This is a genomic window from Maribacter algicola, from assembly GCF_003933245.1.
Classification (GTDB): Bacteria; Bacteroidota; Bacteroidia; order Flavobacteriales; family Flavobacteriaceae; genus Maribacter; species Maribacter algicola.
Genome location: NZ_QUSX01000003.1, coordinates 173,015 through 230,685, shown reverse-complemented (window position 1 = coordinate 230,685; position 57,671 = coordinate 173,015). Strand labels below are relative to the sequence as shown.

54 protein-coding genes and 1 tRNA gene (2 of these 55 running past the window's edge) are annotated in these 57,671 nt (G+C 41.4%); 44 read left to right on the top strand and 11 right to left on the bottom strand.

What is annotated here, in order from left to right; all coding sequences use genetic code 11:
• The 11 genes from DZC72_RS15960 to DZC72_RS15910 all read left to right on the top strand — a co-directional run.
• Window positions 1-115 carry the 3' portion of a homocysteine S-methyltransferase family protein gene (locus tag DZC72_RS15960; RefSeq protein WP_125223919.1) on the top strand. 890 nt of this gene lie to the left of the window's left edge, so only the last 115 of its 1,005 coding nucleotides appear in the window; its start codon lies beyond the left edge, outside the window; it ends in the stop codon at window positions 113-115.
• 2 nt (window positions 116-117) lie between these two features.
• Entirely contained in the window at window positions 118-2,814 is a 2,697-nt protein-coding gene (metH, locus tag DZC72_RS15955; protein ID WP_125223918.1) for a methionine synthase, read from the top strand.
• A gap of 114 nt (window positions 2,815-2,928) precedes the next feature.
• On the top strand, window positions 2,929-3,882 hold the full coding sequence (gene metF, locus DZC72_RS15950; protein ID WP_125223917.1) for a methylenetetrahydrofolate reductase [NAD(P)H]: 954 nt from the start codon (window positions 2,929-2,931) through the stop codon (window positions 3,880-3,882).
• Window positions 3,883-4,002: 120 nt separating this feature from the next.
• Window positions 4,003-5,100: an acyloxyacyl hydrolase gene (locus tag DZC72_RS15945; RefSeq protein WP_125223916.1), complete on the top strand. Its 1,098-nt coding sequence runs from the start codon at window positions 4,003-4,005 to the stop codon at window positions 5,098-5,100.
• Between the two features lie 39 nt (window positions 5,101-5,139).
• Complete coding sequence (locus DZC72_RS15940; RefSeq protein WP_125223915.1) at window positions 5,140-5,904, top strand: head GIN domain-containing protein; 765 nt, start codon at window positions 5,140-5,142, stop codon at window positions 5,902-5,904.
• 110 nt (window positions 5,905-6,014) lie between these two features.
• Entirely contained in the window at window positions 6,015-6,473 is a 459-nt protein-coding gene (locus DZC72_RS15935; protein ID WP_125223914.1) for a hypothetical protein, read from the top strand.
• A 228-nt stretch (window positions 6,474-6,701) separates the two neighbouring features.
• Window positions 6,702-7,025: a hypothetical protein gene (locus DZC72_RS15930; RefSeq protein ID WP_125223913.1), complete on the top strand. Its 324-nt coding sequence runs from the start codon at window positions 6,702-6,704 to the stop codon at window positions 7,023-7,025.
• A 246-nt stretch (window positions 7,026-7,271) separates the two neighbouring features.
• Window positions 7,272-8,099, top strand: a complete 828-nt coding sequence (locus DZC72_RS15925; protein ID WP_125223912.1) for a prephenate dehydratase — start codon at window positions 7,272-7,274, stop codon at window positions 8,097-8,099.
• Complete coding sequence (locus DZC72_RS15920) at window positions 8,096-9,244, top strand: pyridoxal phosphate-dependent aminotransferase (RefSeq protein WP_125223911.1); 1,149 nt, start codon at window positions 8,096-8,098, stop codon at window positions 9,242-9,244. The genes DZC72_RS15925 and DZC72_RS15920 overlap by 4 nt, the downstream gene beginning before the upstream one ends.
• Before the next feature lie 75 nt (window positions 9,245-9,319).
• Window positions 9,320-10,180, top strand: a complete 861-nt coding sequence (locus tag DZC72_RS15915; RefSeq protein WP_125223910.1) for a prephenate dehydrogenase — start codon at window positions 9,320-9,322, stop codon at window positions 10,178-10,180.
• Window positions 10,180-11,262 carry a bifunctional 3-deoxy-7-phosphoheptulonate synthase/chorismate mutase type II gene (locus tag DZC72_RS15910; RefSeq protein WP_125223909.1) on the top strand — a complete coding sequence of 361 codons (1,083 nt, stop codon included), beginning with the start codon at window positions 10,180-10,182 and terminating at the stop codon, window positions 11,260-11,262. Before DZC72_RS15915 ends, DZC72_RS15910 begins: the two co-directional genes overlap by 1 nt.
• Window positions 11,263-11,361: 99 nt before the next feature.
• Here the strand turns inward: DZC72_RS15910 and DZC72_RS15905 are convergent, their stop codons facing one another.
• Window positions 11,362-11,802 (bottom strand): hypothetical protein, encoded by a 441-nt coding sequence (locus DZC72_RS15905; RefSeq protein WP_125223908.1) that lies wholly within the window; start codon window positions 11,800-11,802, stop codon window positions 11,362-11,364.
• Window positions 11,803-11,965: 163 nt separating this feature from the next.
• Here DZC72_RS15905 and rsgA point away from each other — a divergent pair, with 163 nt between their 5' ends.
• From rsgA to DZC72_RS15855, 10 genes are all read left to right on the top strand, one after another.
• Window positions 11,966-12,919: a ribosome small subunit-dependent GTPase A gene (gene rsgA, locus DZC72_RS15900; protein WP_125223907.1), complete on the top strand. Its 954-nt coding sequence runs from the start codon at window positions 11,966-11,968 to the stop codon at window positions 12,917-12,919.
• Window positions 12,916-13,368 carry a D-aminoacyl-tRNA deacylase gene (gene dtd, locus DZC72_RS15895; protein WP_125223906.1) on the top strand — a complete coding sequence of 151 codons (453 nt, stop codon included), beginning with the start codon at window positions 12,916-12,918 and terminating at the stop codon, window positions 13,366-13,368. Before rsgA ends, dtd begins: the two co-directional genes overlap by 4 nt.
• Window positions 13,368-13,694 carry a nucleotide pyrophosphohydrolase gene (locus DZC72_RS15890; protein WP_125223905.1) on the top strand — a complete coding sequence of 109 codons (327 nt, stop codon included), beginning with the start codon at window positions 13,368-13,370 and terminating at the stop codon, window positions 13,692-13,694. The genes dtd and DZC72_RS15890 overlap by 1 nt, the downstream gene beginning before the upstream one ends.
• Window positions 13,695-13,730: 36 nt before the next feature.
• A complete protein-coding gene (locus DZC72_RS15885; RefSeq protein ID WP_125223904.1) occupies window positions 13,731-14,960 on the top strand; it encodes a 3-phosphoshikimate 1-carboxyvinyltransferase in 1,230 nt (409 codons plus the stop codon).
• A gap of 156 nt (window positions 14,961-15,116) precedes the next feature.
• A complete protein-coding gene (gene queA / locus DZC72_RS15880; protein WP_125223903.1) occupies window positions 15,117-16,169 on the top strand; it encodes a tRNA preQ1(34) S-adenosylmethionine ribosyltransferase-isomerase QueA in 1,053 nt (350 codons plus the stop codon).
• 121 nt (window positions 16,170-16,290) lie between these two features.
• Window positions 16,291-17,331, top strand: coding sequence for a 23S rRNA (adenine(2503)-C(2))-methyltransferase RlmN (gene rlmN / locus DZC72_RS15875; RefSeq protein WP_125223902.1), 1,041 nt, complete (start codon window positions 16,291-16,293; stop codon window positions 17,329-17,331).
• A 152-nt stretch (window positions 17,332-17,483) separates the two neighbouring features.
• On the top strand, window positions 17,484-18,461 hold the full coding sequence (locus DZC72_RS15870) for a polyprenyl synthetase family protein (protein ID WP_125223901.1): 978 nt from the start codon (window positions 17,484-17,486) through the stop codon (window positions 18,459-18,461).
• 118 nt (window positions 18,462-18,579) lie between these two features.
• On the top strand, window positions 18,580-19,143 hold the full coding sequence (locus DZC72_RS15865) for an RNA polymerase sigma factor (protein WP_125223900.1): 564 nt from the start codon (window positions 18,580-18,582) through the stop codon (window positions 19,141-19,143).
• Window positions 19,130-19,885 (top strand): hypothetical protein, encoded by a 756-nt coding sequence (locus DZC72_RS15860; protein ID WP_125223899.1) that lies wholly within the window; start codon window positions 19,130-19,132, stop codon window positions 19,883-19,885. The genes DZC72_RS15865 and DZC72_RS15860 overlap by 14 nt, the downstream gene beginning before the upstream one ends.
• A gap of 92 nt (window positions 19,886-19,977) precedes the next feature.
• Entirely contained in the window at window positions 19,978-21,057 is a 1,080-nt protein-coding gene (locus tag DZC72_RS15855) for a hypothetical protein (protein ID WP_125223898.1), read from the top strand.
• Between the two features lie 60 nt (window positions 21,058-21,117).
• Here DZC72_RS15855 and DZC72_RS15850 read toward each other — a convergent pair whose 3' ends face one another.
• A complete protein-coding gene (locus tag DZC72_RS15850; protein WP_243641763.1) occupies window positions 21,118-21,360 on the bottom strand; it encodes a zinc-ribbon domain-containing protein in 243 nt (80 codons plus the stop codon).
• Window positions 21,361-21,372: 12 nt separating this feature from the next.
• Window positions 21,373-21,978: an SIMPL domain-containing protein gene (locus DZC72_RS15845; protein ID WP_125223897.1), complete on the bottom strand. Its 606-nt coding sequence runs from the start codon at window positions 21,976-21,978 to the stop codon at window positions 21,373-21,375.
• Window positions 21,979-22,152: 174 nt separating this feature from the next.
• Between DZC72_RS15845 and dnaG the strand changes: the two genes are divergently transcribed.
• Window positions 22,153-24,138: a DNA primase gene (dnaG, locus tag DZC72_RS15840; protein WP_125223896.1), complete on the top strand. Its 1,986-nt coding sequence runs from the start codon at window positions 22,153-22,155 to the stop codon at window positions 24,136-24,138.
• A gap of 58 nt (window positions 24,139-24,196) precedes the next feature.
• Here dnaG and DZC72_RS15835 read toward each other — a convergent pair whose 3' ends face one another.
• Complete coding sequence (locus tag DZC72_RS15835) at window positions 24,197-24,826, bottom strand: response regulator (protein ID WP_125223895.1); 630 nt, start codon at window positions 24,824-24,826, stop codon at window positions 24,197-24,199.
• Window positions 24,827-24,996: 170 nt separating this feature from the next.
• Window positions 24,997-25,785 carry an NAD(+) synthase gene (gene nadE, locus DZC72_RS15830; RefSeq protein ID WP_125223894.1) on the bottom strand — a complete coding sequence of 263 codons (789 nt, stop codon included), beginning with the start codon at window positions 25,783-25,785 and terminating at the stop codon, window positions 24,997-24,999.
• An 89-nt stretch (window positions 25,786-25,874) separates the two neighbouring features.
• On the opposite strand from nadE, the gene gldB reads away from it, so the two are divergent.
• Window positions 25,875-26,831, top strand: coding sequence for a gliding motility lipoprotein GldB (gene gldB / locus DZC72_RS15825; protein ID WP_125223893.1), 957 nt, complete (start codon window positions 25,875-25,877; stop codon window positions 26,829-26,831).
• The gene (gldC, locus tag DZC72_RS15820; RefSeq protein ID WP_125223892.1) at window positions 26,832-27,167 is read left to right on the top strand and encodes a gliding motility protein GldC; all 336 of its coding nucleotides are present in this window, start codon (window positions 26,832-26,834) and stop codon (window positions 27,165-27,167) included.
• A gap of 17 nt (window positions 27,168-27,184) precedes the next feature.
• On the opposite strand, the gene yihA is transcribed toward gldC, so the two are convergent.
• Complete coding sequence (yihA, locus tag DZC72_RS15815) at window positions 27,185-27,811, bottom strand: ribosome biogenesis GTP-binding protein YihA/YsxC (RefSeq protein ID WP_125223891.1); 627 nt, start codon at window positions 27,809-27,811, stop codon at window positions 27,185-27,187.
• Window positions 27,812-27,821: 10 nt separating this feature from the next.
• Window positions 27,822-28,586, bottom strand: coding sequence for an alpha/beta fold hydrolase (locus DZC72_RS15810; protein WP_125223890.1), 765 nt, complete (start codon window positions 28,584-28,586; stop codon window positions 27,822-27,824).
• A 259-nt stretch (window positions 28,587-28,845) separates the two neighbouring features.
• On the opposite strand from DZC72_RS15810, the gene DZC72_RS15805 reads away from it, so the two are divergent.
• The 19 genes from DZC72_RS15805 (at window position 28,846) to DZC72_RS15715 (ending at window position 51,566) form a co-directional block, all read left to right on the top strand.
• Window positions 28,846-29,319 carry a division/cell wall cluster transcriptional repressor MraZ gene (locus DZC72_RS15805; RefSeq protein WP_125223889.1) on the top strand — a complete coding sequence of 158 codons (474 nt, stop codon included), beginning with the start codon at window positions 28,846-28,848 and terminating at the stop codon, window positions 29,317-29,319.
• Window positions 29,288-30,202 carry a 16S rRNA (cytosine(1402)-N(4))-methyltransferase RsmH gene (gene rsmH / locus DZC72_RS15800; protein WP_207891764.1) on the top strand — a complete coding sequence of 305 codons (915 nt, stop codon included), beginning with the start codon at window positions 29,288-29,290 and terminating at the stop codon, window positions 30,200-30,202. The genes DZC72_RS15805 and rsmH overlap by 32 nt, the downstream gene beginning before the upstream one ends.
• 5 nt (window positions 30,203-30,207) lie before the next feature.
• Window positions 30,208-30,543 carry an FtsL-like putative cell division protein gene (locus DZC72_RS15795; protein ID WP_243641762.1) on the top strand — a complete coding sequence of 112 codons (336 nt, stop codon included), beginning with the start codon at window positions 30,208-30,210 and terminating at the stop codon, window positions 30,541-30,543.
• A gap of 3 nt (window positions 30,544-30,546) precedes the next feature.
• Complete coding sequence (locus DZC72_RS15790; protein WP_125223888.1) at window positions 30,547-32,553, top strand: penicillin-binding protein; 2,007 nt, start codon at window positions 30,547-30,549, stop codon at window positions 32,551-32,553.
• Window positions 32,550-34,013 carry a UDP-N-acetylmuramoyl-L-alanyl-D-glutamate--2,6-diaminopimelate ligase gene (locus tag DZC72_RS15785; protein WP_125223887.1) on the top strand — a complete coding sequence of 488 codons (1,464 nt, stop codon included), beginning with the start codon at window positions 32,550-32,552 and terminating at the stop codon, window positions 34,011-34,013. Before DZC72_RS15790 ends, DZC72_RS15785 begins: the two co-directional genes overlap by 4 nt.
• A gap of 17 nt (window positions 34,014-34,030) precedes the next feature.
• Window positions 34,031-35,251, top strand: a complete 1,221-nt coding sequence (gene mraY / locus DZC72_RS15780; RefSeq protein ID WP_099544142.1) for a phospho-N-acetylmuramoyl-pentapeptide-transferase — start codon at window positions 34,031-34,033, stop codon at window positions 35,249-35,251.
• Entirely contained in the window at window positions 35,252-36,586 is a 1,335-nt protein-coding gene (gene murD / locus DZC72_RS15775; RefSeq protein ID WP_125223886.1) for a UDP-N-acetylmuramoyl-L-alanine--D-glutamate ligase, read from the top strand.
• A gap of 3 nt (window positions 36,587-36,589) precedes the next feature.
• Entirely contained in the window at window positions 36,590-37,792 is a 1,203-nt protein-coding gene (locus DZC72_RS15770; protein ID WP_125223885.1) for an FtsW/RodA/SpoVE family cell cycle protein, read from the top strand.
• Window positions 37,779-38,867 (top strand): undecaprenyldiphospho-muramoylpentapeptide beta-N-acetylglucosaminyltransferase, encoded by a 1,089-nt coding sequence (gene murG, locus DZC72_RS15765; RefSeq protein ID WP_125223884.1) that lies wholly within the window; start codon window positions 37,779-37,781, stop codon window positions 38,865-38,867. Before DZC72_RS15770 ends, murG begins: the two co-directional genes overlap by 14 nt.
• Window positions 38,868-38,872: 5 nt before the next feature.
• Window positions 38,873-40,225 (top strand): UDP-N-acetylmuramate--L-alanine ligase, encoded by a 1,353-nt coding sequence (gene murC, locus DZC72_RS15760; protein WP_125223883.1) that lies wholly within the window; start codon window positions 38,873-38,875, stop codon window positions 40,223-40,225.
• A gap of 208 nt (window positions 40,226-40,433) precedes the next feature.
• On the top strand, window positions 40,434-40,934 hold the full coding sequence (locus tag DZC72_RS15755; protein ID WP_317127166.1) for a cell division protein FtsQ/DivIB: 501 nt from the start codon (window positions 40,434-40,436) through the stop codon (window positions 40,932-40,934).
• A gap of 4 nt (window positions 40,935-40,938) precedes the next feature.
• The gene (gene ftsA / locus DZC72_RS15750) at window positions 40,939-42,264 is read left to right on the top strand and encodes a cell division protein FtsA (protein ID WP_125223881.1); all 1,326 of its coding nucleotides are present in this window, start codon (window positions 40,939-40,941) and stop codon (window positions 42,262-42,264) included.
• A gap of 35 nt (window positions 42,265-42,299) precedes the next feature.
• A complete protein-coding gene (ftsZ, locus tag DZC72_RS15745; protein WP_125223880.1) occupies window positions 42,300-44,210 on the top strand; it encodes a cell division protein FtsZ in 1,911 nt (636 codons plus the stop codon).
• A gap of 86 nt (window positions 44,211-44,296) precedes the next feature.
• On the top strand, window positions 44,297-44,746 hold the full coding sequence (locus DZC72_RS15740; RefSeq protein WP_125223879.1) for a GatB/YqeY domain-containing protein: 450 nt from the start codon (window positions 44,297-44,299) through the stop codon (window positions 44,744-44,746).
• Window positions 44,747-44,757: 11 nt separating this feature from the next.
• Window positions 44,758-44,831: transfer RNA gene (locus DZC72_RS15735), tRNA-Arg, on the top strand.
• A gap of 521 nt (window positions 44,832-45,352) precedes the next feature.
• Complete coding sequence (locus tag DZC72_RS15730) at window positions 45,353-45,838, top strand: GbsR/MarR family transcriptional regulator (protein ID WP_125223878.1); 486 nt, start codon at window positions 45,353-45,355, stop codon at window positions 45,836-45,838.
• A gap of 20 nt (window positions 45,839-45,858) precedes the next feature.
• Entirely contained in the window at window positions 45,859-46,980 is a 1,122-nt protein-coding gene (locus DZC72_RS15725; RefSeq protein WP_125223877.1) for an efflux RND transporter periplasmic adaptor subunit, read from the top strand.
• A gap of 31 nt (window positions 46,981-47,011) precedes the next feature.
• Entirely contained in the window at window positions 47,012-50,152 is a 3,141-nt protein-coding gene (locus DZC72_RS15720; RefSeq protein ID WP_125223876.1) for an efflux RND transporter permease subunit, read from the top strand.
• 10 nt (window positions 50,153-50,162) lie between these two features.
• Complete coding sequence (locus DZC72_RS15715; protein ID WP_125223875.1) at window positions 50,163-51,566, top strand: TolC family protein; 1,404 nt, start codon at window positions 50,163-50,165, stop codon at window positions 51,564-51,566.
• Between the two features lie 5 nt (window positions 51,567-51,571).
• Here DZC72_RS15715 and DZC72_RS15710 read toward each other — a convergent pair whose 3' ends face one another.
• Entirely contained in the window at window positions 51,572-52,546 is a 975-nt protein-coding gene (locus tag DZC72_RS15710; RefSeq protein WP_125223968.1) for a YpdA family putative bacillithiol disulfide reductase, read from the bottom strand.
• Between the two features lie 180 nt (window positions 52,547-52,726).
• Here DZC72_RS15710 and DZC72_RS15705 point away from each other — a divergent pair, with 180 nt between their 5' ends.
• Entirely contained in the window at window positions 52,727-53,152 is a 426-nt protein-coding gene (locus DZC72_RS15705) for a CBS domain-containing protein (RefSeq protein WP_243641761.1), read from the top strand.
• 59 nt (window positions 53,153-53,211) lie between these two features.
• Here the strand turns inward: DZC72_RS15705 and rpe are convergent, their stop codons facing one another.
• From rpe to DZC72_RS15690, 3 genes are all read right to left on the bottom strand, one after another.
• Window positions 53,212-53,877 carry a ribulose-phosphate 3-epimerase gene (gene rpe, locus DZC72_RS15700; RefSeq protein ID WP_125223874.1) on the bottom strand — a complete coding sequence of 222 codons (666 nt, stop codon included), beginning with the start codon at window positions 53,875-53,877 and terminating at the stop codon, window positions 53,212-53,214.
• A 67-nt stretch (window positions 53,878-53,944) separates the two neighbouring features.
• The gene (locus tag DZC72_RS15695) at window positions 53,945-54,928 is read right to left on the bottom strand and encodes a tetratricopeptide repeat protein (RefSeq protein WP_125223873.1); all 984 of its coding nucleotides are present in this window, start codon (window positions 54,926-54,928) and stop codon (window positions 53,945-53,947) included.
• Window positions 54,929-54,930: 2 nt separating this feature from the next.
• Window positions 54,931-57,671, bottom strand: partial view of a VPS10 domain-containing protein gene (locus DZC72_RS15690; RefSeq protein ID WP_125223872.1) — the 3' portion only. 364 nt of this gene lie beyond the right edge of the window; only the last 2,741 of its 3,105 coding nucleotides appear in the window; its start codon lies beyond the right edge, outside the window; it ends in the stop codon at window positions 54,931-54,933.

The following is a 57,671-nucleotide window of genomic DNA, read 5'->3' as shown; positions in this document are numbered from 1 at the left end:
AGGGTTGATTAATATTATTGGGGGTTGTTGTGGAACTACGCCCGCCCATATTAAAGCAATTGCTGATTTGGTTAAGGATTACAAGCCAAGGCCATTAATGGTAGAGCAGGTGTAGATATGGAAAGTAAACAAAAAAAATACCTTAAACTAAGCGGTCTAGAACCTTTGGTGGTGACACCAGAAAGTAATTTTATTAATGTAGGGGAAAGGACCAATGTGGCAGGTTCCAAGAAATTTCTACGGCTGATAAAAGAGGAAAAATTTGAGGAAGCTTTGGATGTTGCCAGGGAACAGGTGGAAGGAGGAGCCCAAATTATCGATATCAACATGGACGATGGTCTGATTGATGGGAAAGCAGCCATGGTCAAGTTTTTGAACTTGGTCATTGCCGAACCTGATATTGCGCGCGTCCCCATCATGATCGATAGTTCCAAATGGGAAATTATAGAGGCAGGTCTTCAGGTTGTACAAGGTAAATGTGTGGTAAATTCCATAAGCTTGAAAGAGGGCGAAGCGGAATTCATACATCACGCCAAATTGATCAAGCGATATGGGGCTGCGGTCATCGTTATGGCTTTTGATGAGGTTGGCCAGGCAGACAATTACGAAAGACGTATTGAAATCGCCAAACGTTCCTATTATATTTTGGTGGACCAGGTTGGTTTTCCGCCAGAGGACATCATTTTCGACCTCAATATCTTCCCGGTTGCCACAGGTATGGATGAGCATAAACTCAATGCGCTAGACTTTATAAGAGCTACCAAGTGGGTACGAGAAAATTTACCGTATTGCAGTGTCAGTGGTGGTGTAAGTAATGTTTCTTTTTCATTTCGTGGTAATAATCCAGTTCGGGAGGCCATGCATTCGGTGTTTCTGTATCATGCGATAAAGGCTGGAATGAACATGGGTATCGTAAACCCTACGATGTTGGAGGTTTATGACGATATTCCCAAGGACCTTTTGGAGCACGTTGAGGATGTAATGTTGAATCGTAGAGAGGATGCAACCGAAAGATTGTTGGAATTTGCGGAATCCGTTGTAGGTAAGGCCAAGGAAAGCAAAGTGGATAATTCCTGGAGAGAGGAACCCTTACAGGAACGTATAACCAGGGCTTTGGTCAAAGGGATCGACCAGTATATTGAAGTGGATGTAGAGGAAGCCAGACAGGCATCGGACAAACCTATCGAAGTCATTGAAGGCCATTTGATGACCGGGATGAATGTCGTTGGAGATTTGTTCGGGAGCGGTAAAATGTTTTTGCCTCAAGTGGTGAAATCGGCGAGGGTCATGAAAAAAGCGGTTGCCTATTTGTTACCCTATATTGAAGAGGAGAAATTGGCCAATCCACAGGAAGGGGACTCAGAAGGCAATGGTAAAATACTGATGGCGACCGTAAAGGGGGATGTTCATGATATTGGAAAGAACATTGTCAGCGTTGTTTTGGCATGTAATAATTATGAGATTATCGATTTGGGGGTGATGGTACCACCGGAGAGAATCATTGCAGAGGCCATAGCACAAAAGGTGGATATTATTGGTCTTAGCGGATTGATTACACCTTCCTTGGATGAAATGGTACATTTGGCCAAGGAAATGCAGCGGAATAACTTAAGTATTCCCTTATTGATTGGTGGGGCAACCACCAGTAAAGCACATACGGCGGTAAAAATAGACCCACAATATAAGGAGGCCGTGGTCCATGTAAACGATGCCTCTAGGGCCGTAACGGTTGTTGGCGATCTTTTACAGAAAGAGACTTCGGCAGCCTATAAAATGAGAATTAAGGAAGACTATGATGACTTTAGGGATAAGTTTTTAAAGCGTTCCGTAAAGAAGGAATATAAAACGCTAGCGCAAGCCCGTGAGAATAGGTTTAAAATAGATTGGGGCAACGCTAAAATAAAAGAGCCTCAAATGCTGGGGACAAAGGTGATAGAAGATCAGGAACTGGATAAATTGGTTCCCTTTATTGATTGGACCCCGTTCTTTAGAAGCTGGGAATTGCATGGGAAATATCCTGATATTTTAACCGACAATATAGTAGGAAAAGAGGCGACCAATCTTTTTGCCGATGCCCAGGAAATGTTGCAGGAGATTTTGGACAAGAAACTATTGAAGGCAAAGGCCGTTTTTGGACTGTTTCCGGCAAATACTGTAAATGCTGATGATATCGAGGTCAAGAATCCAGATGACGGTACTACATACGTCTTTAGAACCCTAAGACAACAGTTACGGCGCCGTGAAGGCGTTGCAGATTATGCCTTGGCTGATTTTGTTGCACCAAAGGAAAGTGGAATCCAGGATTATGTAGGGACTTTCTGTGTTTCAACAGGTTTTGGTACCGCTGAGCTTGCAGCCGAATTTGAAAAGAATCTGGATGACTATAATTCCATTATGGTGAAGGCTCTTGCAGACCGTTTGGCCGAGGCCTTTGCGGAGTATTTGCATATGGAAGTGAGAACCAACTATTGGGGCTATGCCAAGGATGAGAATTTAAGCAATGAGGAATTGATCAAGGAATCGTATAAAGGAATTCGCCCGGCACCGGGATACCCGGCGTGTCCGGATCATTTGGAAAAACTGACCATTTGGGAATTACTTCAAGTAGAGGAAAGAATAGGGGTAAAGCTAACGGACAGTCTGGCCATGTGGCCGACAGCATCTGTGTCGGGATACTATTTTGCAAATCCGGAAGCAAAATATTTTGGTCTTGGAAAAATTAAGGAGGACCAAGTTGTCGATTTTGCCCAGAGAAAGGGAATCAGTTTGGAAAAGGCCAAAAAATGGCTTGCACCAAATATTGCGGATGATTGATTTGCTTTAGGGATTGAAGCGGCATCTTTTATAAATGGCAGATTTATAAAAATATAGTGTAAAGCCCGACCTTTAGGGAACGATAAAAAATAAAAGTGATAAGTTATCTAATAAATGAAAGTAACGGAACATATAGAACAGGCCAAGGGAAAGACCTTGTTTTCCTTTGAGTTGATACCGCCCGTCAAAGGAAGGAGCATACAGGAACTGTATGACAATATAGATCCCTTGATGGAATTTAAACCGCCCTTTATCGATGTGACTACATCCAGGGAAGAGTATGTGTATATTGACAAAGGTGGACTTTTGGAAAAGAAGGTGACCCGTATGAGACCAGGTACTGTGGGTATCTGTTCCTCCATTCAGCACAAATATCATGTGGATACGGTTCCCCATTTATTATGTGGTGGTTTTACCAAGGAAGAAACCGAGTATGTTTTGGTGGATTGTCATTATTTGGGCATAGATAACGTTATGGCCCTTCGGGGTGATTCTATGAAAGAGGAGAAATACTTTACCCCAACCGAAGGTGGGCATTGTTATGCCAAGGAGCTGGTTACCCAAATTCGGAATTTAAGCCACGGTGAATATTTGCATGAAACAATTACTTCTGATGACTATCCAGATTTCTGCATAGGTGTGGCAGGTTATCCAGAAAAGCATTTGGAGGCACCTTCATTGCAAACCGATTTAAAACGTCTGAAAGAAAAAGTGGATGCGGGGGCGGACTATGTGGTAACACAAATGTTTTTTGATAATCAGAAGTATTTTGAATTTGTGGAAGCTGCCAAAAATTTAGGTATTGATGTGCCCATAATACCTGGAATAAAACCTGTTGCGGTCAAAAGGCATTTGCAATTGTTACCTCAAGTATTTCGGATTGATATTCCGCAGGATTTAATCGAAGCCATCGAAAATTGTAAAAATAATAGAGAAGTACGGGAAGTTGGTATTGAGTGGGCCATTGAGCAGTCTAAAGAACTTAAGGCGGCCGGCGTGCCGGTATTACATTATTATTCCATGGGAAAATCGGACAATATCAAAGCGATTGCTAAAGAGGTTTTTTAGTTTAAGCGCTTAGCTATAGGACTATTTAGAGGGGTACAAGTATTATTTTCAGTTTGAATTGAGAAATACAATCAACCAATAACAAAAAACTAACAACCAACTTTACTACCTTTGACCCCCATGAAACAGCAATGTTTTTTGTTATTGTCCCTATTGGGAACGATAGGTTTTTCTCAAGATGCGGAGGTCAAAAAACATACCTTGGACCTAAGTCAGTTCTATGGCTCGGTCCTACTTCATAATACGGATATTTCGCATCTGATCACCAATCATCCAGGAGGATTCATTTTGGGTTACAATAGAAAAACATATGGATCCCAAGAATGGGAGGAACTCTATAATTATCCGGATTACGGGGCCTCGTTCATTTATCAGGATATGAACAATGCTACATTGGGCAGGAATTTTGGGCTATATGCACATTACAATTTTTACTTTTTAAAAAGGAACGTCCAGTTTAGGATAGGGCAGGGGATTGCCTATACCACAAATCCCTATGACAGGGAGGAAAATTTTAGGAACAACGCCTATGGGTCGGATTTTTTAAGTTCCACCTATCTAATGCTGAACTATCACAAGGAAAATGTTATTTCGGGATTGGGTTTAAAGGCCGGGGTTTCTGTCATCCATTATTCCAACGGTAATTTTAGGTCTCCCAACACTTCCACGAATACGTTTGCATTAAACCTGGGCCTGACCTATGATTTGGACGGTGGCGAGGAATTTGAATATATACAAACTTCGGATAGGGAAAAAGTAAGCGAGCCTATACGCTACAACTTAATTTTGAGGGGCGGGCTCAATGAAAGCGACGTTATTGGTTCCGGGCAATATGGATTTTTTATTTTTTCGGCCTATGCAGATAAACGATTGGGAAGAAAAAGTGCAATTCAACTGGGAGGGGATGTGTTCTTTTCTAATTTTTTGAAGGAGTTGATTCGGTTTCAGGGCACATCATTTCCCGAGATGTACGTACGGACAGATGATGATTATAAAAGAGTAGGGGTCTTTTTGGGACATGAACTTTTTATCAATAGCATGTCCGTCATCACCCAGTTGGGCTACTACGTATATTATCCGTTCGATTTTGAAGGGCGTATGTATAATAGGATAGGTTTAAAACGGTATTTTGGAGACAAAATGTTCGGTGCCATTACCCTAAAATCACATGGTGCTGCCGCGGAAGCTGTGGAATTTGGGATTGGAATACGGTTATAAGGAATGGATGGAAAAAGGGAACATACTAGAAATGGTTTGATGGGTGTAATTCTTCAAAGGGTCGTATTATGTCTCATGGGTATTGCCGTTATTTCCTGTAATTCAGATAATGTTTCGGATTGCCTGCAGACGGCTGGGGAAATAGTAAGGGAAGAGGTTGCAGTCCCTGAATTCACCAAGATAACCGTATTCGAAAAAGTCGCACTTATACTCAAGGAAGGGGACACCCAAAAAGTGGAACTGGAAACCGGCAAAAATCTAAAGGAAGAAGTTTCTGTGACCGTGGAAGGAGAACGACTCATTATACGAAATGAAAATGGATGTAATCTTTTTAGGGAGTACGGATTGACAACGGTTTATGTCACCTCCCCAAATATTACAGAAATTAGAAGTAGTACGGGTCTTTCAATAAAGAGTGATGGTATTTTATCCTTCCCAAGTTTGTCCTTACTCTCAGAAAGTTTTGTTGTTCCCGAAGCAGAAACTACGGATGGGGAATTTGATTTACATCTTAATACGGGAAACTTAATTGTAGTCGTCAACGGAATAGCCTATTTTAAGCTACGGGGTAACACACAAAATCTCAATGTGACCATTGCTGCAGGAGATTCCAGGATTGAGGCCCAGGAATTGACAGCGCAATCTATTTCCCTAAATCACAGGGGCAGCAATGATATATTGGTAAATCCGCAAGAATCCATTTCTGGGGTATTACGAGGTTATGGGGATGTTATTTCCTTTAATCGGCCAGAGATTGTGGAGGTTGAGGAACTATTTAATGGACGGTTGATTTTTAGAGACTAATCCTGTTTTTGAGTATATCGATTTTCTGGAAGCATATTAAAAACATGTTAAAGCCCACCAAACATCATTTTGTTTAATTAATGTTATTTAATTTTAAACAAAAAAAGAGCATGAAAAAAGTAATATACATTGCGTCATTAGTATCAATACTATTTTTTACAAACCAATCCAATGCCCAAGAGATTACCGTTTTTCAAGGTATGTGGGGTGATGAGTTTTATCAGGATAAGGATAAAATGACTTGGAAGGAATTTGGGATGGCCATGGACTCCAATCCAGCTTCGGAAGTGTATTGGTCAAAATCCAAAAAACAGTTTGGGGTAACCTTCGCGGCCGCAACTGCCAATTTGGGTTTTGGTATTTGGTACTTGGTCAATGAGAACAATGATAAGGAAACGACGGCCCCAATCATTGGTTTTGCAAGTACAGCAGTGGTAGGTTCCATTTTTTACTGTTTGGCCAATAAGAATAAGAAAAATGCTATTTTGGAATTCAACGATAGTTTGGGAAAGACCACCTATAGGTTAGTCCCTTCCGATTCGGGAGTTGGCTTGGCCTTAAAATTCTAGGTAACCGTTTATCGAAATATTTAGTTAGAGTCGGCCTTAGTTAATTGGTTTTTCAGATATTGGATTTCTAAATCCAAAAAAAATTTTATGAAAACATTTTTCTTTTTTGCCCTTTCAGCCTTTCTCTTCATTGAAGTGCAGGCCCAGGAAATAACTTCTTTTTCCGGTTTATAGAGTGTTGAATATTATCAAGATGACAATAGAATAACCAAGCAGGAACTAAGGGAAATGTTTAATAAAAACGAGGAGGTTAAGAAGTATTGGAAAAAGTCAAATACCTATTCTACGTTGGGTTATATATCCCTACTAGGCGAAGGTGTTGGTGCTTTTTGGTTGGCATCCAAATTAAATACAGATAATCTTAATGAGACTATAGCTCCACTATATGTCACTCTTGGTTTTGCTACGATAGCACTAATATTTATGCATTCGGCAAACAAAAACGCCAAGAAGGCAATCCTTAACTATAACAAACAGTTTGATAATCGTACTTCCTTTAAATTGGTACCAACGAGCAATCATAACGGGGTGGGATTGGCCTTAAAGTTTTGATTCTAGCTAAAATCAAATTTTCACTACTTTTTCTAATTTTTTAAAAAAGTCTAAGGACTTTTCTTGGCTATTTAAATATAATTACTACATTAGCCGCGGTTTTAAAGATTATGACAAAGCAATATTTCTGGAACGGTTTTTATTTTTACTTCTTTTTTAAGAGAGGTACGGGACTGTTGTAGTGTATTGAAAAAAATATAATATAAAAGTCCCGTGAAAAACGGGACTTTTTTTTTAGGAAAAGTTGTGGCATTACGAATAGCTATACAGGGAATAAAAGGGTCCAATCATCATCAGGTAGCGAAGAACTATTTTGATGGGGAGTTGGAATTGGTAGAATGTCTATCGTTCGATGCGGTAGTAGACCAATTACTACAAAAGAAGGCCGATAAGGGTGTTATGGCCATTGAGAACTCCATTGCTGGCTCAATCATTCCCAATTATGCATTGGTACACCGGAATAACCTCCATATAATCGGGGAATATTACTTGAACATCCATCATAATTTAATGGTGTTGAAGGGGCAAAGATTTGAGGATATAAAAGAGGTCAGCTCACACCCTATGGCCCTACTTCAATGTAAGGAATTCTTTAAGGATTATCCCAATATAAGGTTGATAGAGGATGTGGATACGGCCGCAACGGCCAAGCGAATTCAAGAGCAAAGATTGGAACATGTAGCGGCCATAGCGCCCAAGGTTGCGGCCGAATTATATAATTTGGACATCGTAGCGGATGACATACAGACCATCAAAAATAATTCCACTCGTTTTATTATTGTAAAGACAAAAAACAAAGAGCTTCCTAAGGAAGAAATAAACAAAGCGTCCCTACGGTTTCTTACGGACCATAAGCGTGGTAGTTTGGCCACGGTGCTGAATGTAATGAGCGATTGTAATTTAAACCTTACCAAAATTCAGTCCCTCCCGGTAATCGAGACTCCTTGGAAATATTCGTTTTTTGTGGATGTCACATTTACTAATTACGATGATTTTGAAAAGGCAAAATCGCTTTTGAATATCATGTTGGAAGAGATAAAGGTATTAGGGGAATATAAAAACGCCATGTTATGATACGAACTGCCAAAAGACTGGAATCGGTTCAGGAATACTATTTCTCCAAAAAATTGAGGGAGGTAAGGGGGCTTATGGCCAAGGGCCGGCCCATTATTAACATGGGTATAGGAAGTCCGGATTTGGCTCCGTCCGCAGCAGTTATCAAAACGGTCCAGAATGCCATTTTGGAGGAAGGTGCACATCAATACCAAAGCTATCAAGGATTACCAGAATTGCGCAATGCCATTGCCTCGTTTTATAAAAGAAAATTTGAGGTAGTGGTTGACCCGGCAAATGAGATACTGCCTTTGATGGGCTCCAAGGAAGGTATTATGCACATAAGTATGGCCTTTTTGAACAAGGGCGATGAAGTATTGGTACCAAACCCTGGGTATCCTACCTATACATCGGTTACAAAATTGGTGGAGGCGGAACCTGTTTATTATGATTTGACGGAAGCCAACGGTTGGTTCCCAGATTTGGATATTCTTGAGGCACAAGATTTGACCAAGGTAAAACTGATGTGGGTCAGTTACCCACATATGCCAACCGGGGCTACGGCTACTAGGGAACAGTTGTCAAATCTTATAGCCTTCGCCAAAAGAAACGATATTTTATTGGTCAACGACAATCCGTATAGTTTTGTATTAAACGACCATCCTAAAAGTATCCTGGCTATCGATGGGGCCAAAGAGATTTGTTTGGAGTTGAATTCGTTGAGCAAAACATTCAATATGGCCGGTTGGCGTGTAGGCTTTGTTTTGGGTAATGAACAATTCTTAGAAGCAGTGTTAAAGGTAAAGAGCAACATGGACTCCGGTATGTTTTATGGTATACAAAAGGGTGCCATAACCGCTTTGGAAAGTTCAGATGTTTGGTATAGTGAGTTGAACGAACTTTATAAGGAACGAAGGGAACTCATTTTTCAATTGGCCAAAAAATTGTGTTGTAGTTATGATGAGGATGCCGTAGGTATGTTCGTTTGGGCCAAATTACCAACGAGTATAACATCGGCAGAGGAATTTATAGACAATATTTTGTACGATAAGGATATCTTCATTACACCTGGGACTATATTTGGAAGTAATGGCGAAGGATATATCCGTTTTTCCCTATGTGTAACAAAAGAGAAGATACAGGAGGCTATTTCAAGATTTGAATAAAATGAAGTTGTACAGGTTGGAAAAAATGATAATAACATCAAAATTCCCCTCCTTGGGAGGGGCCAGGGGAGGCTTATGAACGTTTTTGTAATCGGTATAGGATTGATAGGAGGTTCCTTTGTAAAGGATATCAAGGCAAAAATGCCAGAGGCCAAGGTTTTTGGAATCGATGCCAATCCTGAACATTTGGAAGAGGCATTGGCCTTGGGCCTTATTGAATATAAGGCAACTTATGAGGATTTGGATAAGGCCGATTTTGTGTTTGTCAGTATTCCGGTCAATGCCACGGTGAAGGAATTGCCAAAAATATTGGACAGCGTACAGGATGATTGTGTGGTCTGTGACGCGGGTTCTACCAAAGAGCTTATTTGTAAGGCATTGGCGAACCACCCTAAGAGAAGAAATTTTCTGGCTTGTCACCCTATTGCGGGAACAGAGTTTTCTGGTCCTTCAGCGGCCATACACGGCCTATATGAAGGTAAGACCAATATTATTTGCGAAGTGGAAAAGACAGCTTTCAAATTACAGGAAAGGGCTTTGGAAATTTTTCAATTATTGGGTATGCGAATTCGCTATATGAATCCCAAGGCCCATGACAAGCATATAGCCTATGTCTCCCATTTGTCACACATAAGCTCATTTATGTTAGGAAAGACGGTTATTGAAAAAGAGAAAAACGAACGTGATATTTTTGACATGGCAGGCAGTGGATTTGAAAGTACGGTGCGTTTGGCAAAGAGTTCGCCGGCCATGTGGGCACCCATTTTTGAACAGAACAAGGAAAATGTCATAGAGACCTTAAATGAATACATTCAGAACCTGATGGATTTTAGGGAATTGTTGTTGGTGGATGATTTTGATGGCATTTATAACGAAATGAACAATACGAACAAGATAAAATCAATATTAAAGGGAATACCGATAAATAAGAAGTAATGGAGAACAAGAAAGAAATGAGATCTTGGTTGGATGATATGAATTTGAACCATCCACTGGTAATTGCTGGGCCTTGTAGTGCCGAGACCGAAGAACAGGTTTTAAAGATAGCACATGAGTTAAAGGATACCGATGTAAATTATTACCGTGCCGGTATCTGGAAGCCAAGAACGCGCCCCGGAAATTTTGAAGGTGTTGGTGCCTTGGGTCTAAAATGGCTTCAAAAGGTGCGTGAGGAAACAGGACTAAAAACCGCTACGGAAGTTGCCAATAGGGCTCATGTGGAATTGGCCCTGGAGTATGATGTGGATTTACTTTGGGTAGGTGCCCGATCTACCGTAAGTCCGTTCATTATGCAGGAATTGGCCGATGCCCTGGAAGGCACGGACAAGATCGTTTTGGTTAAAAATCCCGTAAATCCTGATTTGGCCCTTTGGCTGGGAGGAATAGAAAGATTGTATACCGCAGGGGTAAAAAAATTAGGAGCTATCCACCGTGGGTTTTCAACCTATGAAAAAAGCAAATACAGAAATATTCCGGAGTGGCAAATGGCCATTGAATTCCAGAACAAATTTCCTGATTTACCATTGATCAACGATCCATCACATATCACGGGAAGAAGGGATATGATCTTTGATGTTTCCCAAACCGCTCTGGATTTAAACTTCGATGGGTTGATGATCGAGACCCATTACGACCCAGATAACGCTTGGAGCGATGCTGCCCAACAGGTAACTCCAAAAAGATTGGTTCAGATCATGAAGGATTTAAAAATAAGAAAGGAGACCGATGTTGAGGCGGAATACAATTCCAAATTGAGCAATTTAAGGGCACAAATCGATGTGATCGACAACCAACTGATTGATATCCTAGGAAAACGTATGAAGGTTTCCGATAATATAGGAGCCCTTAAAAAGGAAAGAAACGTTGCCGTGCTTCAATCCAACCGATGGAACCAAATTCTAGGTGCTATGATTTTGGAAGGGGAAAGCAAGGGGCTCAGTGAAGAGTTTATATTGAAAATGTTCAAGGCAATTCACCAAGAGTCCATCAATCACCAAGAAAAAATCGTAAATGGATAACATAAAAAGCCCGGTCATTGACCGGGCTTTTTATGTTCATTTTTCGAATAGGTTCAAATTGTATTTTTTAGTGCCATTGTCCTTCAACCCCAAATGGGTTTACCTTTTAAAAACAAAACGGGTAATAAAAATTCCTTGGCCGTCCTTGTCGCCGGCATTGGCCTCAACTCCACTGGTTACAAAAACGAGTTCCCAACCCTCCGCGGCCATGGCCGTGAGTTTGGAAGAAATGAGCGCATCGTTGGCGGCAATATTTTGAAATCGGATTCCTGCTATATTATAAAAATTAAGCAGTTTGGTCTCCTCAAAATCCTTTACCCGTATATCTGATCGGTCCGCTTTGTTCCTTGTATTGTCCTCTTCCGTTTGTACGGATGCAAATTCCTTATAATCCCTATCCGCATTACCATCAATAATTCTAGATCTTCCCAAACCGCTGGGCACGATGGATTCAACGGTTGTTATAATTTTGAATTCTTGGGCTTGAGCAGCAATTACTGCCAAAAACGTAATGAAAAGGGTGTAAAGTGTTTTTTTCATGATTTTGGTTTTTAAAGGATGAATCATTCGTTTTTCGTATAAATCAAATTTACAATATACACATGGTAGGTAATACGATAAAATACCATTCTTCTTGAAAAGAATGTATACAAATGGATTCTGAAAGTAATATCGTTTCTTTGTAATTGGAGTTATTGCCAAAATGGAAGGAACAGTCTATAAATCTACAGGAAGTTGGTATACCGTCAAAGCTACGGACGGATCGTTCTATGAATGCCGAATCAAAGGTAAATTCAGGATCAAGGGGATAAAAAGCACCAATCCCATTGCCGTTGGTGACAATGTACATTTTGAACTGGACGAAAAAGGCGAGGAAAAGGTGGGGGTCATCAATAGTATAGAAGATCGAAAAAACTATATAATCCGTAAATCGGTCAATCTTTCAAAACAGACCCATATTATCGCTGCCAACCTTGATCAGGTTTTTTTGTTGATTACATTGAACAACCCAACTACCTATACCATATTCATTGACAGGTTTTTGGTAACTGCCGAGGCATATCAAGTACCCACAGTGCTGGTCTTCAATAAAATCGATACCTACTCCGACGCGGAAAAAAATGAAATAAAATTTTTGATGTCCCTCTATCGGGAAATTGGATATACCTGTATAGGAATATCGGCGAAGACCGGAAAGAACGTAGACATGATAAAAGAGATTATGATCGGAAAAACCTCTATGTTTTCAGGGCATTCCGGAGTAGGAAAATCAACCTTGATCAATGCCGTTGAGCCTGGTCTGGGCATTAAAACTGCCAAAATATCCCAACAGCATCTACAGGGACAGCATACAACCACTTTTGCCGAAATGTTCGATTTGAGTTTTGGGGCGCAGATTATCGATACGCCCGGAATAAAGGGGTTTGGGATTGTGGATATGGAAAAGGAAGAAATAGGCGACTATTTTCCTGAACTGTTTCAATTAAAACAAGACTGCAAGTTCAATAATTGTATTCATATGGACGAGCCCCAATGTGCGGTAAAAGCGGCTTTGGAAGATGGCAAGGTTTCCTGGAGCCGATATAAAAGCTATGTACAAATGATAACGGGGGAAGACGAGAATTATAGAATAGACATTCACGGGGAAAGAAAATGAGAACGGTCATTCAGCGCGTATCCAGGGCAAGTGTAACCGTAGAGGGAAAAGTTGTTTCCTCTATTGGGAACGGTCTTCTTATATTGCTAGGTATAGTTGTAGAGGATACTGAAGAGGATATTGATTGGCTGGTCCGTAAAGTAATCAACTTGCGAATATTCAACGATGCATCGGGTGTTATGAATACATCCGTAATGGAAAGTGATGGTGACATTATCGTGGTAAGTCAGTTTACCTTGCACGCATCCACCAAAAAGGGAAACAGACCTTCCTATTTAAGGGCTGCCAAACCGGAAATTGCAGTTCCCCTTTATGAAAAATTTATTTCCAGACTGGAGCAGGAATTGGGTAAAAAAGTAGGCACAGGAATTTTTGGGGCGGATATGAAGGTTGATCTGCTCAACGATGGTCCGGTGACAATTATAATGGATACAAAAGATAAGGAATAATGAATATAGACAACGCACAAAAAGCAGTAGACGATTGGATAAAGCAACATGGCGTACGTTACTTTAATGAGCTTACAAATATGGCACAGTTGACCGAAGAGGTTGGGGAAGTCGCACGGATAATCGCACGAAGATATGGGGAACAAAGCGAAAAGGAATCCGATAAATCCAAAGACCTGGGCGAAGAACTTGCAGATGTCCTCTTTGTGGTGCTTTGTTTGGCGAACCAGACCGGTGTAGATTTACAACAGGCATTTGATAAAAAGTTAGATTTAAAAACAAAGCGCGATCATGATCGCCATCACAACAACAAAAAGTTGAAATAATACTATCTTTGGCGTTCGTTTTTAATACCATTTATCTTGAAAATCCACCTCGCCGGCCCTAACAATACAGTACTTAAAGATACGATCAAAATAACGGGTTCAAAGAGTGAATCCAACCGCTCACTTCTTTTATCCGCTTTATATCCCGGTATTGAAATACAGAACCTTTCAAATTCTGACGATGCCCAGGTCATGGAAAGCGGGCTAATGCAAAAAAAGGGAACGGTGAACATTCACCATGCGGGTACCGCAATGCGTTTCCTTACCGGCTACTTTGCGGCCTTGGAGGGAAGCGACGTAATCCTGACCGGATCTAAAAGAATGACGGAGCGGCCCATAAAAATACTGGTGGATGCCTTGAACGAATTGGGTGCAGATATTTCCTATGTAAATGAAGAAGGATACCCGCCCCTACGCATCAAAGGAAAAAAGCTTGCCAAAAATCAAGTAAGCCTACCGGCCAATATTAGCAGCCAATATATTTCTTCACTCTTGCTTATCGCGCCCAGTTTGGAAAATGGTCTCGAGTTGGAACTTGTTGGTAAAATTACCTCGGTTCCCTATATAAATATGACCTTGGGATTATTGAACGAAATTGGAATAGAAACTAGTTTTCAAGGGAATACGATTTTGGTAAAACCAAAAGCATCGGTCAACCCTACTGCCTTGGTTGTTGAGTCGGATTGGAGTTCCGCATCTTATTTCTACAGTATTGTCGCATTATCGGACGTGGGTTCGGCAATAACCCTATCGGCCTATAAAAAGAGCAGTCTACAAGGAGATAGTGTTCTTCAGGAAATATATACCGATTTTGGGGTGGAGACCTCCTTTGGTAAAAATGAGATCACCTTGATAAAAGCATCGGATACTCCTAAATCCTTTATTGATTGTGATTTGGTAAATGCCCCGGATATAGCCCAGACCATTGCGGTCACGTGTTTTGGATTGGGGATCGGTTGCCACCTGACCGGACTTCATACCCTCAAAATCAAGGAGACCGATAGATTGGAAGCCTTGAACACCGAGTTGACCAAACTGGGAGCGGATATTTCCGTAACGGACAAAACGCTTACGTTAGGGACTTCAAGTATAATGAACAAGGACATTGCCATAGACACATATAACGACCACAGAATGGCCATGGCCTTTGCCCCCTTGGCCTTAAGGACTTCTCTGGTAATCAACGATGCCATGGTGGTTACAAAGTCCTATCCAGATTTTTGGAAGGACCTTGAAAAACTACATTTTAAGGTGCGGGAATTATAATTGATGTTTTACTTGACAACCCCCTATTGTGGTTCGTATATTTGCAGCCGCAAAAAGCGGTGCAAAAATTATGCTAAGTAGTGGACCTAAAAATTCTTTTGAAATAGTTTTTTGGGGATAAACATCTAGTGTTGGCGGTCAATAAAAAAGAAATACATGAAATTATCCAATTTTAATTTTGAGCTTCCAAAGGAGTTATTGGCGGAACATCCGTCAGAGAATAGGGATGAGTCCAAATTAATGGTCATAGATACCAAAACAGGTAAAATTGAACATAAAATGTTCAAGGATATGATCGATTATTTTGATGAAGGGGATATAATGGTCCTTAACAACACCAAAGTATTTCCGGCACGTTTATATGGCAACAAGGAAAAAACGGGGGCCCGTATCGAAGTATTTCTTTTACGTGAGCTTAATGAGGAGCAGCGTCTATGGGACGTTTTGGTGGATCCTGCCCGAAAAATCCGTATAGGGAACAAACTTTATTTTGGCGATGATGAAACCTTGGTTGCAGAGGTCATTGACAATACCACTTCCCGTGGTAGAACATTAAGGTTTCTATATGACGGGGCATATTTGGATTTTAGAAGAAAATTAAGGGAACTGGGCGAAACCCCGCTTCCCAAATATATCAAGAGGAAAGTGGAACCAGAAGATGAAGAAAGATACCAGACCATCTATGCCAAACATGAAGGTGCCGTAGCCGCTCCAACGGCAGGTCTGCATTTTTCAAAACATCTGTTGAAAAGGTTGGAAATAAAGGGCGTTAATTTTGCCGAACTTACCTTGCACGTGGGATTGGGTACATTTAATCCTGTTGAAGTGGAAGATCTTTCCAAGCATAAAATGGATAGTGAGGAATTGATCATTGATGAAAAGGCCACGGAAATTGTCAACAATGCCATTGCCAAGAAAAGACGAATATGTGCCGTGGGGACCACCGCTATGAGGGGATTGGAAAGCGCGGTCTCTTCCAATCGAACTTTGAATACGTTTGAAGGTTGGACGAATAAATTCATTTTCCCTCCGTACGAATTCAGTATCGCAAATTCGATGATTACTAATTTCCATTTGCCAAAATCGACCTTATTGATGATGATTTCAGCTTTTATGGGCCATGATTTAATGAAAAAGGCATATAAGGAAGCCATTATGGAAGGTTATAGGTTTTACTCCTATGGCGATGCCATGCTCATTTTAAGATAACTTTCCCCAACTTTTGAGGAGATAAATAAGAAGGGTCCCGCTTTATCATTACTTTGAAAAGCGGGATTTTTGTCGATAGCGATTAAACCATTCCAAAAATGAGAATGGTATTACACCTTTTATGGAAACAAGGAAGAAGGACATAAGGGCATTGACCAGAGACCAACTAAGGGATTTTTTTGTATCCCAAGGGGATAAGGCCTTTAGGGGCAACCAGGTCTATGAATGGCTTTGGCAAAAATCCGCCCATTCCTTTGATGTTATGACCAACTTGTCAAAGACGACCCGCGATATGTTGGAAAGTAACTTCGTGATTAACCATATCCAAGTGGACCAAATGCAACGAAGTTCAGATGGTACCATTAAGAATGCCGTACGTTTGCATGATGATTTGGTGGTGGAGTCCGTACTTATTCCTACCAAAACGAGGACCACGGCCTGCGTGTCCAGTCAGGTGGGGTGCAGCTTGGATTGTAAATTCTGTGCCACGGCCCGCTTGAAACGTATGCGTAATTTGAATCCAGATGAAATCTATGATCAAGTAGTGGCCATTGATAACGAAAGCCGATTGTATTTTGACAGGCCCTTGAGCAATATTGTTTTTATGGGTATGGGCGAACCCCTCATGAATTATAACAATGTATTGAAGGCCATTGACAAAATCACCTCCCCAGAAGGTTTGGGCATGTCTCCAAAACGAATTACCGTTTCCACTTCCGGTGTGCCCAAGCTGATCAAGAAAATGGCGGACGATGCCGTAAAATTCAAATTGGCCGTATCCCTTCATTCTGCCATAGACGAAACCAGAACCGCGATAATGCCCTTTAATGCCACATTTACCTTGGCCGACCTTCGAGAGGCACTGGTGTATTGGTATCAAAAGACCAAAAGTCGCATCACCTATGAATATGTGGTCTGGGAAGGTATCAATGACCAACGAAAGGATGTGGACGCCTTGGTGGAATTTTGCAGGTTTGCACCATCCAAGGTAAACCTTATCGAGTATAATCCCATTGATGACGGGGATTTTCAACAAGCTTCCAATACGGCCATTGAGATGTATGTGGAAACCTTGGAAAGGAACGGCATTACGGTTACCGTTAGAAGATCAAGGGGAAAGGATATTGACGCTGCCTGTGGTCAATTGGCAAATAAATCGTAAGGTTTATAGTTAAAAGTTAAAAGCGAAAGTTGTTTTTTTGTTAATTACCAACAACCAACAACCAACAACCAACAACCAACAACTAATTCCCACACCCTAATTACCGCTCACTGAACTCTTTTCCCTAATTTTGAAATTCTAAGCCAAACTGCTTGAAAATAGTATCACAAATAAAGGAACCGATCAACCGGGAAATGGATCTTTTTGAAACCAAATTTCGGGATTCAATGGTTTCCAAGGTGGCTCTTCTCAATAGGATTACCTATTATATAGTTAACAGAAAGGGCAAACAAATGCGACCTATGTTCGTATTTCTTACTGCCAAATTATTGAACGATGGGGAGGTCAACGAACGTACCTATAGGGGTGCATCCGTGATCGAATTGATACATACGGCTACTTTGGTGCATGATGACGTGGTGGACGAAAGTGATAAGCGCAGGGGCTTTTTCTCCATCAATGCACTTTGGAAAAACAAGATTGCCGTTCTCGTTGGGGATTACCTATTGTCCAAAGGACTCTTGCTTTCCATTGATAACGGGGATTTTGATTTACTCCGAATTATTTCTGTTGCGGTAAGGGAAATGAGCGAAGGGGAACTGCTTCAAATTGAAAAGGCCCGAAGATTGGATATTACCGAGGAAGTGTATTATGATATCATTCGCCAAAAAACGGCCACCTTGATAGCTGCCTGTTGTAGTTTGGGTGCCTGTTCCGTAATGCCCAATAGTGAGGATGTGGAAACTTTCCGGAAATTTGGCGAATTGTGCGGCATGGCGTTTCAGATAAAGGATGACCTTTTTGATTACGGGGAAGAGAAAATTGGCAAACCGACGGGAATCGATATCAAGGAACAAAAAATGACCCTTCCCTTAATTTATGCCTTGAACAATTGCTCCAAAAAGGAAAAAAGCTGGTTGATAAATTCGGTCAAAAACCACAATAAGAATAAAAAACGGGTAAAAGAAGTCATTGCTTTTGTCAAGGAAGTTGGGGGCTTGGATTATGCCGTTTCCAAAATGCTCCAATTTAAGGACGAAGCCCTTTCATTGCTACATCAATATCCAAAATCCGATTACAGGGATTCCTTGGAGCTTATGGTAAATTACGTCGTGGAGCGTAAAAAATAGGTTTATAATTATTTCATAACATAACTTATTGATTTTAAATAATTTAAAAATTATTTAAAGAATCAGGCAACTATATTGCATCTGAATGCGTCTATTTTAATAGAAGACCTTAAAAGATTTGAAAATTATACCCTTTTATAAAAACGAACGGCAAATTATAAAGAAAGCCATAGATGGGAATAGGGAAGCCCAAAGGGTTTTGTATGCCAAACATGCCCCTAAGATGCTCAGTGTTTGTAGGCAATATATAAAGGACACTCACTTTGCCGAGGATGTAATGATACAAGGGTTCGTAAAAATGTTCAATCATCTGGAGTCCTTTAAGTTTCAGGGCAGCTTTGAAGGATGGGTACGAAGAATTATGATTAGGGAAAGTATTTCCTTTCTTAGAAAACAGCAGTTCGTAGTGTATGACGATCACATTTTTGAGGACAATCAGCCAAATTTCTCAGAAGTAGTATCTGATTTGGATACTGAACATATTCAAAGGTTAATAGACGCCTTGCCCCAAGGATATAAAATGGTCTTTGTGCTGTATACCGTAGAGGGATACAAACATCAAGAAATTGCCGAATTGTTGGATATTACGGAAAGCACCTCCAAATCCCAACTATTTAAGGCCAGAAAAATGCTCCAAGAGCAATTACAACAACAAAATATCATTGGATATGGAACCAGATAAGTTTGAAACGCATATCAAGAATAAATTGGAAGAAAGGAGAATTACTCCTTCGGATGCTGCCTGGGAAAGAATTTCCGGTCAATTGGAAGAACCAAGGAAACAAGGGAAGAACGGCTATTTTTGGATGGCAATCGCGGCAAGTATTGTCCTCATTTTAGGAACCTCGCTTTTTTTCTTTACCAAATCCGAAGAAATTGAAGGCCCTGCAACTACAAATGTTGTTGATTCAGAGAATGTCAAAATCATCGAGCAAAATAAGGAAGCAAAGGACTCCATAGTTTTGGGAGATTTACAGCCCGAAGCACTTGTGGTAAACGATACTAAGGAATCCAAAGTAAATAGGAACGGAAATTTTCAGCCTTCATTGAACCCCCAATTGGAGTCGGTTATAGATTCAGGCACATCTTTGGCTAAGACGTCCCATCCATCCTTGGAGGATGAAATTATCCCAATGGTTCCCACGGAAATTCTGGATGCGAAAATTGCCGATGTAATCGCCCAAGTGAATGACATAGAGACATATGGAAAAATAACGGAGGCCGAAGTAGACTCCCTACTAATGAATGCCCAAAAGGAAATTCTAAGGGAAAGGCTTTTTAATCACGATAATTCGGTCAATGCCATGGCCTTGTTGACCGAGGTAGAGGAAGAACTTGATCAATCCTTCCGGGACCAAATTTTTGAAACCTTAAAGGCCGGTTTTATGAAGGTTAGGACGGCCGTGGCCGACAGGAACAACTAAATCATAAAAACAATCGAAATTTCCTTCTCTCTATACATTGCTATAGGGACAGGGACTGGAGTTTTATTCATCAACAATCAAAATCAAAAAAAATGAGAACAATTACATTATTTGTACTGGTAGTGTCCACACTATTCGTGGTGAACACAATAAGTGCCCAAGAGGAATATGCAAGGAAGGTAAAGGCCTTAAAATCACAAAAGGAGCAAGTCACGCAACAGGAGAAGGAGGCTTTGAAAGTTGAAGTATCTGAAATAAACCGGCGTTTAGCCGATGGTTCCATTTCAGAAGAAGAAGCCAAAATACTAAAGGAAGCGGCAGCTGAAAAAAGGGCCTTGAATATTGAGAATAGGCTAGTGATTATCGATAATCAAATTTCTTTGCTAGAACGTAACGATGGGATTTTGTTAAACGATATTGGAGTGGATTCAATACCTGAAGGTCAAATCCGCATAGGAATCGACATTGGAGGGAAACCTGCCGAGAGCTATATTTTCAATACGAACTCCTGGAAACGGGATTTAAAATATGATCGCCGTACGTATTCGGACTTTGTTATTGCCGTGGGATTAAACAATGCTATTATAGAGGGTCAATCCTTGAACGATTCTCCGTACCAATTGGGCGGGAGCAGGTTTTTTGAAATGGGCTGGCAATGGCGGACACGGGTTTTTCAGAATACCAATTTTCTTAGATTGAACTACGGGTTTTCATTTCAGTTCAACGGACTTGAAATGAAGGACAATCAATACCTTGTCCTGAACGACCAAGGGAATGCAGAGCTTCAAACCTTTGAATATGAGCTTGATAAATCGAAGTTTAGAATGGATAATTTGGTATTCCCCTTCCATTTGGAGTTTGGCCCCTCAAAATTCAAGGAAACGGATAAGACCATAAGATACTCCTTGCACAATCAATTTCGACTGGGAATAGGAGCTTATGGTGGCTTTAACATCGGAACGAGGCAAAAGCTTAAATACGAACAAGATGGCAGTAGTGTCAAGGATAAATTGAAACGAGACTACAATACCAACAACCTTATCTATGGTTTAAGTGCCTATGCGGGATTTGACGGCGTGCTGCTGTACCTTAAATATGACATAAACCCTATTTTTAAAGATGCGGCCATAGACCAAAGAAACGTATCGCTTGGCCTTCGATTTGATCTGTAAAGAGGCAGGTTTTAAGTTTGTTTGGGTTAGAAAGGGCATACCATATGGGTATGCCCTTTTCTAATTTGTGGCCCTTTTCATTTCTTCCGAAAACTCATCTGGATAATACACACGTTTGCAATGGCTACATTCCACTACTTTTGACGAGGAAATTTTAAAGAGTTTTATCCAGAATAGATGAAAATAATTTGAAGAAATAAAGGCACTTAGCGTATCCACTTGGTTACAGTACGGACAAGAAACACCGTGGAGAAGTCTGGTTTCTGATTTACCCGGCCGTGTTCCAAAAAAAAAAAGAATCATAAGAATTTAGGTCTACAACAATTCAAAAGAAGCGTTTAGATAATAGGTGCGTTTCTTAATGGCATTGCCATAATAAAGCGATTCGTTGATTTCTTCATTATTACCGTCGCTGATATAAATAACTTTTCCTACGGAACGTCCTATTTTTTTGGCGATGGCCTCTGCTTTTTGTTTTGCGTTTTCATAGGCTTTATGGGCATAGTCCGCCATTTGGCTATCGGTTAGTCTTGCTTTCATGGAAGTTTCGGATCGGGATACGCCCATGGACTTAACCAATAGAAAATTCTGCATCTCTTCCAAAGAATCTGTTGTATAGGTTAGGATTATGCCATCCTTTTCATATCCCATCAGAGCATAGGATAAGGGGTCTTCCTTTAGTTTTGATGTGTCCAATCCCGCCTGGCCCAATTTATCCTTATACGTTTTCTTTAGTTCCTCCAAGCTGACCGTTTGGGCGTCGTAATAGACATTGTTTAGGCTTACGATCATGCTACTGGTATACGTAGGTGCGAAATCGTATTCATAGGTACCATTTGTATTAATGGTGTTTGGGCTTTCCTGTGCGAAAAGGGTATTCAAAAAGCAAAGGAAAAATAAAAGGAGAAGTGATTTTTTCATGGTTTTTAAATTAAAGTGTTTAAGCTAAGATACCATTAGTTTCCGTTTTTTTGATGATGTGCTTTTTTCAAAATATAGGTGTGCGCATTTTCAATTGAACAGGAGAAAATTCACTTCATTTTGATACATTTGATATTCTATTCTATATTCCAAAGCCAGAAACACTAGTTGCAAATGATTTCCAAAACCACTATCGATCAAGTTTATGAAACGGCGCGTTTGGAGGAAGTGATCGGTGATTTTGTGCAATTGAAAAAATCAGGTTCCAACTTTAAGGGTTTAAGCCCATTTACAGATGAGCGTACCCCTAGTTTTATGGTATCCCCGGTAAAGCAGATATGGAAGGATTTCAGTAGCGGAAAGGGAGGTAACGTGGTCGCATTTTTAATGGAACACGAGCATTTTACCTATCCCGAAGCCATAAAGTATTTGGCCAAAAAATACAATATAGAAGTAGAGGAGACGGAACAATCCAATGAGGAAAAGGAGCAGGCCAATGAACTTGAGAGCATGTATTTGGTATCAGAATATGCCAGTTCCTATTTTCAGGACATCCTATGGAAAACTGAATTGGGCAAGGCCATAGGATTAAGTTATTTTAAGGAAAGAGGTTTTACGGAAGATATCATCCAAAAGTTTGGGTTGGGCTATTGTTTGGATCAGTGGGACGGATTTACCATGGATGCCCTAGACAAAGGGTATCAATTGGATTATCTGGAAAAAACCGGTCTCACCATAGTAAAGGAAGATTCGAACAACCCAAATAGCCCAAAAAAGTTCGATCGTTTTAAAGGCAGGGTCATGTTCCCCATACATTCCCTAAGTGGCAGGGTTTTGGGTTTTGGAGGACGTATACTTACCAATGACAAAAAGGCGGCCAAATATTTGAATTCGCCTGAAAGCGAAATATACCATAAAAGTAAGGTTTTATACGGAATTTACTATGCCAAACAGGCCATTGCCAAAGAGGATAACTGTTATTTGGTGGAGGGATATACGGATGTCATTCAATTCTATCAACGAGGAATTCATAATGTGGTGTCGTCCAGTGGCACGGCGCTGACGCCGGAACAGATCCGATTGGTCAACCGGTTGACAAAAAATATAACGGTATTATTCGATGGTGATGCTGCCGGGTTACGAGCGTCATTACGGGGGATAGACTTAATCTTGGAACAGGGCATGAATGTCCGTATCTGCACTTTTCCGGAAGGAGAAGATCCCGATAGTTTTGCCAAGAACAATGAATTGGAAGATGTAGAGCAGTACCTCAAGGATAATTCCAAGGATTTTATTAGGTTCAAAGCTTCCTTGCTTGTGAAAGAAGCATCGGACGACCCCATAAAAAGAGCGGATACGGTACGAGATATCGTGAACAGTATTTCCAAAATCCCCGATCGGATAAAAAAGGAAATCTATGTACAGGAATGTGCACAGATTATGAACATTTCAGAAGGTGTACTTTTCAGCACCTTAGCGCAAATTGGAAAAAGGGACCAGGCAGACGCTATAAAAAAGGAAAAACAAGAGCAAAAAGCTTTTGATGTAGTCCGAAGTGAACCTGTAGGCGAAAAAGTGGATGTCCAATATGAACTGGAACGCAAGATCATTGAAAGTCTTTTGTTGTATGGCAACAGGAAGGAAGAATTTGAGGACCTAGTTTTAAAGGAAAATGAGAGTGGGGACTTGGTTTTGGAACCGGAGTCTTTGGAAATAAAGGTGTACGAAAAGGTGTATTTGGATTTGCAGGAAGATGAGATAGAGTTGGCCAACCCTACTTTTAGGGATGTTTATTATAAATTGATAGCCGCCCTGAACGAAAACGAGGATTTTAAGGTCAGTGATTTTATTGCGGTATTGGAACAGGAATTGGGAAATGAGGTGTCCTCCATCCTTATGGAAGAGGAACGCTACAGCTTGCACAATTGGGAGCGTAAGGATATTTATCCCAAAGAAAAGGGAAGTGTCATTGCTCAACTGGTAAGCGAGACCATCCTAACCTTGCGTTGCTTTCTAATCAAGAAAAGAATGCAGGCCCTACAAAATGAAACAGAAGACGCAAAAGAGGATAAGGATAATAAGGAAATTTTAGAGGAAATCATGAATTACTTACAGCTCAACAAACTGTTGAATCAAAAGTTGAATAGGGTACTTTCTTAATGCCCTAAATAAAAAAGACCCGCTAACAAAACGGGTCTTTTTTATTTGATATATTGTATTAATACAGTTCCAGGGCTTTGGCCTGTTGTAGTAAATCTACCATATTGTCCACGTTCAGCTTTTTCATCAAACGGGCCTTATAGGTGCTAACCGTTTTTTCATTAAGATTCAAGCCTTGGGCAACTTCTTTGTTTCTTCTGCCACTGGCCAGAAGTTTTAACACCTCTATTTCTCTTGTGGACAGTTTACGGAAAAACCTTCTAGGTTTCTTCGTACCCTCATCAAATGCCAATCTTTGTGCCAATTCATTGGTTATGAACATGCTTCCCTCACTAACTTTAGTTACCGCCGAGAGAATATAGTCCACATCGGAAGCTTTGGATAGATATCCAAAAGCCCCGGCCCTAATGGCACTTAGCGCATAGACATCCTCGGATTGTCCGCTGTACATAAGTACCTTTACGTTGGGATATTCTTTTTTGATTTTTCTTAAAGCGGCAATTCCGTTCATCTCGGGAATGTCCATTTCAAGCATTACAACATCGGGGGTTACATTTTTTAGTTTTTCGAAAAGTTCCTCAGTAGTGGCGACATCGTCCACCATATCAAAACCATTAGCGGATTCCAAAACCGTTCTCACACCCATACGGATGATCGGATGGTTATCCGCGATTAAAACTTTTATCATTATGTTGTTTTTTCAAGATAGTTTAGTCGGTGAATCTTTTTAAGGAAAAAGAGTACATGCAATGTAGGACTAAAATATCAAATTTAGAAGACAAAGATGTACTATTTTGCTTAAACGCCATCAAAATCGAATTATTATTCGATTTATTAACTTGATTCTTAGGTGAGTGGTTATTTCAAGGTTTCTGGTATGAGACAAACGGGAATGGGATTCATTTTATGACGGTTCATGGTATTGAATCTTATGAATATGGAAAATACCTCTTTGTCCCTTCCGGTAAAATCTTCAATCGTTTTGCCCTCGTCCTTCATCCGCATGGCCCATTCCAACTCAGGATAGGAGGCCCCAATTTGGTCTTCATCCGTACGGTCGTCTCCCCATAGCCCATCTGTAGGTGGCGCCTTTATTATTTCCTCGTTAACTCCCAATTTTTTGGCTATTTCATAAACCTCTGTCTTTAAAAGGTCGGCAATGGGACTTAAATCGACCCCGCCATCGCCATATTTTGTGTAAAACCCAACACCAAAATCCTCCACCTTGTTACCTGTTCCAGCTACCAGATACCTATGTAAGGCGGCAAAGTAATAAAGGCTGGTCATTCTAAGCCTTGCCCGGGTATTTGCCAAGGACATAAATCGTTCTTCCTCGTTTTCCACTTTAGGAAAAGCGGCTACAAGACTATCAAAAACAGGGGTAAGGTTTACCGGCTGTCTGGTCACATTGGGGAAGTTCTTTTGTAGCCAATCAATATGGTTGGAGGCCCTGTCGACCTGGTTTACGGCTTGGTGTATGGGCATTTCCAAACAAAGTAGGTCCAAACCGGTTTTGGCGCATAGGGTAGAAGTCACGGCAGAATCTATACCGCCAGAGATACCAATGACAAAACCTTTTTGATTTGCATTCAATGCATAGTCCTTGAGCCAACCTACAATGTGATCGATAACTTTTTCCGTTTGCATACGCTTATAAAATATGTTTAGATCGATTAACTTTGCCTAAAAATAAGTTGTCCTTGTTTAAAAATAAAATGTATCCAGAAATACTTGGTATGAGAAAACCTATTTTTATTGTTTTATCAATTTTACTCGTTTTTATTGGATGTAATGACAGCGATAAGGTCGAAGAGGAGATTTCAAATGTTCCTATGAACCTAAAAATAGAAAGATTTGACAGGTTGTTCGCCGAATCGGGCGAGGCAGGTCTGCCCAAATTGAGAAAAATGTTTCCATACTTATTCCCTGCTCCGGATAGTGTATGGGTTGCCAAAATGAAAGATTCCCTTCAGATCGAACTGTTTCAACAAGTTGGCAACACCTTCAATAGTTTTGGGGATGAGGAAGAAGCACTAACAGATTTGTTCAGGCATATCAAATATTATTTCCCAGAGCAGAAAACCCCTAAGATCATTACGGTTACCAATGATGTTGATTATGATAACAGGATTATTTTTGCGGATACGTTATTGTTTATAGGACTAGACAATTATCTAGGTTCCCAACATAAATACTACGGTGGCTTTCAACGTTACGTAGCAAAAATTTTGGATAGAAAATTTATGGTAAGCGATGTGGCAAGTGCCTTTGCCAAAAAAGTGGTTCCAAGACCAAGGGACCGCACCTATCTTGCCCGAATGATCTATTTTGGGAAGGAACTCTATCTAAAGGATAAACTGATGCCATACACCAAGGACCAGATTAAGATTGGGTATAGTGAGGACGAAATGGATTGGGCCATGGCGAATGAAGAGCCCATTTGGAGAAACTTTGTGGAGAATGAATATCTGTACAGTACGGAAACCCGGTTGAACCAACGGTTTTTAGATCCCGCACCTTTTTCAAAATTTGGTCTAGAGCTGGACAATGAATCTCCCGGTCGACTGGGCAGATACATAGGTTGGCAGATCGTAAGATCGTTTATGGAAAACAATGAGATAAATCTAAAGCAGTTGTTGACCATGCCCGAGGAGGAAATATTCAAAAAATCCAATTATAAACCAAGAAGCTAGATGGCAGATTTACATGAATCGGAGATTACCTTGAGGGTGGGTCTAGATGAGAACCGGGTACCAGAAAAACTTTCTTGGTCCGCAGAGGACGGAGGGATAGATAATGAAGAGGCCAAAGCTATGTTGCTCTCTGTTTGGGATAGCAAAAACCAGGAATCCTTGAAAATAGATTTATGGACCAAGGACATGCCCGTTGATGAAATGAAGATTTTCTTCCACCAAACCTTGGTTTCACTATCGGATACATTTATGAGGGCCACCCAAGATGAAAAAATGACGGCCACCATGAAGGATTTCTGCGATTATTTTGCTGAAAAGTTAGAATTGAAAAAGTAGCATTCCGGAGCTGGGCGCTAAATTGGGTTATTTCTGCTTGCATCGAAATATTCGAGGTTCACGGCGTCAATATAGGCCAGCAATTCGTCCCTTCCCGTTTTTTTGCTAGAAGAAGTGATAAAGCATTGCGGTGCCTCTTCCCAGACATCATTTAATAAATGTTGAAGGTAATCGGTTACATGTCTTTGGATTGCCAAGGGCTTTAGTTTATCGGCTTTTGTAAAAACGATTGCGAAGGGAATGCCATTTTCGCCCATCCACTGCATAAATTCCAGGTCTATGGGCTGCGGTTTATGGCGAATATCAATTAATATAAAGGAACATACCAGCTGTTGGCGCTGAAGGAAATAGTTGGTAATATATTTTTGAAAGGTTTTTTTGTCCTTTTTGGAAACCCTTGCATACCCATAACCAGGGAGGTCTACTAAAAACCAATTTTCATTGATTTTAAAATGGTTGATTAATTGGGTTTTTCCAGGCCTGCCCGATGTCTTTGCCAAGTTCTTTTTGTCCGTCAACATGTTTATTAAGGAGGATTTCCCAACATTGGACCTTCCAATAAAGGCATATTCAGGCAGTGGCTCATTGGGACATTTGGCAACATCGGAATTGCTCATAACAAAGTCTGCCGACTTAATTTTCATGGAGGATGATTTAGAAGTTACGCGCTTGCAGCCACTTCTCCAAAATGGTGTTGAACTCCATTGGATGCTCCATCATGGGTGCATGGCCGCATTCCTTGATCCAAAACAAATCGGAATCCGGTAAAAGCTCATGGAAAAGCTCGGCAACATCGGGCGGGGTTACCGTGTCGTTTTCTCCCCAGATGATACAGGTGGGGGTATTCATGGTCGGTAAATCAGTACTCATATTGTGGCGTATGGCACTTTTGGCAATGGCCAAGGTCTTGACCAGTTTTATACGGTCATTTACGGTCGCATAGACCTCGTCAACGATTTCCTTGGTGGCAACCTCTGGATCGTAGAAAACGTCCTGCGCCTTCTTCTTTATAAATTCATAGTCCCCACGTTTGGGGTATCCATCGCCCATGGCACTTTCATAAAGACCGGAACTTCCGGTTATGACAAGGGCCTTTACCATTTCAGGATATAATTTGGTGTGTAGCAGTCCAATATGGCCTCCTAGGGAATTTCCCAATAGAATCACGTCTTTAAGCCCTTTGAACTCAATGAACTTTTCCAAGTATTTGGCAAAGTTCTTTACATTGGTCTTGAGCATGGGCATGCTATATATTGGAAGTTCTGGTACCAGTACCTTATAGCCCATTTTAGGGAAATGGTCCGTAACGCCATGAAAATTGCTCAGGCCGCCCATAAGACCGTGTAGGATTATGATAGGGGTTCCTTCCCCTTTTTCAATATACCTGAACTTCCCGTCTTTGATTATTTCGTCATCCATCTACTCGGGTTCTGACATTTGGGCAAATATAGGTATTTAGATAGAATAGAATAACATTAATATACCTTCCAAAATTCCTGGGAATCTTCATCTTTTGAGAACGATGTTATTGTTCGCTACGCTTATTTGTGGTGATTTGGGTTCAACTTGAATCAAAATTGATGTAAAAATTTACTATTTTATTAACAAAGTGGTTTTTTGTGGTAAAATGTGGTAATAATATTTATATATTTGAGTTGTATAAGAAAGGCCAACAATATTGGAAATCTATTTCTCAGGAGTATATAACTGTAAGGCTGATGCCAAGGGAAGGGTAATGTTGCCCGTGTCCCTTAGGAATCAAATGGCTCCAATGTTGGGTAATGGTTTTTTTATAAAAAAGTCCTACTACGATGAATGTTTGGAGTTATACCCTAAACACGAATGGGAATCCGAGGTTAAAAAACTCAATGAAAAGCTGGGGGACAGTAGAAAGGATCGTGAGTTCAAAAGAAAGTTTACCTCGGGCCTAAGGCAGGTTGAAATAGATGCGGCGGGTAGGCTGTTGATTCCCAAGGATGTAATAGGTCTTGTAGATATTAAAAAAGATGTGGTGTTGTCTCCAATGGACAGGCATTTGGAGATTTGGGACAAGGCTACGTACGATGGGGATGTAGAGTCTTCTCCCGAAGAGCGGGAGCAGTTGGCATATGAAGTGAAATATGCAGAAAAGCCTGGTGGTGATGTATCATAACCCGGTATTGCTGAAAGAGTCCGTGGATGGTCTGGCAATCAAGAAGGATGGTGTGTATGTGGATGTAACTTTTGGTGGAGGTGGCCATTCAAGTGAAATATTGAAAAGATTGGGCAGCGGAGGCAAGTTGTTCGCCTTTGATCAAGATGAAGATGCACAGAGGAATCGACTTGAGGATGAGAGATTTGTTTTGATCGGTGAAAATTTTAGGTATATCGCGCAGTTTTTAAAGTTCTATGGCATACGAAAAGTGGATGGCATCTTAGCTGATTTTGGGGTTTCCTCGCATCAGTTCGATGAAGCTGAAAGGGGTTTTTCCACACGGTTTGATGCGATGTTGGACATGAGAATGAGCAAGCGCAATGCGCTTTCCGCCAATGATGTGGTGAACAGGTATTCTTATGATGATTTAAGGCGCGTGCTCTTTGAATATGGGGACTTGCGAAATGCCAATGCCATGGCGAATACCATAATAGCGGCAAGGGAGCGGGAACCGATAGGTACCACCAAACAATTGAAAGAGGTGTTGAAAGGGTTTTTGCCGGAGCACAAAAAGCATAAGATATTGGCTCAGATCTATCAGGCTATTCGTATAGAGGTAAACCAAGAAATGACGGTTATCCGGGAGTTTTTGGAGCAAGTACCGGAATTATTGAACATAGGGGGTAGGTTGAGTGTGATAAGCTACCATTCACTGGAAGACCGTTTGGTCAAAAGATTTATTAGGTCGGGTCAATTTGAGGGCGAGCCAGAGAAGGATTTTTATGGGAACGTCGATGTTCCGTTGAAAAAAGTTGGACCGTTGATTGTGCCAAAAAAGGAAGAGATAACTAGGAATAATAGGGCAAGAAGTGCAAAGCTTAGGATTGCTGAACGCATATAATTTGAATGATGAAAGTTAAAAAAGGCATATTGGACATTTTGAAGGGAAAGTTCCTGGTGGATGGGGATTCGCTAAAAAACTGGAGGTTCATCATTTTTACCTCCTTTTTGGCGGCAATTATGATAAGTAGTTCCCATAGCGCCGATAAAAAGGTACATAAAATTGCCGCCCTGAACGAAAGTGTCAAGGAATTGAAAAACGAATTTGTGGATGCGCGTTCAGATTTGCAGAAATTGAAACTGGAGTCCACAATAACGAGTACGGTCCAAGAAAAAGGTCTGTATCCATCGGAAACCCCACCAAAGAAAATAAAGGTAAAGTCATTAAACCCCTCTAATTAGGAAATGCCGGCAACAGATAAATCCATATTGTCCAGACTCTATATCGTAGCGGCATGCCTCGTGGTTTTTGCAGGTGCGGTATTGTTCAAGCTGGTTTCCATCCAAGTGGTGGATGGTGAAAAATATATGGCGTTGGCCGAAACCAGAACCACAAAAATGTTTACTATAGCTCCCAATAGGGGGAATCTTTATTCAGATGATGGAAGCTTATTGGCCACTTCCGTTTCTAAATACAATATACATTTTGATGCAGTAACGGTAAGTGAAAAGGACTTTAAGGAGAATGTGAAATCCTTGTCAGATGCCTTGGCTAAATTATTTAACAAGGAGTCTTCGTATTACCAACAATTACTTAGAAAGGCCAGGCAAAACCAAAACAGGTATGCCCTGATTGCGAGAAACCTGGATTATTCTGAATACATGGCCGTAAAGGGCTTTCCTTTATTTAAAATGGGCCCTTTTAAAGGGGGTATTGTTATTGAGCAGAATACCAAAAGGGAGCACCCCTTGGGTAAAATTGCGGAAAGAAGTGTGGGCTACGAGCGCGTTGACGAAAATGGATACCATACCAGGGTTGGAATGGAAGGTGCGTTTAGCGAATACTTGAGCGGTATAGAAGGTAAAAGGTCCAAAGTGAAAATCGCCAAAAACCAATGGAAGCCCATTGGATATGATAACATTGTCGAACCAAAAGATGGCTATGACGTCTACTCCACAATCGATATCAATATCCAGGATATAGCGCACCATGCCCTGTTGAAGCAGCTTGAAAAGTATAAGGCAGACCATGGCAGCGTTATCGTCATGGAGACCAAAACGGGTGAGGTAAAGGCCATTTCCAATTTGGGCAGGACTACAGATGGTAAGTATTACGAACGTTTGAACTATGCCATTGGGGAATCCCACGAACCGGGTTCCACTTTTAAGCTGGTGAATTTGGTGGCTGCCTTGGAGGATAAAGTTATCGATACCAGTACCGTGGTAGATACAGAAAAAGGAAAATGGAGAATTTATAACCATTACGTAAAGGACTCCAAGAATGGGGGGTATGGTAAAATTTCTGTAGCGGAAGCGTTCGAGGTTTCTTCCAATACGGCCTTTGCCAAAATTATACATAACAATTACAAGGAAGACCCGGAGAAATATGTAAACCGACTTATGAGTATGGATGTTCACAAGCAACTGGGGCTTCCCGTAAAAGGAGAGGGTAAACCGGTACTCAGATATCCTGGGGACAAGGGATGGTCAGGACTGTCATTGGCCCAAATGGCTTATGGTTACGAGGTGGCAATGACGCCATTACAAACATTGGCCTTCTATAATGCCATAGCCAATGATGGGGAGCTAATAAAGCCTCGCTTGATCAAGGAGGTTAAGGAATGGAATAAAACGGTCAAAAAGTTTGAAAAGGAGGTTCTGAACCCTTCTATATGTTCCAAGGAAACAGCAAAAAAAGTACAACAGTTATTAAAGGATGTGGTAGAGAAAAAACATGGTACCGGTCATGGCTTGTATTCACCCAATTTCTCGATGGCGGGCAAGACCGGTACGTGCCAGAAGAACTATGTGAGCAAGGATCCGGATAAGCTTAAATACATCTCTTCATTTGCAGGATATTTTCCAGCGGACAATCCAAAGTATTCCTGTATCGTGGTAATCCACGAGCCGGATAAAAGTGTGGGCTATTATGGTGCCGATGTATCCGGTCCTGTTTTTAAGTCCATAGCACAAAAAATATATGCTACGTCCCCATTGATCGATGAGGTAGATGTTGAGCAAGTATTGGAGACAAGGTTGGAGGATGCCTACCAGGGTTATTTTGCCAATATCCAAAAGGAATATAAGGAAGTTCCCAACGTGCGGGGCATGAGTGGAATGGATGCGGTTTCCATTTTGGAAAATCTGGGATTGGAAGTAGAGGTAAAGGGAAACGGAAGGGTAAAGAATCAATCCATATCCAAGGGAACCGATTTAAAGAAGGTTAAAAAAATAGTATTGGAGCTATCGTGAATATATTGAAGGACATATTGTACGGCGTTCATATTTCTGCAGTTAGTGGCACCACAAACTGTGAAGTGGCCTCGGTATGCTTTGACTCCAGAAAAGTACAAAAGGGAGATGCCTTTGTGGCAACCAGGGGCACCGTAACAGATGGTCATAAATTCTTGGACAAGGCTGTCGAACTTGGTGCCAGGGCGATTATTTGCGAAAAACTGCCAGGAAAAATGGTGGACGGTGTTACTTATGTTGCCGTCGAAAATGGGCAACAGGCCTTGGCTATCATGGCGTCCAATTATTATAACACACCTTCCAAAAACCTAAAATTGGTGGGCGTAACCGGAACCAACGGAAAAACGACTGTTTCCAGTCTTTTGTACCAATTGTTCAAAAAGGCGGGGTATAAAGTTGGCTTGTTATCTACCATTAAAATAATGATCGATGATACCGAATATCCTACGAGCCATACAACACCAGATGCCCTAGTGATCAATCATCATTTAAGATTGATGAACGAAGCGGGGGTTGAGTTTTGTTTTATGGAGGTCAGTTCCCATGGTATTCACCAGAAAAGGACCGAAGGCCTAATATTTGAAGGGGCCATATTTACAAATCTGTCCCATGATCATTTGGACTACCACAAAACATTTGCCGAGTACCGGGATACCAAAAAGAAGTTGTTCGATAACCTTTCCAAAAAGGCTTTTGCACTTACGAATATAGACGATAAGAACGGTTTGGTAATGCTTCAGAATACCAAGGCAAAAAAGTTTACGTACGCCTTAAAAAATTATGCGGATTACAGGGCCCAAATTTTGGAAAACCAATTCGATGGTCAGTTGCTCAAAATTGACGATAACGAATTATGGATAAAACTTATAGGGCATTTCAACGCCTACAACATGCTTTGCATTTATGCGGCCGCCGACCTATTGGGACTTGAAAAATTGGAGATTTTACGATTGTTGAGCGAGTTGGAAAATGTAGATGGAAGGTTTCAGTATTATTTATCAAAAAATAAAATAACGGCAATAGTTGATTATGCCCATACGCCGGATGCTTTAAAAAATGTGCTTGAGACAATCAACACGTTGAGGACTGGAAATGAAAACGTCATCACCGTTGTGGGGTGTGGTGGCGACAGAGACAGATCTAAGCGTCCGGTAATGGGCAATATCGCTTCGGAAATGAGCAACAAGGTAATTTTTACTTCGGATAATCCAAGGACGGAATCTCCTGGTGCAATCATATCAGAAATGGAGGGCGGCGTGGAACCTCAGAACGCAAAAAAAATTTTATCCATTGAAAATAGGGAGCAGGCCATAAAGACGGCCTGCCAGTTGGCAGATACTAATGATATTATTTTAATAGCCGGAAAGGGCCATGAAACGTATCAAGAAACCAATGGCAAACGCATTGATTTTGATGATTTTAAAATTGTAAAGGAATTGTTACAGGCCTTAGAAAAATAGACACTTAAGAAAAATATATGTTAACCTACCTGTTCGAATATTTGGAGAAGCAATACCAGCTGCCTGGAGCGAGTCTGTTCCAGTTCAGCACCTTTCGTGCGGGTATGGCCATCTTGCTTTCCCTTATTATCGCCACGGCATATGGAAAAAAAATAATCCTGTTTCTTCAAAATCAGCAGGTAGGTGAGACCATTAGGGATTTAGGCCTGGAAGGACAAAAGCAAAAGGCGGGTACTCCAACCATGGGCGGTGTTATCATCATATTGGCGACGCTTATTCCGGTTCTTCTTTTTGCAAGATTGGAAAATATATACATCATTTTGTTGATTTTCACCACTTTATGGATGGGAGTCATTGGTTTTATCGATGATTATATTAAGGTTTTCAAAAAGAACAAGGAAGGACTTAAGGGAAGGTTTAAAGTGATAGGCCAGGTGGTGTTGGGTCTTTTGGTAGGTGCGGTACTTTACTTCCATCCTGAGGTAACCATGCGCGACCATAATAAGACCATAATCACGGAGCAGTTTACGGTTGAAGAAGTACGGGGTGAGGAAATAAAGTCTACCATGACCACCGTACCCTTTTTTAAAAATAATGAATTCGATTACGGAAGTTTTATTTCTTGGATGGGAGAAGGGGCCAAGGAGTATGCGTGGTTGATATTCATCCCCATTATCATTTTAATTGTTACGGCTGTTTCCAACGGGGCAAACCTAACCGATGGTATCGATGGCTTGGCAGCTGGGACTTCAGCCATAATAGTATTTACCCTAGGGGTTTTCGCTTTGGTTTCCGGTAATATTATTTTTTCAGAATACTTGGATATCATGTACATACCAAGGGTTGGTGAGCTGTTGATATTCATCACCGCATTTGTGGGCGCACTGGTAGGTTTTCTTTGGTACAATACCTATCCGGCCCAAGTTTTTATGGGGGATACGGGCAGTTTGACCATTGGCGGGGTAATCGCGGTAATTGCCATAATCGTCAGAAAGGAATTATTGATTCCCGTCCTTTGCGGCATTTTTTTCGCAGAATCCCTATCGGTCATGACACAAGTGGCGTATTTCAAGTATACCAAAAAGAAATTTGGGGAAGGTAGGCGTATTTTTTTAATGTCGCCCCTGCACCATCATTATCAAAAGAAGGGATATCACGAAAGTAAGATCGTAACCAGATTTTGGATTGTGGGTATTATGTTGGCCGTTGTGACCATTGTAACTCTTAAGGTTAGATAGATGGCTTTTTTGGTAGTGCTTGGGGGGGGTGAAAGCGGTGTGGGTACCGCCATTTTAGGACAAAAAAAGGGATTTGATGTTTTTGTTTCCGACAAGGGAAAAATAAAGGAAAAATATAAAAACGTTCTTGAACATATTGGGATTGATTGGGAAGAATCAAAACATTCTGAGGAAAAAATAATGAAGGCCGATGTGGTCATGAAAAGTCCCGGAATTCCGGATTCCGTTCCGTTGGTGAAGGAGTTGGTCAATAAAGGAATTCCTGTTATCTCTGAAATTGAATTTGCTTCAAGATATACCGATGCAAAAATCATAGGGATAACAGGAAGCAACGGAAAGACTACCACTACGATGCTTACCTACCATATTTTAAAAAGTGGCGGTTTGAACGTAGCTATGGCCGGTAATATTGGTGATAGTTTCGCGAAAATGGTGGCCGAGGAAAACTTTGATTACTATGTTTTGGAAATCAGCAGTTTTCAATTGGACGGTATCCGGGAATTTAAACCGCATATTTCCATAATTACCAACATTACACCAGACCATTTGGATCGGTATGAATATAAGTTTGAAAACTATATCGCCTCCAAATTCTTGATCACCAAAAACCAAACAATTGAGGATTGTTTTATCTATGATGCGGATGATGAAGTTATCGCCAATTGGTTAAAGGAACACCCGGTCAAATCCAAATTACTCCCTTTTTCCCTAAAGGAATCCTTGAAGGAAGGGGCCTGTATAGAGGAAAATGAAATTAAAATAACAACGCAAGTAGACACTATAAAAATGATGACAGACAGTTTAGCATTGGAAGGCCAGCATAACTTAAAGAATACCATGGCCGCCGCCATGGTGGCAAAATTGGTGGGCATCCGCAAGGAAACTATTCGGGAATGCATTTCCAATTTTCAAGGGGCTCCCCACAGGTTGGAGAAGGTATTGAAAATACACCATGTGCAGTATATAAATGATTCTAAGGCCACCAATGTAAATGCCACTTACTATGCTTTGGAGAGCGTAAAAACTCCCGTAGTCTGGATTGTTGGAGGAGTGGATAAGGGTAATGAATACAAGGAGTTGATGCCCTTGGTGCGGGAGAAGGTGAAGGCCATTGTTTGTTTGGGGATCGATAATGAAAAAATCAAGGACACCTTTGGTAATGTGGTTGATCTTTTGGTGGAGACCTATGCCATGGAGGAAGCGGTGAAAGTGGCCTATAAAATTGCAGAAAGAGGCGATACGGTGTTATTGTCCCCAGCCTGTGCCAGTTTTGACCTTTTTCAGAACTATGAGGATCGGGGTAATCAATTCAAAAACTGCGTCAAAAATTTATAAGTAGTGCGAAACCTATTGCAAAATATTAATGGGGACAAAGCCATTTGGGCCATAGCGGCACTTTTGGCATTGTTTTCATTTCTTCCTGTATACAGTGCCAGTAGTAATTTGGTTTATGTAGTAGGTAACGGTACTACAGTAGGGCATTTGGTGAAACATGCCTTGTTACTGTTCTTAGGTTTTGGGATTATATACGGGGTACATAAAATTCCGACCCATTTTTTTAAGGGACTTTCTTTAATTGCCATGCCCATTGTGATCGTACTATTGATTTTTGTATTGGCACAGGGAACAACCGCAGGTGAAACCAATGCGAGCAGGTGGATACGATTGCCGCTTGTTGGGTTTGGATTTCAACCTTCGAACTTGGCGGCCGTGGTTTTGATGATCTATGTAGCAAGATATTTGTCAAAAGTGCGTGATATAAAGGTTACTTTCAAGGAAAGTATCTTGCCTTTGTGGTTGCCTGTATTTTTAGTAGTGGTCCTAATCCTTCCGGCTAACTTTTCAACTGCGGGAATTATATTTTCCATGGTCTTGATGTTATGTTTTTTGGGGGGATACCCATTAAAGTATTTGATTGCAATCGTTGGTACGGGAATCGCTTGTTTGGTCCTTTTTATTTTGGTCGCCAAGGCCGCTCCTGATTTGTTTCCAAATAGGGTGGACACTTGGATGAGCCGTATCGATAGTTTTAGCAACCCTGAGGATACTGAAGGTACCTATCAGATAGAAAAGGCCAAAATAGCCATCGCTACTGGAGGAGTAATGGGCAAAGGTGCTGGAAAAAGCGTACAGAAGAATTTCCTTCCCCAGAGTTCGTCGGATTTTATCTATGCCATTATTGTCGAGGAATATGGGCTTTTGGGTGGATTTGCCCTCATGTTTTTTTACCTGTTTTTGTTGTTCAGAATCGTTGTGGTCGCAAATGGCTGCTCTACCATTTTTAGCAAATTGTTGGTGTTAGGTGTTGGTTTGCCCATAGTTTTTCAGGCTTTGATCAATATGGCCGTGGCCGTGGAGCTGTTTCCAGTAACGGGCCAAAATTTACCCTTGATCAGTAGTGGGGGAACTTCCAGCTGGATGACCTGTCTAGCGATAGGGATCATTTTAAGTGCCAGTAACAAAAGCATGCAGCAGACGAAAGAGAGTACCGTGGATATTGATGAAAGCAACCCTTTAGAAGTATTGAGTGGGCAGTTATAGGTTTATTATATCCGGGGGCGGAACGGGGGGACATATCTATCCGGCGATTTCAATTGCCGACGAACTGAAAAGAAGACATCCTGATGCCGAATTCCTTTTTGTGGGTGCCAAGGATAGGATGGAAATGGAGAAGGTTCCCCAAGCGGGATACAAAATTGAAGGATTGTGGATTACAGGGATACAACGGAAACTCACCCTTAAAAATGTATTGTTTCCAATAAAACTGATAAGTAGTTTGATAAAGGCGAGTAACATAGTAAGCAGGTTCAAGCCCCATGCCGTCGTAGGTACTGGCGGTTTTGCCAGTGGTCCTTTGCTAAAGGCGGCTTCCGGTAGAAATATACCTTGTGTACTACAGGAGCAGAACTCCTTTGCCGGAATCACGAACAAACTACTCAAGAACAAGGTAGCCAAGATTTGTGTGGCCTACGATGGTATGGAACGATTTTTTCCTGCCGATAAAATTGTGAAAACCGGAAACCCCGTACGGGCCGATTTAATATCCATACAGGAGAATCAGTCTGATGCGCTAGGATTTTTTGGTTTGAACACGCAAAAGAAAACCCTTTTGGTGCTTGGGGGCAGTTTGGGCTCCAAGCGAATCAATGTCTTGATTGCCGATAACCTGGAGTTTTTCAAATCCTTGAACCTTCAGTTGATTTGGCAATGCGGTAAGGGTTATATAAAGACGTACGAAGGTCAAAATTCAGATTCTGTAAAGATTCATGCTTTTTTGAACGATATGGCAAAGGCCTATGCCGCGGCGGATATGATCATTTCCAGATCTGGGGCTGGAGCGGTTTCCGAGTTATGTTTGGTAGGAAAGCCTACCATCTTTATTCCATCGCCTGTGGTGGCGGAGGACCATCAGACAAAAAATGCACAAGCTTTGGTGGCCGAAGATGCTGCTATCATGATCAAGGAAAGTGATTTGGAAGAAAAGTTTAAAGAAGAGTTTTTGACGGTATTCGAGTCGGAAGAAAAACGGGAGCGACTTTCCAAAAATATAAAGGCTTTGGCGCTGCCAAATGCCACGAAGGATATTTGCGATGAAATAGAAAAATTGTTGAATTAGCCAACATGGAAATTAAGGATATACATAGGGTTTACTTCATTGGTATCGGAGGTATAGGTATGTCCGCATTGGCCCGGTATTTCAAGTTTATCGGGAAAGAAGTGGCCGGTTACGATAAGACCGAGACCCCTTTGACACTTGAACTATCGGGCCATGCGATTTCCGTGCATTATGAGGATGATCTTGAATTGGTTCCCAAATCGTTCTTAAACCCTACCGAAACTTTAATTGTTTATACACCGGCCGTAAAAACTACACATTCAGAATATCAATACTTTCTTAGGAATGATTTTGTCATCAAAAAGCGCTCTGAAGTTTTGGGGTTGATTACCCAAGATTCCTTCTGCTTTGCCGTAGCGGGTACACACGGTAAGACGACTACATCAAGCATTCTTGCCCATTTATTGCGGGAGACAGGAACACCTCTAACAGCATTTTTGGGAGGTATATCAGAGGATTTCAATAGCAATTTTCTTTTAGAGGGAACCGAATATTCGGTCGTGGAGGCTGATGAGTTTGATCGCTCTTTTTTAAGGTTGTCACCCAATGTGGCCTGTATTACCTCTATGGACGCGGATCATTTGGATATCTATGGCGATGCAGCGGAATTACAAAAGTCATTTCACCAGTTTGTTGGCCGCATTAAGCCCGGTGGAAAACTGTTCGTACGAAACGGTCTGCCCTTGGAAGGGATTACCTATGGAATTGAGGATGATTCGGATTATTGTATCCGAAATATAAAAATAGAACATGGTGCCTACATTTTTGATTTGGGAACCCCGGACGGAACATTTACTGGGGTTAAATTCAACAAGCCGGGAAGACACAACTTATTGAACGGTTTGGTTGCTTTTGCTATGGCGATACAGGCAGGTTCCCCACCGTATCGCCTGGCCGAAGCTTTGGCTTCTTTTAAGGGTGTTCAGAGACGATTTTCCTACCGTATCAAAAACGAGGATTTCGTCCTCATAGATGATTACGCCCATCACCCAACTGAAATAGATGCCGTGTACGATGCCATAACGGAAATGCATCCCAATAAAAGGGTTTTGGCCATTTTCCAGCCGCATTTATTCAGCCGGACAAAGGATTTTGGGGATGATTTTGCAAAAAGTCTATCGAAATTCCATAGCGTACTTCTTTTGGAAATCTATCCGGCCAGGGAAGAGCCTATGGAGGGAATAGATTCCGCTTGGCTATTGAAAAAAATGACCAATCCTGTAAAGAAAATAGTTGAAAAAGGGGATTTGGTATCGGAAATAAAAGCCCAAAATCCAGAAGTGCTTGTCATGATGGGGGCAGGGGACATAGGGCTGGAAATTATGAAGGTAAAAAAGGAATTGGAGTATGCGCATTAATTGGAATTTTATAAAAATTACGGCTCTGATCTTAATGATAATGGGGCTTTACGCTTTTTCTAACAACAGAAGCCGCAATAAGAATGTAGTTCGTACCAAGGTGGAATTTTTGGGGGACCAAAATTTGTATATCACTGAGGGCGCGGTTAATAAATTGTTAATACAAAATTATGGGCGGCTCGAAAATGTCCCTAAAGAAAATATAGTTTTGAATACTATAGAAAAGGCCCTTGAGGCCAATGAAATGGTGAAAAGTGCCCAGGTCTATGTCACTATAGACGGTGAGCTAACGTCTAAAATTGTTCAACGCAAACCCATAGGACGCATTGAGGGGGATTCAAAGTTTTATCTGGATGATGAAGGAAAACGTATGCCGTTTTCATCCAATTATTCGGCTAGGGTGCCTATTATCACAGGCAATATAACAGGGAAGAGCCTGGAGGATGTGTATAAAATTTTGGAGTTTATAAACAAGGACGATTTTTTGCGTAAGAATGTAATAGGTATTCATATCAAGGCGGAGGATGATTACCAATTGAAGTTTAGGCTGAACCAGTTTGTGGTGAATTTAGGGGATATTGAAAATTTGGAAACGAAGTTCAGCAATTTTAAAGCCTTTTACGCCAAGGCGAACAAGGATAATACCTTGGAGGATTTTGCGGAAGTTAGTTTGGAATTCAATAATCAGGTAGTGTGCACTAAAATATAACAACATGGAACAAGGAAATTATTCGGTCGGTTTAGACATAGGGACCACTAAAATTGTGGCCATAATCGGAAGAAAGAACGAGTACGGGAAAATTGAGATTTTGGGTATTGGTAAATCCAAAAGTCTGGGCGTACATAGAGGCGTTGTTAACAATATCACACAAACCATAAAATCCATACAGCAGGCCGTGGAACAGGCCGAAACCAATTCCGGACTAAAAATAGGTTCCGTTGTAGTAGGGATTGCCGGTCAGCACATCAGAAGCCTGCAGCACAGTGACTACATTACCAGAAAGGATTCAGAGGAAGTTATCAATGAGGACGACTTGGATTCCTTGGTCAATCAAGTCTATAAACTGATCATGCTTCCTGGGGAGGAAATCATTCATGTATTGCCACAGGAATATAAGGTGGATGGACAGACTGAAATAAAAGAGCCTATTGGTATGTACGGTGGCAGATTGGAGGCCAATTTCCATGTGGTGGTAGGCCAGGTTTCCTCTATCAAGAATGTAGGCAGATGTATAAAAAGTGCAGGACTGGACTTGGGGAACATTACCTTGGAGCCACTGGCATCTGCTGATGCCGTGTTGAGCATGGAAGAGAAGGAGGCCGGCGTCGCTTTGATCGATATAGGGGGCGGAACTACGGATTTGGCCATTTTTAAAGATGGTATTATCCGTCATACGGCCGTAATACCTTTTGGTGGCGGCGTTATAACCGAGGATATTAAGGAAGGCTGCTCCATCATAGAAAAACAGGCCGAAAGTCTTAAGGTACGTTTTGGTTCCGCTTGGCCTGGGGAGAACAAGGACAATGAAATCGTATCCATACAAGGTTTGAGGGGCCGTGAACCTAAGGAAATTACCTTAAAGAACCTCTCCAAAATCATACATGCCAGAGTGGTCGAAATTATAGAGCAAGTGTATGTTGAAATCAAGAACTATGGTCATGACGAGCAAAAAAAGAAATTGATTGCGGGCATCGTACTTACAGGAGGTGGAAGTCAATTGAAGCACCTAAAGCAGTTGGTGGAATATATTACGGGAATGGATACCCGTATAGGCTACCCCAACGAGCATTTGGCAGGGGATTCAGACGAGGAAGTGGCCAGCCCCCTTTACGCCACGGCCGTAGGTTTGTTGATGAACGCCATTAGGAAGGAAGAAAGGAAGTCGGCCATCAATAAAAATAAGATTAAGAAGGAGGAAGAACCTGTAATGGCCGGCTTTGAAGAAGAGGTTAAGGTGAATCAACCTATGAAGGAGCGGAAATCCGTTTTTGACCGATGGTCCGAAAAGTTGAAGGATTTTTTGGATAATGCCGAGTAAAGTATAAGCACATAATAACCAGTAATAATAATAGTATGAGTAATCACAACGAATTTGATAGTATTTCTTTTGATCTTCCAAAAAATCAAAGTAACGTCATAAAAGTCATTGGAGTTGGTGGCGGCGGTAGTAATGCCATAAACCATATGTTCCAGGCCGGTATCAACGGGGTGGACTTTGTTATCTGTAATACAGATGCACAAGCCTTGGACAATAGTCCAGTACCTAACAAGATTCAACTTGGCGTGTCATTGACGGAGGGATTGGGAGCTGGTGCCAATCCTGAGATAGGTGAACAGGCCGCAATGGAGAGTATGGAGGATATCAAAGGTATGTTGGACCGTACGACAAAAATGATTTTCATTACTGCCGGTATGGGTGGGGGAACAGGGACTGGTGCTGCTCCCGTAATTGCCAAGTTCGCTAAGGAAATGGATATCCTAACAGTTGGTATTGTTACCATGCCCTTTCAATTCGAGGGTAAAATGCGTTGTGATCAAGCCCAACTGGGTATAGAAAAATTACGAAAAAATGTCGATTCCTTAATTGTAATCAACAATAATAAGTTAAGGGAAGTTTATGGAAACCTTGGGTTTAAGGCTGGTTTTTCAAAGGCTGACGAAGTTTTGGCAACTGCCGCTAGAGGTATAGCAGAGGTGATAACCCACCACTATACGCAGAACATCGACTTACGCGATGCCAAGACGGTTCTTTCCAATAGTGGAACGGCGATTATGGGATCGGCCATTGCATCTGGATCTTCAAGGGCCAATGAAGCGATAATGAAAGCACTGGATTCACCGCTTTTGAACGACAACAAAATTACGGGCGCTAAGAATGTATTGCTGTTGATTGTATCCGGAGCTCAAGAAATCACCATCGATGAAATAGGTGAAATCAATGATCATATTCAAATTGAAGCTGGATACGGGGCCAATATCATCATGGGTGTTGGAGAGGACGAATCCCTGGGCGAGTCCATCGCGGTTACCGTTATCGCCACGGGTTTTAATGTTGAACAACAGGATGACATAGTAAATACCGAAGCAAAAAAAATCATTCATACCTTAGAAGACAATCAAAAGGCGGAAGCTGAACTATTGTCAACCCAACGTACTATACACACCTTGGAAATTGAGGAGGAAGAAGAAGAAAAGGAAGAACCCAAGGAGCGTTATCAGTTTTTAGATCCAGGTGACTTTGATTTAATTCCCACTACCAATTACATTCGCAATTTTAATGTGTTTTATGATGAGGTAATCGCCGAATCCATTTCAGAGGAAGACTTTGTAATCATCGATGCAACATCCAAAATAAGGGATATCGAAGTAGTTGAACCTGAAGTTTTGAAGTATAGCAGGGAAGAAAAAGAACAATTCGCCATGAGTTTCGGTAAGCCAATGGAAGAAGAAGAAAACGAGAACGTTGTGGTTTTTAATTTTGATGACGAAATTAAGGATTTGGACGTGAACGATAGCGTGGAGATAATTCCTGTTTTGGAGTATAATAAAAAGGGAGAGACAAGATACAGTTTGGACGACTATATGGAGCTTGAGAATAGGCTGACAGGCGCAAAATCTAAAGCTGAGGAGTTCGAACCTAAAATTATAGAAGATGAATTGGTTTTTGAGAAAAGAACCGTTGTATCCAGGGAAAATAGTAACCATGATACCTCGTTAGATCCCATGGAAACCCCTATTGAGGAACTCTTGAGACAGAGAGCGGATGAACGCCGTAGAAAGTTAAAGGATTTCAATTATAAGTTCAAAAATAGCTTGAGCAATATTGATGAAATCGAAAAGGAACCGGCATACAAAAGACAGGGAGTAAATTTGAACGACAATCCACGGGAAAAAAAAATTTCCAGAACGACCCTAAGTGATGATAGTAATGACGAGATTCAATTAAGGTCCAACAATTCGTTTTTGCACGATAACGTTGATTAGTATTGGGGCTATAAAACTTTTGAACCCGAAAACAAACATTGTTTTCGGGTTTATTATTTATCTTTGCAGACCAAAAACCACAATAGATGAGTTTACAGGCAAAAGTAATGGAACAGATGAAGGTGGCTATGAAATCCAAGGATACGGTAGCCTTGGAATCCTTGAGAGCCATCAAATCCGCTCTTTTGTTGGAGAGCACTAGTGGTTCCGGTAAGGAAATTAGTGAAGAGGATGAGATCAGGTTGGTTCAGAAATTGGTAAAACAGCGAAAGGATAGTGCCGCGATTTTTATAGAACAAGGAAGAAAGGATTTAGCAGATCCAGAATTGGCACAGGTTGCAGTGATAGAACAATTTTTACCGGAACAACTTACTGAGGAAGAAGTCGAAAAAGTAGTTATACAAACTATCGATGCCACAGGTGCTTCGGGTATGAAGGATATGGGAAAGGTCATGGGTATCGTTTCCAAGGAATTGGCAGGTCAGGCGGATGGGAAGTTAATTTCCACGATTGTAAAGCAAAAATTAAGTTCCTAGATTAAGGTAATGGCCGCGTGGCGCAACTGAATAGCGCATCAGATTTCGGCTCTGAGGGTTGGGGGTTTGAATCCCTCCGCGGTCACGAATAAATCGAAAGCAAGCTAAAGCAAATAGCTTGCTTTTTTGTTTTAGTGAGGTTTTGATTTTCAAAGCGGAGCTTTGAGGGAAAAGCGCAGCCAATCCCGATATGGTTCGTCATTTTGATTTTATTCTGCTTGAGCGTTTTTTTGTTTGAACTATTTTCAAAGCGAAGCAATCCCTCCGCGGTCATTTCAATCATTAAAGCCCATCGATTTTTCGATGGATTTTTTGTTTTATCAATAACTTGAAGCGAAGCTTCAAAGTCTCGGAGTAAAAGAAAAGTGATTGCAATAGGATTTTTTATTTTCAGGAAGAGGCGAAAAGTAAGTTTTCATAACAATTAATTCCTGCGAATCCACAAATAAATCCCTATCCATTGATATGAATTAAGGCTTTTTGTGCAATTTTAGTATCGGCGAGCCTTCACATTATAAATTACAACCCTTAAAATTAACGCAACTTTAGCAAGGTTGGTTCAGAACAAAACGAACTATAGGTTAATTTTGACCTATAAATTACACTATGGCCCTTTGTTCGGAATACAAAAGAGAGTTAATAGAGGAATTGGGCCTCTATTTTGAAAAAAGGCACAGTTTGCCGCCCTTGGCTTCTCGTATTTATGCCATTATGGTATTATCCTCTTTCGAGGGCTTTACTTTTGAGGAACTTATGGACATAACCCAGGCAAGTAAAAGTTCCGTTTCCACCAATTTAAATCTCTTGTTGCAATTAAAGTTCTTGGAATACTATACGCGGCCCGGTGAGCGGAAAAGATATTTTAGGAGTTCCGGTAGTTTTTTGCAAAACATGCTAAAAGAGCGTTATGAAACAATAAATTCGGATCTGGAACTAACCCAAAAAGTCAATAAGTTTAATCAGGAGAACAATCCGGAAAATTATAGCAAAAAGGGGTACATCGGAGATATTTTTCACACCTTCCTGGTACGGGAGAAATTGAATATTGAACAAACCTTACAACGCATAAGGGACTTCAAAGAAAAAAACTAAAAACTATTAAGTTATCCAATATGAAGAAATTTTACACCTTCCTTATTGTTATTTCAGCCCTATTTTTAATTTCCTGTGGTGACGAAACCGTTGGAAATTCAGGTGGCGGAACTGCAGTGCCGTCATTTCAGGTAATAGAAATACCTACAAAGGATGTTACTTCCTTTACTACATATCCTGCAAGTATTGAGGGAATTGTTAATAGTGAGGTTATGGCCAAAATCTCAGGTTATATTACAGATGTCTTGGTAGATGAGGGGGAACAGGTAAAAAAGGGAGAGACCCTTTTTAAATTGGAAACCCAATCCCTAAGTCAGGATGCCGCTGCGGCTTCAGCAAATGTCAATGCCGCCCAGGTTGAGGTGGATAAACTAAAACCTTTGGTTGAAAAGAATATTATCAGCAGTGTGCAGCTGGAAACCGCAAAGGCAAAGTTGCAACAGGCAAAAAGTACTTATAATTCCATCAATGCCAACATCAACTATGGGAGTATTAAAAGCCCTGTTGATGGATACGTTGGTTCGATTCGCTTTAGAAGAGGAGCCTTGGTTAGCCCATCCAACACACAACCACTAACCATTGTTGCGGATATAAGCGAGGTATTTGCCTATTTTTCCATGAATGAAAAGGATTATTTGGATTTTATTCAGGATACGAAGGGCAATACTATAGACGAGAAGATACAGAACCTACCCGAAGTTGAATTAATTCTCGCCAATGGTAGGGTATACAATCAAAAGGGGAAAATCGAGACCATAAATTCTCAGGTAGATGCCGCTACGGGAGCCATTACTTTTAGGGCCAAATTTGACAATCCCTCTCGGATTTTGACTAATGGCAATAGTGCTAAGATTAGGATACCCAAAAAATACGAGGGTGTGATAGTGGTTCCCAAGGAGAGTACTTTTGAAAGGCAAGGTAATGTATATATTTATTTGGTTAACAAAGATAGTACCGCGGCTGCCAAGTCCATAAATGTCATCAATGAGGTGGATAATCTCTACCTGGTAGAAAGTGGTATCAATAAAGGGGACAGAGTTATTGGCCTTGGAGTTGACAAATTGCGTGGAGATTCCAAAATAATACCCCTCCAAGTGCCTTTTGATAGTGTGGCAAAACCCATAAAAAAACTGTTTAGATAATACATGTTGAATCACTGAAAATTTTTAGAAAATGCTACAAAAGTTTATTGAACGGCCAGTGCTTTCAACGGTAATTTCGATTATTATCGTAATTCTAGGGTTATTGGGCCTCACCTCTTTGCCCATTACCCAGTATCCGGATATTGCGCCGCCAACCATAAGTGTTAGTGCAACCTATCCAGGTGCCAATGCCGAAACTATTTTAGAAAGTGTCATTATTCCACTTGAGGAGCAGATTAACGGGGTTGAGGGAATGACCTATCTAACTTCTACAGCAACCAATAGTGGAACGGCAACCATCGATGTATTTTTTGATCAAGAGGTAGATCCGGATATAGCCGCCGTCAATGTTCAAAACCGGGTAGCCAGGGCAAACTCGCTTTTGCCACAGGCCGTAATCCAAACGGGCGTGACCACCCAAAAGCAGCAAACGAGTGCGCTTATGTTCATGTCTTTTTACAGTAGCAATCCGGATTATGATGAAACATTCGTTCAGAATTATCTCAAAATAAACGTAATTCCTGAGATACAACGTGTAAACGGTGTGGGCAATGTAAACGTTTTTGGTTCCAAGGACTATGCTATGCGAATTTGGCTTCAGCCAGAAAAACTTGCGGCATACGGACTCATTCCTTCCGATGTTGTTGGGGTACTCAGGGAGCAAAGCTTGGAAGCGGCTGCTGGAGCTTTAGGCGAGAACGACGGTGAGGCGTTTAGTTATGTGATAAAATACGGAGGTAGGTTTAAGACTGAAGATCAGTATAGCAATATTGTCGTAAAGGCTTTGGACAATGGTCGTTTCCTAAGATTGGCAGACGTTGCCGAAATTGAGTTGGGTGCCCAATCCTATGCCGCTAGTTCAATGACAGCTGGTTACCCAGCCGTAAACATGGGTATTTACCAGACAAAAGGTTCCAATGCCAGGGAAATCATACTTGAAATTGAGAACAAGTTGGAAAAGATCAAACAAGACCTGCCGGCAGGTATAAACATATTTATACCCTATAGTACCAATAACTTCCTGAACGCCTCTATAGAAAAGGTCGTGAGTACTTTGGTAGAGGCCTTTTTGCTTGTATTCTTGGTAGTATTTATTTTTTTACAGGATTTCAGGTCAACCTTGATACCTGCCATTGCGGTTCCTGTGTCCATCATTGGAACGTTTTTCTTTCTTAACCTTTTTGGATATTCGATTAATCTATTGACACTTTTTGCACTGGTTTTGGCCATAGGAATTGTAGTGGACGATGCCATTGTAGTCGTTGAGGCCGTCCATGCTAAAATGGACGAGGGTGCCCAGGATGCCAAAAAGGCCACCATAACGGCCATGAACGAAATTTCCGGGGCCATCATTTCAATTACATTGGTGATGGCCGCAGTTTTTATACCGGTAACCTTTGTGCAAGGTCCAACCGGGGTGTTTTATGAACAATTTGGTGTGACGTTGATTGTGGCCATCATGATTTCGGCACTTAATGCCTTGACATTGAGCCCCGCCCTGTGCGCACTGTTCCTGAAACCACATGAAGAGCATACCACTAAAAAGAAAAGTTTAAAGCAGCGTTTTTTCGATGCCTTTAATACCGGCTTTAAGGCAACGACCAATAAATACGGTCAATCTGTAAGTTTTTTGTATAAACATAAATGGATTACGGTTTTTATACTTGTTCTCGCCTTGGCGGGTATATGGTGGTCGTCCAGCGTTGTTAAAACTGGTTTTGTTCCCGATGAAGATCGTGGAATTGTCTTTATGAACATTGAATTGCCTCCGGGTTCCTCTATCGATAGGACACATGAAGTTAACGAGGAACTGTATTCCAAAATTAAGCAAATACCAGGAGTTTTGGATGGATCGGTAATTGAAGGAAGAAGTTTTCTGGGAGGGGCAGGAAGCAATTACGGACTTGGTTTTGTTAGATTAAAGGACTGGGACGAAAGGGATGCCGATTCCCTATCTATGGCTTCCATAACCGCCAAAATGTTCGGGGCGGCCGCGACGATTCCAGAGGCGAATATCGTATTCTTTGCCCCTCCAAGTATCCCAGGTTTTGGTCGTTCCTCCGGGGTAGAGGTGAATCTCTTAGATAGGGCAAGCGGAAGTTTTACCGATTTGGATAGGATCAACAAAAAGTTTATTGCCGATTTAACAGATAGACCAGAAATTCAATATGCACAATCCTCATTTGACACTGGCTATCCCCAATATGAACTTGAAATAAATGTGCCAAGGGCCAAGGAACTTGGGGTTTCCATAAGTAGTATTTTCGCAACACTACAAGGTTATATAGGAAGTATTTTTGCCGCCGACTTTTCACGTTTTGGCAAACAGTACCGTGTGTACGTGCAAGCACTTCCGGAGGATAGGGCAGACAAAGATAACCTGGACCAAATGTTCGTTAGGACTTCGGGGGGCGTGATGACGCCTATTACCGAGTTTATAACCTTGGAAAGGGTGTATGGACCACAATCGGTTACAAGGTTTAATTTGTTCAACTCCACTAAGATTACGGCTGCCACCAATCCAGGTTATAGTTCTGGGGATGCCATTAAAGCGGTAGAAGAAGTGGCAAAATCCCTACCCACCACATTTTCCATAGCCTACTCAGGCCTGACACGCGAAGAAGTTAACGCCGGGGATCAAACAACGACCATCTTTTTACTGTCGTTGGTTTTCGTATATTTTCTTTTGGCCGCCCAATATGAGAGTTATCTGATTCCTTTTTCCGTACTCTTTTCTTTACCCTTGGGTGTGTTCGGGGCTTATTTTTCAACCCAAATTGCTGGCCTTCAGAACAATATTTATTTTCAGATCGCTTTGATCATGTTACTAGGTCTGTTGGCAAAAAATGCCATATTGATTGTAGAATTTGCACTGCAACGAAGAAAACATGGACTGAGTATATTAAATGCGGCCATAGAGGGTGCAGAGTCCAGATTACGGCCCATATTAATGACTTCATTCGCATTTATACTTGGTTTAATGCCCTTGGCTTTGGCCAATGGTGTGGGTGCAGAAGGGAACAGGTCCATCGGTACCGGAGCCGTAGGTGGATTATTGATTGGGACCGTAATTGGGGTTTTTGTAATCCCCACCTTGTTTATTTTCTTCCAATGGTTGCAGGAGAAGATATCGGGAACCCCAAAATTTGAAGAGGTTCAAAAGGCCGAATAAATTATTGATTATGGTATTGTCAAAATATATAAAAATTGGATTTGTCGTTGTTTTGCCATTATTATTGGCATCATGCTTTTCGGCCAAAACATATGAAAGACCGGAAGATGTTACCCTGGATGCCCAATACTTTCGAACAGATTCCTTGCAGAAAGATAGTATTTCCTTGGTCTTGGTTTCATGGAAGGAATTGTTTACAGATCCGTACCTGCAAAATTATATTGAAGAAGGTCTTGAAAATAATATTGACATTCGAAAGGCCATTCAACGCATTTTGATTTCGGAAGCTTACCTAAAACAGGGAAGGTCCGGCTATTTTCCCACGTTAAACCTGAACCCAAAATATACACATACAGAGATATCCGGAAATAGTCAGTTTGGGGGACTTTTTAATAGGTTGGATCAATACGAGGTTAGTGGTGGACTATCTTGGGAAGCTGATGTTTGGGGTAAAATCAGGAGCAATAAAAGGGCTTTTGAGGCAAGTTATCTTCAATCGGTCGCCGCTCATAAAGCTGTTAAGAGTACCTTGGTGGGAAATATAGCTTCCCTATATTATCAACTTTTGTCTGTGGATGAACAGATTCAAATTGCGAAACTTACCATAGAAAATCGCTCTAATGGATTGGAAACGACAAAAGCCCTAAAAGAGGCTGGAAATGTTACCGAAGTTGCCGTAAAACAAACCGAGGCGCAACTATATACCGCCCAAGCCCTGCTTATCGACCTGGAAAATTCTGCGAAGCTTTTGGAAAATGCCATGTCCTTGATTTTGGGGGGTGAACCCAAGGAAATTGTAAGAAACACCTTGGAGGATCAAAAAATTGATACACCTTTGAGCACAGGTATACCCGCCCAGCTCTTGGCAAATAGACCCGATGTAATATCGGCCGAGTACGGCCTCATAAACGCATTTGAACTTACAAATGTTGCTAGGAGTAATTTTTATCCATCCATCACGCTAACCGCAAATGGAGGACTTCAAAGTTTGGATTTAAATAAATTGTTCGATACCAATTCGTTATTTGCCTCGGTCATTGGAGGGCTTACGCAACCTTTATTCAATGGTAGACGAATACGAACCCAATATGAAGTAAGCAATGCGCAGCAGGAACAATCAAAATTGGATTTTAAGTACGCACTGTTGAACGCTTCAAAGGAAGTATCCGATGCGCTTTTTTCCTACCATGCGGCCATGGATAAAATCAAGGTAAAGGAAAAGGAATATGAAGCTTATACCTTGGCTAGGGAATATTCGCAGGAGCTCTTGGATAATGGTTTGGCGAATTACCTGGAGGTATTGAATGCAAGGCAAAATACGCTCAACACGAATTTGGATTTAATTTCGACCAAAAATAATAAACTACAGGCCATAGTGGACTTATATCTGGCGCTGGGCGGCGGATGGAATTAACAGTTTTATTTATGCTTCTTGTCCAAGACATTCCTTACGATCATTTTTGCATGGATCCTCGAGTTCTCAATGAACCATTTATGAGTTTCCATACCGCCACAAATCACTCCCGCCAAATAAAGATTCTCCACATTGGTTTCCATAGTTTCCGGGTCGTATTCCGGTAACCGCTTTTCGTCTTCGGAAATATGTATACCCAGCATTTCCAAGAACTGAAAATTGGGCTTGTAGCCTGTAAGGGCCAGTACAAAATCATTGGGAATCGTTTTGGTCGCTCCCTTTTCATAGGTAATTTCCAAGGAATCTTCGTGAATGGTCTTTACGGTGCTATTGTAATATGCCGTAATGCTACCTTCCTCGATTCTGTTGATGATATCCGGGCGTACCCAATACTTCACGCGTTGTCCTACTTCCGGACCCCTAATGATCAACGAAACCTCCGCTCCCTTTCTCCAACATTCCAAAGCAGCGTCTATGGCACTGTTGCTGGCCCCTACGACCGCTACCTTTTGACCGGCATAATAATGGGGATTATTATAGTAATGGGAGACTTTTGGCAAATCTTCCCCAGGTACGTTCAGTAGGTTGGGAATATCATAAAAACCTGTGGCTACGATAACGTGATTTGTTTGGTACTGTCCCTTGTTTGTCCTTACATGAAAAATATCGTTAGCCTTTTCAACTTCCAACACTTTTTCAAAAAGCTGTATATTCAGTTTGTTGGAAGTCACGATTCTTCGGTAATATTCCAGGGCTTCGTCCCGTTTGGGTTTTGCCTCTTTGCTTATAAAGGGTATTTCATCGATTTCCAATCGCTCCGAAGATGAAAAGAACTGCATGTTTGCTGGGTAGTTGAAAAGGGAATTCACAATGGGCCCTTTTTCCAAAATAACATAGGACAGGCCATTTTTCTGGGCTTCCAGCCCACATGCGATACCGATCGGTCCACCTCCTATGATTGCAATATCCATTAACCCCATTATCCTTAATTTATCGGAATAATTTTCTTTGTGTTCTTCTACAAAACTAGACATTTTAGTTAACAAAAATGACCTGGATAGCGATTGAAAAGGGTTGAAAATAATTGGTACCTATGATTTTTATCATGCTCTATGTACGTTGTTAACTCGAACTTTAAGTATCATTAAAAAACCAGAGTTATGAGTCTAAGACATAGAGTGCCCGTTTCAACAATTATGACAAAAAAGATCATCACATTGAACAGTAATGATCAATTGGAAACCGCGGAACGCCTTTTTAAGGAGAACCATATCCGTCATATTCCCGTCGTGGAGGGCGATAGGATCATCGGAATGTTGAGTCTAACGGATTTGCTTCGCATTAGTTTTGCCGATGGCGCCTACGAAGAGGATGCCGATGTGGAAACCATCGTTTACAATATGTTCACCATTTCACAGGTAATGGCCAAAAATCTTAAGAGTATTTCTTCGGATACCACGATAAAGGAAGTGGCCGAAATCCTGGCGCATAATGAATTTCATGCGCTTCCCGTAGTTGATGGCGAAAAATTGGTAGGTATTGTTACCACTACAGATTTGATAAAATACCTTTTGGAGCAGTATTAGTTTTAGGTTACGCAAAAGGTGGTCAAAATCATTGTGATGCATTGGCCACCTTTCGTTTTTTATTTTCCGTCTGCTACCGATTTAAGTTCCGAAATTGTTTGTACAGGGTTTTCACTTTTAAAGACAAAGCTGCCCGCTACCAATACATCCGCACCGGCATCAACCAATTGTTTGGCATTTTCGGTAGTTACGCCGCCGTCTATTTCAATTAGGACCGAAGCATTTTTACGCTGGATAAGATTTTTCAGGGCCTTAATTTTTTCGTAGGTATTTTCAATAAAGGATTGCCCCCCAAAACCTGGGTTCACGCTCATAAGCAATACTAAATCGATATCACCGATTATGTCCTCCAATAGATTGATATTGGTATGCGGATTTAGGGAAACCCCAGCTTTCATCCTTTTTGCCTTAATGGCCTGTATGGTTCGGTGGAGATGGGTACAAGCTTCGTAATGAACGGTTAGAATTGTTGCTCCCAGTTTTGCAAATGTATCAATATAGCGGTCAGGGTCAATGATCATCAAATGTACGTCCAAGGGTTTGCTAGCATGTTTCTGAATGGCTTTGATAACGGGCATTCCATAGGAAATGTTGGGAACGAAAACCCCGTCCATGACATCGATATGGTGCCAATCGGCATCACTATTGTTCACCATTTCAACATCACGTTGTAAATTTCCAAAATCCGCTGCAAGTAGTGATGGGGCTATTTTTGTTTTTTGCATTTTGTATCTGCTAAATGATCATGCAAAAATAGTGATTTGAGTTTTGCATAATCCAAGGTGATTCACTTTACGGTTTTATTTTATCAAAGTAATGTATCAAATCACTTTCCGCCGCTATATATCCAAAAGAACTCCATGAAGGGCTATCCAATAAATCCAACATTAGCTCTTTGGCTTTTTCTTTATCGTTGTTATAAAAATACCAGTTAGAAAGTCCATAGGCCACTGCATCGTTTGATGGATTTCCAGATTTGGTTCGCAGAAGGGAATCTATGGGAATCAATCCTTTGTACAGTTTACAAAGTTCGTAATAGCTTTGGTTTTCAATAACATCCATTTTTTGGGTAATTGGTTCCAGCATTTCATTTGCCAATGTTTCGTTTCCAAGCCTACGTTGAATCATATAGAGCCAATGGGTACTTGAAACTATATTATCATCAAGCTCTCCTGATTTCCTGCAGTTTAGATACGCATCATATGCTTTTTCATAGTCGTGTTCCAGATAATACGCCAAACCCAAATGATACCAGATATTTCCGTGTAGTGTGCTTACCGGAATGTTCATGGCATTTGGCATTCCATCGGGTTCTATTTCATTGTGCTTTCCTTCAATGAGTTTTGTCGCCAACTCCAAATCTGAGATTGCCTTTTCGAATTCCCGTATCGAGATATATCGATGTCCGCGATGTCGGTAAAAACGGGCGTCCTCAGGGAATTTCTCGATTCCTTTGGAGTATAAATCGATGGCATCTTCATACTTTCCAAGATAGGCGGTCCGTCTGCCGTACCAAATTAGGGCATTGGCGCTATCGGGATTGCTTTCGTATGCTTGCTTCGCCTCTTGGTATTGGGCAATCATTTTTTCGGAAGGTTCAGGTATGCTGAATTCCTTGCCCAAGGGCGTTGTGAATCGATCAGATGTTTCTGACCTAGTGGTTATTGCTTCCAGAGCGTCAGTTTTTCCTTTTTTAACGTCCCGGCAGCTTGAAAGAACCATCAAAAAACCCAAGAGCAAAAATGCCTGGCCTACTGTTATTCTGAATTTATTCATGTTCATTCCCCTATTTTAACCGCCTTTTTTCCTGCTTTTTCCAATATGGCATTGACCACGGGCAATTGTGAATCCATTACTTTGTTCAAATTTGACAAGTGGGTATTTAACTCGGCAGAAAGCTCCTCAAAGACTTTATAGGCTCCATCAGTAGGTCTCGCATCTCCGGACTCTACACTTCTTCGCAAGGAAGCCAATCTATTGTTCAACTTTATCGGGAAATTCAAGGGATCCTGTGGGGACTGGTTCTTTACTTGATATAGTTCTTCTTCAATGGCTGTCAACTTATCCAAAAACGGAGCGACTTTCCGCTTGTAAGTGGAACCCGAAAGGGCCTCGTTATGCGCATTCAATTGTTCTCTAACCTTTCGTATTTTAATAACAGCTTCATTGGCGGCACTGGTCTTGTTCATAATCTTGTTGGCCAGTTCAAATTGTTCTTGAAGATCTGCTTTGGTTATACCCTTTAAATTAGGGTCCATTTCTATGTCGAAAGTATATATTTCTTCATAGTCGCCCGTTTTCATTTTCACCTTGTATGTCCCTAAGGGAGCTTTAGGTCCTCGTTGGGGGCGTCCGCTCCAAATGATCATTCCGTCGAAAACTGTTGCACCAGGGTAGCGCAAGTCCCATGTGAACGTATTCAGGCCTTTTGCCGTCGTGGGTTTGGAGGACCCCCCTCGTTCCCACCAAGGTGCGTCCGGGTCTTTTTCATATTTTGGCTTGCTTCCCGTAAAAGTGTTGATAACCTTATTAGCTGCGTCCAATATTTCGAATGTAATCGTGTCCTGTTCAGATTTGAGATAATATTGGATGGTTGCATCGGTAATGCCACGAATGGCGTTTCTTGGCTTAAAGAGAACGGCATCTTGATTCTTCATTTCAGGCGTGTACTGTCGCAAAGGTTGTATGTCGTCCAAGATCCAAAATCCACGGCCGTGGGTTCCAAGGACTACATCATTGTCCTTAACAACCAAATCCCTTACAGGTGTGTCAGGCAGTTTTAACTGTAGACTTTGCCATAATTCCCCATCGTTCATTGAGAAGTAGACGCCATGTTCCGTGGCAAGGAACAAAAGCCCTTCCCGAACTGGATCTTCCCGTACCGCCCTTGCAAAATGTCCGTCCGAAATTCCGTTGATAATCTTCTTCCATGTTTTTCCATAATCATGGGTTTTGAAAACATAAGGTTGCCTGTCATCCACCTGATATCGGTTTGCCGCAACATACAAGGTACCTGGGTTGTGAACCGACTCATCAATGATACTGACCCTTGAGAATTTTGGCAGACCTTCGGGCGTGATATCCTCCCAATTTTTTCCGCCATCCCTAGTAATATGAATTTTACCATCGTCCGAACCGGCCCAAATGGTATTGATGTCATGTGTTGAAGGTGCCAGAGCGAAAACCGTGGCGTAAATTTCCGGCCCGTTCATGTCCATTGTAATCACTCCGCCCGTTTTTCCCAAAGTGGATGGGTCGGCATAGGTTAGATCCGGGCTTATCTTCTCCCAAGACTGGCCATCATCCGTCGTTTTCCAAACATGTTGGGAACAGGTATACATGACATTGGGGTCCTGGGGAGCGAACATAATGGGGAAGGTCCACTGCCAACGTTCCGGTAAGGCACTTGCCGGTTCGCCCGAGAAAAACCTTGGATATACCTGTATATCTCGGGTTTGGCCATTGCTTCTATCATAGCGTGTTAAAAGAGCACCTTGGCTACCTGCATAAAAAATATCCGGATTGGTGGGGTGCTGGGTTATCCAACCACTTTCACCACCGCCAACTGCATAATACCACCCATGGTTGGGCCCCCTGGCCTGCATGTGGTCCCAGCCATCGCTGGGCATGGCCAAGGTACTGTTGTCCTGTTGCGCACCTGCTACGTGATAGGGCACATCACTGGTGGCCATCACATGATAAAACTGTGTAGTAACATAATCTTCTTCCGTCCAGGTCTTTCCACCGTTAATACTTACGATTCCTCCGCCATCGTTGGAAGAAATCATTCGATCTGGATTATTTGGATCAATCCATAGGTCATGGTTATCCCCGTGCGGCACTTTTATTTCAGTGTCGAAGGTTTTTCCACCATCGGTAGATTTCCAAAAATCGACATTTAGACAATAGACCGTTTCCTTATCCACCGGATCGGCATAAATTCTAGAGTAGTAAAAGGCACGTTGCCGCAATTTTCGCTCGTCGTTGGTTCTTTCCCATGTTATTCCACCATCATCGGACCTAAAAACACCGCCTTCATTGGCCTCTACGATGGCCCAAACCCTGTTGGAATCTACAGGGGAAACGGTAACACCTATTTTTCCGATAGGTGGTGCGGGCATTCCCTCGTTGCTGGTAAGGTCGGACCAGGTATCTCCTCCATCCGTGGATTTCCATAATTTGGAATCGCCACCACCGCCCCACATTTTCCAAGCTTTTCGTTGTACTTCCCAAGTGCTGGCATACAGCACATCTGGATTATTACGGTCAATAATCAAATCTACTGCACCTGCTTTTGGACTCACGTACAATACTTTTTCCCATGTTTCGCCACCGTTTTTACTGCGGAAAACCCCGCGTTCATCATTATCCCCATAGGGATGGCCTAAAGCCGCCACGTAGACCACATCAGGATTCGTAGGATGTATTCTGATCCGGGCAACCGCTTGGGTTTCCTTAAGTCCTAGATGTTTCCAAGTCTCCCCTGCATCCGTAGATTTATAGACACCATCTCCCTGTG

Excerpts from the sequence above, each read along its gene's own strand:
- metH (WP_125223918.1), top strand. The coding sequence starts at position 118 with ATGGAAAGTAAACAAAAAAAATACCTTAAACTAAGCGGTCTAGAACCT.
- metF (WP_125223917.1), top strand. The coding sequence starts at position 2,929 with ATGAAAGTAACGGAACATATAGAACAGGCCAAGGGAAAGACCTTGTTT.
- DZC72_RS15945 (WP_125223916.1), top strand. The coding sequence starts at position 4,003 with ATGAAACAGCAATGTTTTTTGTTATTGTCCCTATTGGGAACGATAGGT.
- DZC72_RS15940 (WP_125223915.1), top strand. The coding sequence starts at position 5,140 with ATGGGTGTAATTCTTCAAAGGGTCGTATTATGTCTCATGGGTATTGCC.
- DZC72_RS15935 (WP_125223914.1), top strand. The coding sequence starts at position 6,015 with ATGAAAAAAGTAATATACATTGCGTCATTAGTATCAATACTATTTTTT.
- DZC72_RS15930 (WP_125223913.1), top strand. The coding sequence starts at position 6,702 with ATGTTTAATAAAAACGAGGAGGTTAAGAAGTATTGGAAAAAGTCAAAT.
- DZC72_RS15920 (WP_125223911.1), top strand. The coding sequence starts at position 8,096 with ATGATACGAACTGCCAAAAGACTGGAATCGGTTCAGGAATACTATTTC.
- DZC72_RS15915 (WP_125223910.1), top strand. The coding sequence starts at position 9,320 with ATGAACGTTTTTGTAATCGGTATAGGATTGATAGGAGGTTCCTTTGTA.
- DZC72_RS15910 (WP_125223909.1), top strand. The coding sequence starts at position 10,180 with ATGGAGAACAAGAAAGAAATGAGATCTTGGTTGGATGATATGAATTTG.
- DZC72_RS15905 (WP_125223908.1), bottom strand. The coding sequence starts at position 11,802 with ATGAAAAAAACACTTTACACCCTTTTCATTACGTTTTTGGCAGTAATT.
- rsgA (WP_125223907.1), top strand. The coding sequence starts at position 11,966 with ATGGAAGGAACAGTCTATAAATCTACAGGAAGTTGGTATACCGTCAAA.
- dtd (WP_125223906.1), top strand. The coding sequence starts at position 12,916 with ATGAGAACGGTCATTCAGCGCGTATCCAGGGCAAGTGTAACCGTAGAG.
- DZC72_RS15890 (WP_125223905.1), top strand. The coding sequence starts at position 13,368 with ATGAATATAGACAACGCACAAAAAGCAGTAGACGATTGGATAAAGCAA.
- queA (WP_125223903.1), top strand. The coding sequence starts at position 15,117 with ATGAAATTATCCAATTTTAATTTTGAGCTTCCAAAGGAGTTATTGGCG.
- rlmN (WP_125223902.1), top strand. The coding sequence starts at position 16,291 with ATGGAAACAAGGAAGAAGGACATAAGGGCATTGACCAGAGACCAACTA.
- DZC72_RS15860 (WP_125223899.1), top strand. The coding sequence starts at position 19,130 with ATGGAACCAGATAAGTTTGAAACGCATATCAAGAATAAATTGGAAGAA.
- DZC72_RS15855 (WP_125223898.1), top strand. The coding sequence starts at position 19,978 with ATGAGAACAATTACATTATTTGTACTGGTAGTGTCCACACTATTCGTG.
- DZC72_RS15850 (WP_243641763.1), bottom strand. The coding sequence starts at position 21,360 with ATGATTCTTTTTTTTTTTGGAACACGGCCGGGTAAATCAGAAACCAGA.
- DZC72_RS15845 (WP_125223897.1), bottom strand. The coding sequence starts at position 21,978 with ATGAAAAAATCACTTCTCCTTTTATTTTTCCTTTGCTTTTTGAATACC.
- dnaG (WP_125223896.1), top strand. The coding sequence starts at position 22,153 with ATGATTTCCAAAACCACTATCGATCAAGTTTATGAAACGGCGCGTTTG.
- DZC72_RS15835 (WP_125223895.1), bottom strand. The coding sequence starts at position 24,826 with ATGATAAAAGTTTTAATCGCGGATAACCATCCGATCATCCGTATGGGT.
- nadE (WP_125223894.1), bottom strand. The coding sequence starts at position 25,785 with ATGCAAACGGAAAAAGTTATCGATCACATTGTAGGTTGGCTCAAGGAC.
- gldB (WP_125223893.1), top strand. The coding sequence starts at position 25,875 with ATGAGAAAACCTATTTTTATTGTTTTATCAATTTTACTCGTTTTTATT.
- gldC (WP_125223892.1), top strand. The coding sequence starts at position 26,832 with ATGGCAGATTTACATGAATCGGAGATTACCTTGAGGGTGGGTCTAGAT.
- yihA (WP_125223891.1), bottom strand. The coding sequence starts at position 27,811 with ATGAAAATTAAGTCGGCAGACTTTGTTATGAGCAATTCCGATGTTGCC.
- DZC72_RS15810 (WP_125223890.1), bottom strand. The coding sequence starts at position 28,586 with ATGGATGACGAAATAATCAAAGACGGGAAGTTCAGGTATATTGAAAAA.
- rsmH (WP_207891764.1), top strand. The coding sequence starts at position 29,288 with ATGCAGAAAAGCCTGGTGGTGATGTATCATAACCCGGTATTGCTGAAA.
- DZC72_RS15795 (WP_243641762.1), top strand. The coding sequence starts at position 30,208 with ATGATGAAAGTTAAAAAAGGCATATTGGACATTTTGAAGGGAAAGTTC.
- DZC72_RS15790 (WP_125223888.1), top strand. The coding sequence starts at position 30,547 with ATGCCGGCAACAGATAAATCCATATTGTCCAGACTCTATATCGTAGCG.
- mraY (WP_099544142.1), top strand. The coding sequence starts at position 34,031 with ATGTTAACCTACCTGTTCGAATATTTGGAGAAGCAATACCAGCTGCCT.
- murD (WP_125223886.1), top strand. The coding sequence starts at position 35,252 with ATGGCTTTTTTGGTAGTGCTTGGGGGGGGTGAAAGCGGTGTGGGTACC.
- murC (WP_125223883.1), top strand. The coding sequence starts at position 38,873 with ATGGAAATTAAGGATATACATAGGGTTTACTTCATTGGTATCGGAGGT.
- ftsA (WP_125223881.1), top strand. The coding sequence starts at position 40,939 with ATGGAACAAGGAAATTATTCGGTCGGTTTAGACATAGGGACCACTAAA.
- ftsZ (WP_125223880.1), top strand. The coding sequence starts at position 42,300 with ATGAGTAATCACAACGAATTTGATAGTATTTCTTTTGATCTTCCAAAA.
- DZC72_RS15740 (WP_125223879.1), top strand. The coding sequence starts at position 44,297 with ATGAGTTTACAGGCAAAAGTAATGGAACAGATGAAGGTGGCTATGAAA.
- DZC72_RS15730 (WP_125223878.1), top strand. The coding sequence starts at position 45,353 with ATGGCCCTTTGTTCGGAATACAAAAGAGAGTTAATAGAGGAATTGGGC.
- DZC72_RS15725 (WP_125223877.1), top strand. The coding sequence starts at position 45,859 with ATGAAGAAATTTTACACCTTCCTTATTGTTATTTCAGCCCTATTTTTA.
- DZC72_RS15720 (WP_125223876.1), top strand. The coding sequence starts at position 47,012 with ATGCTACAAAAGTTTATTGAACGGCCAGTGCTTTCAACGGTAATTTCG.
- DZC72_RS15715 (WP_125223875.1), top strand. The coding sequence starts at position 50,163 with ATGGTATTGTCAAAATATATAAAAATTGGATTTGTCGTTGTTTTGCCA.
- DZC72_RS15710 (WP_125223968.1), bottom strand. The coding sequence starts at position 52,546 with ATGGGGTTAATGGATATTGCAATCATAGGAGGTGGACCGATCGGTATC.
- DZC72_RS15705 (WP_243641761.1), top strand. The coding sequence starts at position 52,727 with ATGAGTCTAAGACATAGAGTGCCCGTTTCAACAATTATGACAAAAAAG.
- rpe (WP_125223874.1), bottom strand. The coding sequence starts at position 53,877 with ATGCAAAAAACAAAAATAGCCCCATCACTACTTGCAGCGGATTTTGGA.
- DZC72_RS15695 (WP_125223873.1), bottom strand. The coding sequence starts at position 54,928 with ATGAATAAATTCAGAATAACAGTAGGCCAGGCATTTTTGCTCTTGGGT.